Source organism: Amycolatopsis dendrobii (assembly GCF_014145675.1).
In the GTDB taxonomy this organism is placed as follows: domain Bacteria; phylum Actinomycetota; class Actinomycetes; order Mycobacteriales; family Pseudonocardiaceae; genus Amycolatopsis; species Amycolatopsis dendrobii.
The window spans coordinates 1-57,671 of record NZ_JACGZW010000024.1; the positions used below are offsets into that span (position 1 = coordinate 1).

Here is a 57,671-nt window from a genome sequence, read left to right on the forward strand (position 1 = left end):
ACGGCACCAGACCAACAACAACCGGCACCACCGCACCACCGCACCACCGCACCACCGCACCACCGCACCGAATGAGGGTGGCCAGGCGCGCCCGCTCACACAAGCGGGCTGAGCCGGAAAAGCCGACCGACCTCGCGGAGCTGGGCTGTCGGTGCTGTGGCTCGCGCAACGCGCAGCGACCGGGCGAGGCGCATCGGCACGGCAGCACTCCACCCGGCGCGCCCAAACCACCCGCTCGCCCAATCCATTCGCTCGCCCAAACCACACAGGTCGCCCAAACCACACAGGTCGAGCACAGAAGCGGTGCCGTTGGCCAGGCCGACCGACCGCGCGGGGCCTGGGCTGTCCGTGCTGCGCTTTGCGCGACGCCAAGCGCAGCAGATCGGCGAGGCGCAGGGGCACGGCAGTGCCCCAGTCGGCGCACCCGAAACCGCCTGCTGGCCGAAAACCACGCTGCCCGAGCACAGAAGCGGTGCCGTCGGCCAGGCCGACCAACCGCCTGAGACTGGGCTGCCGATGCCGCGGCTCACGCAGTGGCAAGCACGGCAGGTCAGCAAGGCTCATAGGTGCCGCAGCGCCCCGCCCGCCCGAAACCACTTGCTCGTCCAAACCACACAGCCCGAGCGCAGAAGCCGCACCGTTGACTAGGCTGGCCGTCCGCGTCGACGTCGAGGTCGTGGAGGCCGCAGGCTGCTATGGCAGGCACACCCGCACACAACGACTCCGGTTATCTCGGTTCAGCAGGCGGGACCTCGTGCCATGTGGTGCGCACGAACCGTCCGTGGAAATCCGGTATCGACTCCATCGCGGTCTCCGTCGGCAGCGGGCTCGGCAGCCTCGGTTATGTCGTCCGGGACCAGTTTCCGGACGCGGGCTGGGACTCGGTCGACTACGACGCGATCGTCCCGGAGCGGCCGGTCGTGCTGAATCTCGGCGGAACCAGCCGGGATTCGCTCCGGTTCGCCGTGCTCGTGACGCCGCATGAAGGCGGTGCTTCCGGCCCGCCGACCTTCCCCGCGATCGCCGCGGCCACCGGAGCGGGTATCCGGTACGCAGCGAGCACGAACTCGATCGCGTTCGGGTTGCCGCTGCTCGGCACTGGCAACCTCGGGCTCGGCGACGACGAAGTCGCCGCGGTGGTGATTCCGGCGGCGGTCAAGGCTCTCCAGGACACCAGCGGGTTGCGCACTCTCGTCTTCATTTGCAACTCCGAGGAGACGGAGAACGCGATCCGCGCGGCCTGGGGACGGCCGGGAGTCCCGAGATTCTCCGCGGTCGAACTGGCCGGCGGCGTCTCGAACGACCTGGTCGATCCGACGCTCGGCATCCCGCTCGAACGCGACCGGCTCGGCGTCGCGCCCTACGTGTCGATGCTGGCGACGGTGATCGCCGACCGGAGCACTCTGCCGCCGCTGTCGGTCGGGGTGTTCGGGGAGTGGGGAGCGGGCAAGAGTTACTTCATGGGGCTGATGCGGGCCGAGGTGGGCAGGCTCGCGGGGTCGGGCAATCCGGCTTACTGCGGCGAGATCGTCCAGATCGGGTTCAACGCCTGGCATTACGCGGATCGCAATCTCTGGGCCAGCCTCGGCGACGAAATCTTCCGGCAGCTCGCCGGTCCGGGCCCGAATGCGCAGCAGCGGCGGGACCAGCTGCGCGAGGAGCTGGTCCAACGGCTCGATCAGGTCACCGAACTCGAGGACGCGAAGCGTCAGGCGCGGGCGACTGCCGCGAAACTCCAAGCGGATGTCGACAAAGCCGCGCTGAACCGCAAGGACGCCGCGAGAGTCCTGATCCGGGCGTTGGGCGGCAGCCGGGAAGTGTGGCAGCGCCTCGGGATTCAGGACGAGGCCGAGCAGGGGGCGCTGCTCGTCGAGCAGCTGCGCGGCACGTTGTCCGAGGCCGAGGCGTTGCGCAGGTCGCCGAAGGGGCGCTGGGGCAAAACCGCGCTGGTCGTGTCCGTGGTCATCCTGCTCGTCGGGTTCTTCGCCGCCGCGATCGTGCCGGTGGCGCGGGAATGGCTGGCCGGGATCGGCGTCGGGTTCGCCGCGGCGGCGGGCACCGGGGTCGCGTTGCTGAGCCGGGCCCGGTCGGGATTTCGGGAGTTGCGCGAACTCAGCGAGGATCTCCGCCGCGGCATCGACCGGCGCGCGAGCAGGATGGTCTCGCCCGAGGTCGCCCGGATGCTCGAGGAGCTTCGGCGGGCGGAGACCGATCAGCGGGTCGCCGAGGCGCAACTGGAAGAAGTGGTGGCCAGGGTCGGCGAACTCGGCCGGGAGCTGACCGAGCTGACGCCGGGCCGCAATCTTTACGCTTTTCTGGCCGATCGCGCGCACGGCGATTCCTACCGGCGCGACCTCGGGCTGATCTCGACCATCCGGAAGGATTTCGAGCAGCTGGTCGAGCTCATGGACGATTGGCGCGCGCACCCCGATTCGGGCGGCACTCCGATCGACCGGATCGTGCTGTACATCGACGACCTCGACCGGTGCAGCGCGCGTCAGGTGGTCGAGGTGCTGGAGGCGGTGCATCTGCTGCTCGCCCTGGAGTTGTTCGTGGTGGTGGTCGGCGTCGACCCGCGGTGGCTGACCCGGTCGCTGCACAGCCGCTACGACGGGATGCTCGACGATTCCCCGGAAGCGGGCAGGCTCGCTTCGCCGGAGGACTATCTCGGGAAGATCATCAACCTGCCGTTCGTGCTGCCGACGATGTCCGAGGGAAGCCTGCGCCGGCTGCTGCGGTCGCTGACCGACGACCGGCTGCTGGAGCCGGCCGGAGAGGAACGGCCGCGGACACAGCAGATTCCTTCCCCGGCCAGGACGCTGCCTGACCTGGCTCCGGACATCGAGGAAGGGTCCGAAGTAGACAGTCAGAGCCGTCCGGAGCGCGCCGCGGATCCGCCGCGTCCGCTCACGCCCGCGGAGATCGATCTGCTGTCCGAACTGGACGTGCTGATCAGCACCCCGCGCGAGGCGAAGCGGCTCTTCAACCTGTACCGGATGATTCGTGCGACCCGGGATCTGTCCGCTGCGTCGCATTTCCTCGGCGACGAGACCGAACCCGGTGACTACCAAGCGGTCGTGGCGCTGCTCGGTCTGCTCACCGCGCCGGGGCTCGTACTCGAAAAGGCACTGGACACGCTGCCCGATCCGGACCGGGCGATCACCGGCGGCCTCGTCCACCGTCCGCCGGATGCCGCCTGGGCCGGGTTCGTAGCCGATTGCGCACCGCGGCGACACGGCGAGGTCTGGCGGAACCCGGTCGCGGGAACGCTGTGCGACAACGAATTGCGGGACTGGCGTCAACTGCATCGCGGCCTTGCCCACGTGTCGGCCACGCTGCGCATCGACACGCTTTCCCGGTTCCAGCACTGGGTTCCGGCGGTCCGCCGGTTCTCCTACGTGCTCTCCCCCGCGGAATAGAGCCGCGACCCGCCCGGGAGGCCGCCCGGTTCGCGTCCGGACGGCCTCCTGCCGAGCAGCGGTCACTTTCGGTTGTACAACCGCATTGTCAGCGTCCCGAACACCGCGGTCAGTGCGGCCGACGCGATCACCGTCCACGTGATGGCGCCGCCGTCCCAGGCTCCGGACATCATCGAGCGGACCGCGGTCACCAAGTGGCTGATCGGGTTCGCCGAGACGACGCCCTGGAGCCAGCCGGGCATGGTGGACGGGTCGACGTAGATGTTGCTGAGGAACGTCAACGGCATGATCACCATCATGCTGACGCCCATCACCGATTTCTCGGACCGCAGCAGCAGCCCGAACATCGTCCACACCCACGACAGCCCGAACGAGAACACGAGCAGCAGCAGGACTCCCGCGGCCACGCCGCCGACGCCGCCGTCCGGACGGAAGCCCAGGATCAGGCCGACGACCATGATCACCACGGACGCGATCAGGTACCGCAGCACGTCGCCGAGGAGATAGCCGACCATCGGGGCGGGCCGCCAGATCGGGAGCGTGCGGAAGCGGTCGAACACGCCCTTCTCGATGTCGGTGTTGACCGCGACGCCGGTGTACATCGTGATCATCACGACGCTCGACGCGAGGATGCCCGGCAGGAAGAACTGCAGGTACTGCGTGGGCGAACCGGCCAGCGCGCCGCCGAACAGGTACGTGAACATCAACGTCATCATGATCGGGAACGCGGTGACGTCGAACAGTTGCTCGGGCACGTGCTTGATCTTCAGCACCGCGCGCCAGCCGAAGGAGAACGAGGCGGACAGCGCGCTCGGCCGCGGCGGCCGTTCGGTGGAGAGCAGGACCGCGGCCAGGTCGTCCGGTTTCGGGGCCGCGAGGTCGAGATCGGGTTCCTTGACGGTGGTCACGCCGCCTCCTCGGTGGCTGTGCGGTCGGTGAGAGCCAGGAAAACCTCGTCGAGGCTGGGCTGGCCGAGCGAGAACGTGTCGACGGTGACGCCTGCCTTCGCGAGTTCCGCGAGAGCTCGCGACGCGCGATCGGCGGCGGCTTCGTGCGCGTCCGACGACAGCCGCGCGGTGATCGCGACCGGGTCGGGATCCAGCTGCACGGTGGCGGACAGCGCGCGTTCCAGCACTTCGGCGGCGGTCGCACACTGGTCAGCGTCTCGCAGTCGCAGGTGGACGGCGCCGACACCGACCGAGGCCTTCAGCTCGCCCTTCGTGCCCTCGGCGATGACGCGGCCGTGGTCGATGACCGCGATCCGCGACGCCAGCTGGTCGGCCTCGTCGAGGTACTGCGTGGTGAGCAGGACGGTGGTGCCCTGCGCGACGATCGCACGGACGATGTCCCACACCTGATTGCGGCTGCGCGGGTCGAGCCCGGTGGTCGGCTCGTCGAGGAACAGCAGGTCCGGCGTGTTGAGGATGCTCGCGGCGATGTCGAGCCTGCGGCGCATGCCGCCGGAGTAGTTCTTCACCTGCCGGCGCGCGGCGTCGGTGAGCCCGAACGCGGCGAGCAGTTGCGCCGCCCGATCGCGCGCCGCGCCGGTGCGATGCCCCAGCAATTTGCCCAGCAGCACCAGATTCTCTTGCCCGGTCAGGTCTTCGTCGACCGAGGCGTACTGGCCGGTGAGGCTCACCCGGCTGCGCACGGCGTCCGCCTCGCGCACCACGTCGTGGCCGAACACCCGTGCTTCGCCGCCGTCCGGGCGGGACAGCGTGGCGAGCATCCGGACGGTGGTGGTTTTGCCCGCGCCGTTGGGCCCGAGGACGCCGTACACGGTTCCGGCGGGCACCACGAGGTCGACCCCGTCGACCGCACGGGTCTCGCCGAACACTTTGACGAGCCCGGAAGTCTCGATCGCCGGTTCCCCGGCAGCGTTGCTCATGTTCTTGTCCTTCCCCTCAGTTCTTCATCCGCGATACGGCCGCGCGCGGCGGCCGTCGCGCAGCGCGAGGCCCCACCAGATCAGTTCGTCCAGGAGAGCAGAGGCCGCGTGGCCTGCGGATTCGCCGTGCGGACCCGCGCCGGGGTCGCCGCATTCGTGCTCGAGCAGGTCGAGACACACCGAATCCCGCACCGTCGCCGTGTGCAGTTCGGTGAAGACATCCCGGAGGTGCTCCACCGCGTAGCGGCCGCCCGCGCGGTAGCCGTAGGAGACGAAGCCGACCGGTTTGGCCCGCCATTCCTCGTACGCGCAGTCGATCGCCTGTTTCAGCGACGCCGGGAAGCTGCGGTTGTACTCGGGCGTGACCACCACATACGCCTCGGCCGCCGCGATCCGCTTCGCGAACCCGGCCATGCCGGCCGTCGGCTCGGCCGGCAACCGGGCCGGGATCGCGAACGTCGCGAGGTCGAGCACGTCGAGCGCCACCCCGCCGTGCCCGGCGGCCCGCTCGACGAACCATCGTCCGATCTCGCCGCCGACCCGGCCCTCCCGGGTGCTGGCGACGAGCACGGCTACCCGCAGCTCCTCGTCCACACTTCTTGGGCGCCAGATCGGTGCGCGGTGCTGCCAGGTTGGATCTAGCGGGTGTTTTGGCTGGTCAGGGGGATGGCCGGGGAGCGGGTGGCGGCTGCGGAGGGCGGAGGGGGCAGGAGAGCTAGCCGCGGTCTGGCGCGGCTGGTGGCCGGACTGCGTGGTCGACGGCGGGCACGGAACCCTCGGAACGCGGAGGGAAGTTCGCCGGGCCGCGGGGCGAGTAGGAGCGGGCGACGGCGGCCGGGGGAAACGGCAGCAGGGGCGCGAGACGCAAGCTGGCACGGCTAGCAGCCGGGCAGTTCGGCGGGCAGGCGCTGGCACGCTAGGGATTCAGGCGCCACCGCGGCCGGTTGCGGGGCGAAGAGGCGCGGATCCGGCGACGAGTCGCGCGGCGAAAGACGGCAGCACCGACGCGGGGAAGAACACCGCGGGCTGGGAACGTCCGGCGGGAAATCGATACGGCTCGGCGAAGGGGAGAGTCTGGGTTGATCGGCTCGATTACTGCCGAAGGACGGGCAAGTTCGCTGAATTCACCGACGCCAGCAGGAATTCCGCATGGGTGCCGGCCGACCAGGCGCCCGCCCGCGAACTGGTGGCCCGTGCGGAGGCCACCGCGGCCCGCGAACGGCTGCTAGCCCGCCGCGGTTGGCGAATGCGATAGGCCACCGCGCCGGGCGAACGCAGTGGGCGAACATGCCTACCACAGCAGCTGGCGAACACGACAGGTCATCGCAGCAAGCAAACACGGCACGCGAACAGCTGCTAGCCCACCACGGCTAGCGAACCCAGCCAACAAACCCCCCTGTCAAGTTGGTACCCGTGACCGGCGAAGCGCAGAAACGACCCCGCCGGTCACGGAGGCTCACTCCCGCAGTGCCAAAGCCACCGCGCCCAGCAGCGAAGCGTCCTGGTCGAACCGCGCGGGCACCAGTTCCGGCGGGAACGGCACCGCGGCCGCCAATCGTTCTCGTAAAGCCGGGAGCAGCACATCGGCCGACCGAACCAACCCGCCGCCCACCGCGATCCGCGAGGGGTCGAAGGCGATCGCCAGGTTGGCCACGTGCATGGAGAGCTCGTCCAGCGCCGAAGCGACCAGTTCCTTGGCGTCGGTATTTTCCCGCGCCAGGGCGAACAACTCCCCCGCCGTGACCGGGCGGCCGAGCAACGCGGTTGCCCGCGTGCCCAGCCACCGGCCTCCGACGGCTTCTTCCAGCGGCGCCGCTCCGCTGGCGAACCCGTCGGCGTCTTGGGGGGTGCGCAGGTTGTACCCGATCTCCCCGGCCGCCCCGTTCGCGCCGGTCAGCAGGCGGCCGCCGACCAGGACCGCGGCGGCGATTCCGGTGCCAAGGGAGAGGAAGACCGCGGGGTCGGCTCCCTTCAACGTGCCCCAGGTCCATTCCGCCAGTGCCGCGGCTTTGGCGTCGGTGCCGACGGCGACCGGAACCTCGGGGAAGGCCGCTGACACCAGTTCGGCCAGACGGAGTTCTTCCCAGCCGGGCACGTTCGGGGCCAGCAGGATCCGGTCCGGCAGCACGATTCCCGGGCTGACCACGCCGATCGCGGCCAGCGGGGAACCGGAAACCAGCTCTTCAGCCGCCGCCAGGGCCCGCGTGACCACCTGTTCGGCGCCTGCTTCGGCGTCGGTGTCCAGGCGTCGGGTCGCCCGCAGCGTGCCGGTCCGGTCGGACAGACCCAGCGCCACTTTCGTGCCGCCGAAGTCGATGCCCAGGATCAGGTCTTCCGATGTCACTCGCGGGTCCCCTCGATGACCGGCGGGACAGCTCCCTGGCTGTCCCGGTGCGGACCGGCGGGCGCCACGACCCTGCCGGTGTTGAACCCGTCGACGCTGACGGTCGGGGCCGCGCCGTGGAGGTCGGCGGCCCGGTAGCGGACGGTCAGCGTCTGCGACTGGCCCGGCCACAACGTGATGTCGTTGTCGTCCCAGGTCGCGGCCGGCAGCTGCGACCCGTCGGTGGAGCGGCGCAAGTCGGCGCGCAGGAAGAAGCTGACCGCGGAGGTCTTCGACCTGTTGGCGACCGTGACCGTCGTCGCGGTGTCCGTGCCGTCCGGGCCGCGCGACGGGCGGGTCGACGCGGTCACGCCGACCTGCGACTTCGGCAGATCGCGCAGGGCGGTCAGATCGCTGTACTGGCTCATCGTCGCCTGCGGGTTCTGCAGCGTCTTCGCCCAGTCGACGACGTCCTTCTGCGTCGACATCCAGTAGACGTTCCGGTCCACGACCTTCCCCGCCTGGCGCACCTGCAACTCGACGAAATACACCTGCGCCTTCGCGGGCGCCTTCGTCTCCGCCGGGACCTTCGGCTTCAGCAAACCGGTCGCGACGCCCTGGCTGTCCAGCGAAACCGCCGGAGCGGTCTGGTCGTCGAGGACCTTGCCCGCAGTATCGTACACCTTGGCCTGCACGGAAATCCCGTTCTGCCGCGCGGCGCCAAGGTTGGACAGCGCGACCGTGCCAGTGTCATAGGTGTACAGCGCGTGCAGCGGCTTGTTCGCTTTCTGCGCACCGAAATACGCGCCCGGCTGGTCGCCGTCGTTGTTGTACAGCGCCCACAGCAGCGTGGGCCAGCCCTTGTTCAGCTGCCAGTACACCACCCCGGTCGACGGGTTTTTCTTGTCGTTGGCGTGCGCGAGGAACGCCTCGAACTGGGAACGGGTGTTCTCGTAGTTCGCGATCTGCGCGGACTCCACATAGGACTCCAGCGAATCCCATTTCCCGTACCGGCGGAGGATCGACTCGTCCAAGGTGTACAGCGTGCCGAACTTGTAGCCGCCGTGCCCGGATTCGTAATTCGCGTGGTACTGGTTGTACCCCGGGTCCTGCCACAGCTTCGCCTGCTCCTCCGGCGACAGGAACCGCCGGAGCGAATCCAGTGTCGGCACGGTGTGCCCGGCGCTCTGTTCGCTCGCGAAACCCCACGCGCCGCCCGCGTTCGTGCGGCTCGGGTCGGTCTTGTCGAAGGTCGACGAGTCGTACCAATACGTCGGCGGGACCCAGTCGTACGGGCCTTCCTTCTCCCCCGACGGGCCGAGCGTCTTCGTGCTCTTGTACTCCGCCGACGCGATCACCGGCACGTCCCAGTCGGCCGCCTTGAACGCGCTCAGCGTCTCGGTTTCCTGCCGCGGGATCGGTTCGTTGTCGCTCCAGCCGTAGGTGATCACGCTGGGATGGCTGCGTTCGGCCTGCGCGATCGAATACGCGGAATCGTGCATGATCCGGTAGTCGCGGTCGGTCAGTTTCTCCGGATGTTCCGGCTGCCAGGCGTCGCAGCAGAGGAATCCGCCGAGCACCAGCAGTCCGGCGCGGTCGGCCTGTTCGTAGAAGTCCGCGGGCATGTCGTGGCCCTCGAGCCGGACGCCGGACAGGCCCATGTTCTTGATCAGCGCGAGCTGATGGGCGATGTCGGCCTTGTCGTAGCGCAGGAACAGGTCCGGCGCGAAACCGCCGCCGCGGAACACGAAGTCGCGGCCGTTGATCGCGAACTTCCGCGCGCCGTCCGGCAGCGCCGGGGATTTGCCGATCAGCTTCGACGTCACCGTCCGGATCCCGAACGTCTCCGAAGACGACGTCGACACCACGCCGCCCTGCGAAACTGTCGTGCCCAGGGTGTACAACGGCTGTGCACCCATCGAGTACGGCCACCACACCTGAGGCTTGACGATCTTCAACTGCGGGAACTTCGCCGGCGTGAACGTCACGGTTTGCTTGGTGTGCGCGGGAATCGTGACGTTCTGCCGCACCACGATCGGCCGGTCGCGCCCCGGCGGCGTGACGGTCGCGGTGACCTCGCCGGTCTGCGGCGTGCCCGCGTCATTGGCGACGTCGACCTTCGCGGTCAGCGAGGACGTCGACAGATCCGCCGCGTTGTCCTGCACGACGTGCGCGTTGTCGCCGCTCAGCGCGTCCGACAGTTGAAGCGTGGGCGGGAACTGCAGGCCGGTGTTGTTGTCCGGCACGATCTGCGCCCAGTCGGCCTGATCGAGCGTGTACATCGAATTCGGGTCGTTCGGGTACATCTTGACCGCGAGCGTGTTCCGGCCCGGCCGCAGGAGTTTCGTGACGTCGAAGGTGTGGCCCGCGTACGCGCCGCTCACCACGTCCTTGCCCGCGACGAGCGTGCCGTTCAGCCACACGTCGCCCTCGCCGACGACGCCGGGGATGGTCAGCTTCGCGTTCTTGCCCGGCCGGAAACCGGGGTTGAACTCGGTGCGGAACCACCACGGGTCCTTGAACTGCTTCGTCACGACCGGTCCGCGCTTCGACTGGTAGCCGAAGCATTTGCGCATGTTGTCCGAGTAGAAGACGTCCGCGCACTTGCCGTTTTGCACCAGCGCGTTGATCTCGGTGCCCGGCGCGCCCGCGTCGTCCGGCTTCACCTTCAGCCAGCCGCGCGTCGGGTAACCGGGCTTCGACACCGCGGTGCCGTCGTCCTTGACCTGCGCGGTCGTCAGGACCTGCCAGCCGTCGAGGCCGATCGCCGACCGGCCTTGCGGACGGGACGCCGCGGTTTCCGGCTGCTGCGCGGAATCAGCAGCAGAAGCAGTCACGCCCGTCACCACGCCGGGAACGAGGACCAGTGCGGTGATCCCGGCGATCAGCGGTTTCCTCACGACTCCGCCCCCGCCGGTTGAGAGGCGAACGCCTCGCGGATTTCCTTGGGACCGAACGGCCACACCTTTTCCTTCGAGGCATAGACCGCGAACGCGATAAGGCCCAGGACGATCCAGGCCGCCGTCAGCCACTTCGACAGCGGCGTAGCGGAATAGAAAACGTAAACCCACCCGAGGCACGCGATGATCGTCGGCACCGGATACAGCACCTGCCGGTATGGCCGCTTGAGGTGCGGCTGACGGCGGCGCAGCACGACGATCGCCGCGACCTGCGCCAGCGACTGGATGATCACCAGCACGGTAACGGCCGCGTTGATCACGTCAGTCAAGGTGAACAGCGAACCGATCGCGGTGATGACGCCCATCGCGAGCACGCCCGCGGTCGGGAGGTTCAGCTTCGGGTGCAATTTGCCGAACACCGGCAGGAAAACCTTGTCCCGCGCGGCTTCGAACGGCACGCGCGACCCGCCGAGCAGGCCCGCGAACACCGAACCGACCGCCGCGATCACGATGAAGACGGTGACGATCTTCGCGGTCACCGAACCCCACGCCTGCTCCAGCACCGACGACGCGACGGACGTCGCGTTCTTGAGCTCCTCCAGCGGGGTCGAGCCGAGAACGCCGACCTGCAGCAGGAAGTAGAGCGTCATGATGCCGAGGATCGAGAAGATGATCGAGCGCGGGAGCGTGCGGCCCGGGTTGCGGACCTCGCCGCCGAGGTACGCGCTGGTGTTGTAGCCGAGGTAGTCGTAGACGGCGATGACGAGGCCCGCGCCGAGGCCGGACCAGAACGAGCCGCCCCAGCTGAAGGCCCCCGGGGTGAAGTCGAACGCTTGGTGCGCGTCGAAGTGCGAGAAGGCCGCGATGATCACCGCGAAGACGGCGAACAGCATGACCAGGAACAGCGCGGTGGTGAGCTTGCTGATCTGGCCGATCCGGCGGAACAGCGCGAGCACGATCAGCACGACGAGGCCGATGCCGATGACCTTGCCCAGCGGGGTGACGCCGCCCGCGTCGGTCACGCCCGGCACCAGGTAGCCCAGGTACTGGACCAGCCCGATGATGCCGGTGGACATGATGAGCGGGATGAACAGCACCGCGCTCCAGGCGAACAGGAACGGCATCAGCCGCCCGGAGCGGTACTGGAACGCTTCGCGCAGGTAGATGTAGGTGCCGCCGGCCCCGGGCAGCGCCGCGCCCAGTTCGGCCCACACCAGCCCGTCGGCGAGCGCGATGATCGCGCCGATGATCCAGCCGAACATCGCCTGCGGGCCGCCCATGGTCGCGACCATCGCGGGGATGGTGACGAACGGGCCGATCCCGCACATCTGCGTCATGTTGATCGCGGTCGCCTGCAGCGGCCCGATCCGGCGTTCGAGACCGTTCCCCGGAAGGGTCGCGGAGTCCCCCGGGCGGGTGGGTGAGCTCACGTCGTGCCTCCATCCAATAGTTAGTAAAGCTTCTTAACATAAGATGAACGGGGTGCGGAAGAGCTGCGTCCGGAAAGTTGCCGAAACCGGTGCGGGAGTGGGAGAAGGGGACGGTGGGGCGCGGGCCCGGCGGACGAAGCGCGTCCGGGCGCGGGCGGGCGGTTCCGCCGGATGGCGCCGCTGACCGGGAGCCTTGCGACGAAGCGGCGGAAAACCGGCTGACGGGCGGACCTCGCGGCTGCCAGACTGCTTCCCGTCGTCCGCCGATCCGGGAGCGTTCGCGTGATGTCCCAGCCCGTCTTGCACACCGAACGCATCCGGCTGGTGCCGTTGTCCGCCGGACATCTCGAGCATCTGGTCGAACTCTCCGCGGACCCGGAGGTGATGCGGTACCTGGCCGGCGTGCAGACCCCGGAGCAGTCAGCGGACGAGCTTCGGCGAACCCTCGCGTACGCCGGCAGCGGGATCGGGTGCTGGGTTGGCTTCGTCGACGCCGCTTTCGCCGGTTTCTGGTCCCTGCGGCCGGGTGAATCCGCGGGAGAGGCCGAATTGGGCTACCGGATGCTTCGCGAGTACTGGCGCAAGGGACTCGGCAAGGAGGGGGCGCGGGAGATGCTCCGGCACGGGTTCCGCGACGTCGGGCTCGACCGCATCTACGCGAGGACGGCGGCGCTCAACAAGGCCTCGCAGGCGACGATGGCCGCGATCGGGCTCCGGCACGTCCGGGACTTCGTCGCCGACCCCGAGTACTTCGCCCCCGGCGACGACTTGCACGCGGTGGAGTACGCCGTCGGCCGCGACGAGTGGCTGGCCCGGAGCTAGCGTGTCCCAACCGATCCTGCGCACCGAACGCCTCCGGCTGGTCCCGTTGTCCGCCGGGCATCTCGAGCACGAGGCCGAGCTTTCCGCCGACCCGGAGGTGATGCGGTACCTGGGCGGCGTGCGGACCCGGGAGCAATCGGCTGAAGCGCTTCGGAAACTGCTCGCGGACACCCGCCTCGGCCTCGGCTGCTGGGCCGGGTTCCTCGAAGCCGGTTTCGCCGGTTACTGGGCTCTGCGCCCCGGCGAGACTCCGGGAGAGGCCGAGCTGGGATACCGGCTGCTCCGCAAGCACTGGCGCAAAGGACTCGCCAAGGAAGGCTCGTTCGAACTGCTCCGGTACGGCTTCCGGGACGTCGGCCTGGACCGGATCTTCGCCGGGACCGCGACGGGCAACAAAGCCTCCCAGGCGGTGATGGCCGCCATCGGCCTCCGGCACATCCGCGACTTCGTCTCCGACGACCCCGGCTACTTCGCTCCGGGCGACGACCGGCACGCCGTCGAGTACGCCCTCGACCGCGCCGAGTGGCTGGCCCGGGACTAGCGTTCACTCCGGCGCGCCGCGGAGGCGGATGGCACGCCGCCCCGGCGACCCCATATCGTTGCGCGGGCAGCCGTCCGGAGGTGGAACCCGAACCGTGCCCGACTACTACGCGGTACTCGGCGTGGGGAAAACCGCGTCCCCCACGGAGATCAAGGCCGCCTACCGCCGGCTGGCCAAGACGCTGCACCCGGACGCGGGCGGCACGGTCGGCACCTTCCAGCTGTTGCGCGAGGCCTACGACACCCTCGCCGACCCCAACGAACGCGCCCGCTACGACGCCGGCGTCCCGGCCGCCTCGGTGCCCAAACCGCGGCCGCGGCGGCGGTTCGGCGAGCAGCCCGGCTACCGCCCGGAAGCGCCGGACATCGATCCGGAAAACCTGGAGTGGTGGTCGTTCGCCGCGGCCGACCCGCGGATGCGGCACGGACGGCGGCGCGGGCCGGGGCACACGGCGGTGGTCGCGGCGGTCGCCGGCACGGTGCTGGTGCTGTTGCCGCTGCTCGCCGGGATCGACTTCACGCCGCCGGTGCTGATCGTCTGGCTCGCGCTCACCGCGGGCACCGCGCTGCTCGTGCACCGGCTGGCCCGCGGCTTCCTGTCCGCGCGCCGCGCCCGGCACGAGTTCGCGGAGGAATTCGGCGCCACCGCGGTGTTCGGCTCCCCCGGCGCCGAGGCCGACGAACTGGCCGAACAGCTCACCGCGGACCTGCTGGAACGCTATCTGACCCGGTTGCCCGGCGCGCGCATCTTCCACGGTCTCGCGTGGCCCGGTTCGGTCTTCGCCGACGTCGACCACGCGGTGCTGTGCGGGAAACGCCTGGTGCTGGTCGAATCGAAGCTCTGGCTGCCCGGGCACTACGAAACCGCCGAGGACGGACGGCTGCTGCGCAACGGCCGCCCGTTCCGCGGCGGCGGCAGCCAGCTGGAAGAAAGCCTGGAGCGCTACCGCGAACTGCTGCCCGGCGTCGCGCTGCGCGGCGCGATGATCGTGTACCCGAGCCGTGACGGCGAGGTCACCACCGCCGAAGCGGACGGCGAACCCGGTCCGCCGATGACGCCGGAGCAGTTCCTGCACGAAATCGGCGGCTGGCTGTCCGCCGAACCGTCCACTGTGGACCACAACGCGCTGCGCACGGTGCGCGCGCAGGTCACCGGGTCGGGCCGGGCGGCCTGACTCACCGGGGACATATCCGGCACGTGTCACGCTGAGTACATGACGACCGTGTCCGCAGACCGCCGCCCCGTCCTGCTCGCGCTGGCCGGGATCGCCGCGCTCGCTCTCGGCGCCGTGCTGATGCTGCTGTTGCAGGTGGTGCCGCCCACCGACGAGATCAGCGCGACCCGGCGGACCATCAGCGAATACGGGCTGTCGGACCGCAAATGGGTGTTCGACCTGGCAGTCGTGCTGGTCGCGGCCGGTTCGGCGGTCGCGTTCGCCGTGCTGCGGCTGCAACGACGGCTGCCGGTCCTCGCGGCCGTGCTCGGAGCGTTCTGGACGGCCGGGCTGCTGGTCATCGTCGCCTTCCCGAAGACCGACTGGACCAACGCGGCGGCGACCGGCGCAGGCGGCACGCTGCACCGGATCGCCAGCGTCGTCGCCTTCGTCTGCCTTCCGCTCGCTGTGCTCGTCTCGGCGCGCACGGCCTTTCCGGACTCCCCGCGCCGCCGGTTCCTCGCCCGCGCGCTCGCCGTCGCGTCGCTCGCCTGGTTCGCGGTGATCCTGGGCGCGGTCGCCGTCGCCGCGCTGACCGACCAGCGCTGGTGGCTGCTGATTCCGCTGGGTCTTGTTGAACGCGGGATGGCGCTTACTGAACTCGTCGCGCTGGCCGCGCTAGCCGCCCCCGCACGAGCATCCGGACAGTGAGCACCGCGCCGACAGCCAATGCGCTCAATACATAGGCGTTGCCGAACACGGTCTCGACCGGATTCCACGACAGCTCCCGATGCCCGCCCTCGGGAACCACAGCCAGCGCGGTCCCGCTGAAAACCGCTCCGGCGCACATCAGGGCGGCCCGCCTGCCGGAAAGCAAACCGATCAGCGGTACTGCCCAAATCCAGTGGTGCGTCCACGAAAGCGGGCTCACCAGCAGTCCGCACCCCGCCGTCACGAGCAGCGCGGCTCGCGGATCGCCACGCCGATGGAACTCGCGGACCAGCAACGCACCCGCCAGCAGGCACAGCGCCGCGAACGCCGCGTACCAGCCGAGCGAGGTCGCGCCGAGCCTCGCGAACATGCCGTGCAGGGACTGGTCGAGTACCCAGTCGACGGTTCCGGCGTTGCGGTTGTCCAGCATCGCCGATGTCCAGTACCGGATCGAGTCTCCCGGCAGGATCAGCGCCCCGGCCGCGCTCGCCCCGAGGAAGGTCGCCAGCGCGCGCCAGGCTTCGGCGCGGCGGCCGGTCAGGAACAGGTACGGGACGAAAATCAGCGGGGTCAGCTTCACCGCGGCCGCGAGTCCGATCAGCACCCCGGCGGATCTGCGGTTGCGGACCGGCAGCGCATCCAGCACCACCATGGCCATCAGCACGCCATTGATCTGGCCCAGCGAGATCATCCGCCACACGGGTTCCAGCACCGGCAGGAGACAGAGCGTCAGCAGCGGTCGTTCGCAGGCGAACCGGCGCGTCACCGACCAGAGCGCGAGCACCGAGCCGACCGCGAGCAGCAACCACGCGAAATGCCCCGGAAGCACAGCCAGCGGCAGGAACAGCAACGCCGCACTCGGCGGGTACGTGAAAGGCAGTTCCAGCGCGGACTTCGGGTCGAGCGCGAGCAAGGGTTCGTAGAGCGGCTGTCCGCGCAGCACAGCCAGCGCACCGGCGCGATACACCGCGCTGTCCACTCCGAGCGGTGCGCCGCCGAGCCAGCGGACGACGGCGACCCCGGTCAGCGCGGCGATCGCCGCCGCCAGCCCGAGGAGAATCTTTTTCTCTTGGCGCACAAGGGAAAGCTAGGGAGACCGGGGACTCGGAATCGTCGGTCCGCGGAGCGGTCTTCGGCTGCTCCCCCGGTAGCGTCCCTCGCGGCGAGTGCTACCGGCGTATCACTGGCCCGGCACCACGAACTTCGCTTCGTAGGCCAGCACCACGGCTTGTGCGCGGTCGCGGACCCCGAGCTTGCCCAGCACCCGGCTGACGTGCGTCTTGGCGGTTTGCTCGGCGATCACCAGCTGCGCGGCGATGTCCGCGTTGGACAGTCCGCGCGCGATCAGCCGCAGCACCTCGAGTTCGCGCGCGGTCAGTTCGGACAGCCTGCCGACGTTCTGCGTCGGCGGCCGCGTCCCGGCGAACCCCTCGATCACCCGGCGGGTGACCGCTGGCGCGAACAGCGCGTTGCCCGCCGCCACCATCCGGACCGCGACGACCAGATCGTCGAGCGGGGAGTCCTTCAGCAGGAACCCGCTGGCTCCGGCACTGAGCGCTCCGTAGACGTACTCGTCCGCGTCGAACGTGGTCAGCACGAGCACTCGCGGCCCGGCGTCCCGTCCGTCGCCGAGGACGAGCCGGGTGGCGGCCAGCCCGTCGAGGCCCGGCATCCGGATGTCCATCAGGACCAGGTCCGGGCGCAGCGCGCGGCACGCGGCCACCGCCTCGGTCCCGGTGGCCGCCTCGCCGATCACCTCGATGTCCGGCTGTGCGTCCAGCACCGCGCGAAAGCTCTGCCGGACCATGGTCTGGTCGTCGGCGATCACCACCGTCACCGCCATGGCTTTCCCCCTAGTCCAGCGGAACGGTCACGACGACGGCGAACCCGCCGCCGTCCCGTCGTCCCGCGGAAAACGTACCGCCGAGCGCCGCCGCGCGTTCCCGCATCCCGAGCAGTCCGTGTTTCTCCCGGCCCGCCGTGTCCTCCGGAGCGCTCGCGACGGCACCGGTGTCCTGCACGACGAGCCGCAGCTGTCCCGGACCCACGTGCACGACCACCTCGACCGGCGCGCCGGGAGCGTGCCGCACCGCGTTGCTGAGCCCTTCCTGGACGATCCGGTACGCCGACAGCCCGACGCCCTCAGGCAGCCCGCGGTAATCGCCGCGCAGCTCGAACCGCACGTCGGTGCCCGCCGCGCGGACGCGTTCCACCAGCTGTTCGATCTGGCCCGCTCCGGGCTGGGGCTCGGTCTCCTGGCCGGCTTGCCCGGCGCGCAGCAGGCCGAGCAGCCTGCGCATTTCGGTCATCCCGTTGCGGGCGGTGTCCTGGATCGACCGGAACTCCTCGCGCAACCCGTCGTCGAGGCCGGGGAACCGGTAGCGCGCCGAGTCCGCGCGCATGGCCAGCACCGACATGTGGTGCGCGACCACGTCGTGCAGTTCGCGGGCGATCCGGGCCCGTTCCTCCAGCACCGCCCGGCGGGTGGACTCCGCCTCCAGTTCGCGTTCGGCGCCGCGCAGCCGCGAAACCAGCCAGCCGAACGCCAGCGGCGCCGCGAGCAGCACGGAGATCACGACCAGCTCGCCCCGCACGTTCGCCAGCAGGGCGCTGACCCCGGTGGAGATCAGCCAGACCCACGCCAGCACGCCCGGCCGGTGGTTGCGGCCGACCGCGGCGAGCACGGGGATCGCCGCCAGCGCGAACCCCTCGGTCCACGGCCAGCCGAACCGGGCGTGGATCCCGTACAGCTGGTCCGCGCAGCCCACGACGACGATCAGCACCCGCCAGGCCCACAGCGGACGCACCAGGGCGAGCCCGACCGCGAACATGGTCAGCGCGGCCGCCAGCACCCGCAGACCCTCGTTCGCGCGGTCGGCGGGAAAGAACGCGAGCACTCCGGCGACGACCGCCGCGAGCCCGGTCAGCGCCTGGTGCGTGCGGCCGGGCGCGACCGCCGGACCGCCGCCGCCGGCGACTGCCTCCCCCAGCGCACGACCCGCCGCGGCGAGCGGCGCGCTCGTGATCTTCATCGGCGGCGACACTACTCGCCGGCCCCGACATTCCGGCCGCACGCGGCGAACCGCACGTCCGAGGTCTCGCGAAATTCTCGTACTAAGCGTACGCTTAGCGCCGCTGCCGAACGCTTTCTCGACGATGAGGAGATCCCCGTGACCGCTTCCCGTGTGGCCATCGTGACCGGCGCAGGCCGCGGCATCGGCGCCGCCGTAGCCCGCCGCCTCGCCTCCGACGGGTTCGCCGTCGGCCTGCTGGACCTCGACGAGGCCGGGGTGAAACAGGGCGCGGAGGCGATCGCCGCCGACGGCGGCCGCGCGGTCGGCGTCGCGCTGGACGTCAGCGACGCCGAGCAGGTCGAGGCCGCGGTGACCCGCGTGGCCGAGGAACTCGGCGCGCCGACCGTGCTGATCAACAACGCCGGCATCACCCGCGACAACCTGCTGTTCAAGATGACCGAACAGGACTGGGACTCGGTGCTCAACGTGCACCTGCGCGGTTCGTTCCTGATGACCCGCGCCGTGCAGAAGTACCAGACGCAGGAGAAGTGGGGCCGGATCGTCAACCTGTCCAGCACGTCGGCGCTGGGCAACCGCGGGCAGGTCAACTACTCCGCGGCCAAGGCCGGCATGCAGGGCTTCACCAAGACGCTGGCGATCGAACTGGGCAAGTTCGGCGTCACCGCCAACGCGATCGCGCCCGGGTTCATCGCCACCGACATGACCGCGGCGACCGCCGAGCGCGTCGGCATGAGCTTCGAGGACTTCAAGGCCGCGGCCGCCTCGCAGATCCCGGTGCAGCGCGTCGGCACGCCCGAGGACATCGCGAACGTCGCGTCCTTCCTGGTCAGCGAGGGCGCGGGATTCGTGTCCGGCCAGGTCATCTACGTCGCCGGCGGACCGAAGGACTGATCTCGATGCGCGTGTTCTCCGATGTCGCCGAACTCGCCGAAGCAGTGGGCGGGCCACTGGGCACGAGCGAATGGCACACCGTCTCCCAGGAGCAGGTGCAACTGTTCGCCGACGCCACCGGCGACCACCAGTGGATCCACCTCGACCAGGAAAAAGCGGCCGCGGGCCCGTTCGGCGCCACGATCGCGCACGGGTTCCTCACGCTGTCGCTGATCCCGGCGTTCCTGCCGGAGATCTACCGGGTCGACGGCCTGAAGATGGGCATCAACTACGGCCTCAACAAGGTCCGGTTCCCGCAGCCGGTGAAGGTGGGTTCGCGGGTGCGCGGGACCGCCGAACTGGTCGAGCTGACCGACGTGCCCGGCGGCAAGCAGGCCGTGGTGCGCTGGACTGTGGAAATCGAGGGCGAGGACAAACCCGCCTGTGTCGCCGAGATGGTTTCCCGGCTCATCCTCTGACCGTCCGCCCGCGCCCCAATGTGGCATTGGGTGCATCTGACGCACCCAATGTGGCATTCGGTGCGTCTCACGCACCCAATGCGGCATTGGGGCGACCGCCGACCTCGCACGAACTGGAGTCCTTCCGATGACCGAAACCGACCCGCCCGGCCTCGATCTGGCGAGGCTGCGCGCCCATCTCGACCGCGAGCGGCCCGGGCTCGTCTCCGGAGCCCTCGCCGCGGACGTGGTGCAGGGCGGGCGGTCCAACCTCACCTATCTCGTCTCCGACGGCACGCAGCGCTGGGTCGTGCGCCGTCCGCCGCTCGGCCACGTCCTGCCGACCGCGCACGACATGCGCCGCGAGTTCCGCGTGATGAGCGGCCTGGCCGGAACCCCGGTTCCGGTGCCGGAAACCGTTCTGCTGTGCGAGGACGCGGACGTGCTCGGCGCGCAGTTCTACGTGATGCAGTTCGTCGAGGGCACGCCGTACCGCACCGCCGAGGAGCTGGAGCAGCTCGGCCCGCAGCGGACGCGGGCGATCGCCGATTCGCTGGTGGACACGCTCGTCGACCTGCACGCGGTCGATCCGGAAGCGGTCGGGCTCGGCGATTTCGGCCGTCCGGAAGGGTTTCTGGAACGCCAGCTGCGCCGGTGGAAGAAGCAGCTCGACGGTTCGCGCAGCCGCGACCTGCCCGGCGCGGACCGGTTGCACGACCAGCTCGCCGCCGCGATCCCGGTGTCCGGCCCGCCCGCCATCGTGCACGGCGACTACCGGCTGGACAACGTGCTCGTCGACGGCGAGGACCGGATCACCGCGGTGCTGGACTGGGAGATGTCCACCCTCGGCGACCCGCTCACCGACCTCGGCCTGATGATCACCTACGCGCAGCGGGACCAGCTGTCACTGCCGATGGTGTCCAACGCCAGCAGCGCGCCCGGCTATCCGGACACCGACGAGACGATCGCCCGCTACGCGCAGCGTTCCGGCCGCGATCTGTCGGCGCTGAACTGGTACGTGAGCTTCGCGTACTTCAAGCTCGCGGTGATCCTCGAAGGCATCTACTTCCGTTTCCAGCAAGGCAAAACCGTCGGCGAGGGCTTCGACCAGATCGGCGCCGCGGTCGCCCCGCTGATCGAACAGGGCAGCAAGACGCTCACCAAGGAGAACTGATGGACTTCGCGTTCGACGCCCGTACCGAGGAACTGCGCGGGCAGCTGCTCGAATTCATGGATTCGCACGTCTACCCCGCCGAGGCGGTCTTCCACGAGCAGCTGGCAAAGCGCACCGATCCGTGGTCGCCGCCTCCGATCGTCGACGAGCTGAAGGCGGAGGCGCGCAAGCGCGGTCTGTGGAACTTCTTCCTGCCCGGCGACCACGGCGCGGGGCTGACCAACCTCCAGTACGCGCCGCTGGCCGAGATCACCGGCCGCAGCCCGCATCTCGCGCCCGCCGCGGTGAACTGCGCCGCGCCGGACACCGGGAACATGGAAGTGCTGACCATGTTCGGCAGCGAGCAGCAGAAGAAGCAGTGGCTGGAACCGTTGCTGGCCGGGGAGATCCGCTCCGCGTTCGCGATGACCGAACCCGAGGTGGCCTCTTCGGACGCGCGCAACATCGCGACCAGCATCCGGCGCGAGGGCGACGAGTACGTCATCAACGGGCGCAAGTGGTACATCACCGGCGCGATGAACCCGAACTGCCAGATCTTCATCGTCATGGGAAAGACCGATCCGGACGCGCCCGCGCACAAGCAGCAGAGCATGATCCTGGTCCCGCGCGACACCCCGGGGCTGACCGTCGTGCGCGGCATGCAGGTGTTCGGCTACACCGACGGCGACCACGGCGGGCACGCCGAGGTGCTGTTCGAGAACGTGCGGGTGCCCGCGGAAAACCTCATCGCCGACGAGGGGTCCGGGTTCGCCATCGCGCAGGCCCGCCTCGGCCCCGGCCGCATCCACCACTGCATGCGCGCGATCGGCATGGCGGAGCGCGCGCTGGAGGCGATGTGCCGCCGCACGCTGTCGCGCGAGACGTTCGGGCGTCCGATCGCCGATTCCGGCGTGGTGCAGGACTGGATCGCCGAGGCGCGGGTGCGGATCGAACAGCAGCGGCTGCTGGTGCTGAAGACCGCGTGGCTGATGGACACCGTCGGCAACCAGGGCGCGCACACCGAGATCCAGGCGATCAAGATCTCCACCCCGCTGGCCGTCGAATGGATCCTGGACAAGGCGATCCAGGCGCACGGCGCGGGCGGCGTTTCGCAGGACTTCCCGCTGGCGGAGATCTGGGCCGGGGTGCGCACGCTGCGGCTCGCCGACGGCCCGGACGAGGTGCACAAGCGGTCGCTGGCACGGCGCGAGCTGAAGAAGTACCGGACGGAGGCGGGCAAGTGACCGCCGAGGAGCTGCGGGCGCAGGTCGCCGCTTTCCTTTCCGCGCATGATCCTTCCGAGATGTCCGCAGTGGACTTCCTGCGGGCTCGCTTCGACGTCGGGCTCGCCTGGGTGCACTTCCCTGAAGGCCTTGGCGGACAAGGCGCTCCGCGTGCGCTGCAGGGCGAGGTCGAGGCCGCTTTCGCCGCCGCGGGCGCACCGGACAACAACCCGCGCCGGATCCTGATCGGACTCGGCATGGCCGCGCCGACGATCCTCGCGTTCGGCACCGAGGAGCAGAAGAAGCGCTACCTCCGTCCGCTGTGGACCGGCGAGGAGGTGTGGTGCCAGCTGTTCAGCGAACCCGGCGCCGGCTCCGACCTCGCCGCGCTGGCCACCCGCGCGGTCCGCGACGGCGACGACTGGGTCGTGACCGGACAGAAGGTGTGGACGTCCAGCGCGCACCTCGCGCAGTGGGCCATCCTCGTCACCCGCACCGACCCGGACGTGCCGAAACACCAGGGCATGACGTACTTCCTGTGCGACATGACCGCACCCGGCGTCGAGGTCCGGCCGCTGCGGCAGATCACCGGCGAGGCGGAGTTCAACGAGGTCTTCCTCACTGAGGTGCGGATCCCGGACTCACAGCGGATCGGCGCGGTCGGCGAGGGCTGGAAGGTCGCGCAGACCACGCTGATGAACGAGCGCGTCGCGATCGGCGGCACCGCGATGCCGCGCGAGGGCGGCATGATCGGGCTGGTCGCGAAGACGTGGCGGGACCGTCCGGAGCTGCGCACGCCGGAACTGCGCGACCGGCTCGTGCAGCACTGGGTCGAGGCCGAATCGCTGCGGCTGGCCGGAGAACGGCAGCGGCAGCAGCTCGCGGTCGGCGCGCCCGGTCCGGAGGGTTCGGCGATGAAGGTGGCGTTCGCCGAGCTGAACCAGCAGCTGTCCGGCCTGGAGCTGGAACTGCTCGGGGAAGAGGGCCTGCGTTACGAGGACTGGACGATGCGCCGTCCGGAACAGGTCGACTTCTTCGGCCGCGACGCCGGGTACCGGTACTTGCGCGCCAAGGGGAACTCGATCGAGGGCGGCACCTCGGAGGTGCTGCGGAACATCATCTCCGAACGCGTGCTGGGGCTGCCGTCCGAGCCGCGGGTGGACAAGGACGTCGCCTGGAAGGACCTGCCGCGATGAGCACGCCGGACCTGCTGTACTCGGACGTGGAAGAGGATCTGCGGTCCTCGGTGCGGGCGCTGCTGACCGACCGGGCCGGGCCGACGGCGCTGCTGGCGCGGGTCGAAACGGACACGCCGTACGACCTTTCCCTGTGGAAGACCTTGGCCGCCGACCTCGGCGCGGCGGGCCTCATGGTGCCGGAATCCCTTGGCGGGCACGGGGCTTCGCCGCGCGAGGTCGCGGTCGTCATGGAGGAACTGGGCCGGAGCGTCGCGCCGGTGCCTTACTTGGGCAGTGCGGTGCTCGCTACCGCGGCTTTGCTGGCTGCCGGCTCGGATCTGCTTCCCCAGCTCGCTTCCGGCTCGGCGATCGGCGCTTTGGCGGTGCCTTTGTCGACCGCTCCGGGCGCTGCTTTTCCTTCGACTGTCGAGTTTCTCGACGGAACCCTGACCGGGCGAGTGTCCACAGTGGTCGATGCCTCGGCCGCCGATCTGCTGGTCGTTCCGGCTGTTGGCCCTGACGGCCCTGGCCTTTACGCCGTCGACGCTTCCGCGGCGACCGTGACCGAGGCCGTGTCGCTTGACCTGACGCGGCGGGTCGCCGATGTGACGCTGCATTCTGCTGCCGCGCAGGCGATTTGCACCGGTGCAGCTGCCGCCGATGCCTTGGACAGCGCCTTGACCACTGCGGCTGGGTTGCTGGCTTCGGAGCAGACCGGGATCACCGAGTGGGCGTTGACCGAGACTGTCACCTACCTGAAGGGGCGGTATCAGTTCGGCCGTCCGGTCGGGGGTTTTCAGTCGCTGAAGCACCGGTTGGCGAATCTGTACACGGAACTGGTCAACGCACGGGCCGCGGCCCGGTACGCGGCGGATGCGCTGGCGACGGGGAACGACGTGCCGATCGCGGTGTCCGTCGCGCAGGCCCGGGTGTCGCCGATCGCGGTGCACGCGGCGGAGGAAGCGATTCAGCTGCACGGCGGGATCGGGATGACCTGGGAACATCCGGCGCATCTTTACCTCAAGCGGGCCAAGAGCGACCAGATCGCTTTCGGCACGCCCGGACGGCATCGGGCCCGGCTGGCTGACCTGGTGGATCTGCCCGCCTGACGGTTTTTTGTCGGTGGACGGGGTTACCGTGCTCGCATGTCCGAGACCCCGGCTTGGGCCGATGAACGGCCGGCAATCCATCCCCCGGATCCGACGTGGGCGTCGCGGGGCTCCGCATTGCGCGCGGAGCTCGCGCGGCGGCTCGCGCCGTGGCTCGCCCGCGGGGAGGTAGAACACGTCGGCTCGACGGCGGTGCCCGGCTTGGCGGCCAAACCGGTGCTCGACGTGATGGCCTCGATGCGAGACCTGTCCCCGGAGACGGTCTCGGCGGTGGTTCCGGTGCTTTCCGCGGGCGGGTGGTGTTTCGTGCCGCCGGAGTTGGATGTCGCGGCGCCTTGGCGGCGGTTTTTCGTGCTGCCTGACGCGGAGGGGCGGCGTCGGGTGGCGCATCTGCATTTGCTGCCGGAAGGACATCCCAGGTGGCAGGCACAGCTCCGATTCCGGGACGCGCTGCGGGCGGATCCCGGGTTGGCCGAGGAATATGCCGAGGTGAAGCGGCGGCTGGCTGGGGAGGTGACGGACCGGGAGGAGTACACGGCGGGGAAGACGGAGTTCGTCCGGCGGGTTCTGGGCGGTTGACGGGTCGGCCGCCCGCCGCGGTCGCACCCCCGCCGCGCGAAGGGCCCCTGAGGGGAATCCGATTCCCTCAGGGGCCCCGCACGGACAGCTTGATCGCGACGGCGGCGACGAGGCCGCACCCCTCGGAAACGGCGGCCTCGTCGCCAAGATCAAGCGCGGGCTCCAGGGCCTGGCCGGTCCGGACAGGTTCGCCCGATCCGGCCCGCAGGATCGGCCCAGTCCCATCAGCCCGACCGGCTCAGACCGGAACCAGGATCAGCCGTGGTACCCGGCCACGATCTTCGTGAACGCGTACTTCGGCTGCGAGATTCCGCTGCACTCCCCGCCGCCCGAGCAGTCCCGGTTGGCGGCCCAGAAAGTGAACCGGCCCAGGTGATGGCTGGCCGCGTAGTCGCGGATGGCGGTGAAGTCCGACACCGACACGACCTCGCCCGCGTTGTCCGTCTTGCCGTTCATCGACGACAGGCCCGCGTGCCGGTACGCCGTGGCGCTGTCCCAGCCGAACGTCGACTTCAACTGGGCTGCCAGGCCGTCCACCGCGGACTTTGTCTTGCCTGCCATGTCGCCGCCGCTGGAGAAGTCGAACGGCATCACCGACCACACGTCCACCGGCGCGCCGATCGCCTTCGCCTGCTTGATCAGCCGCTTGCCCCAGTCGTTCGGGCCGGACGTTTCGGTGCCGATCGTGATCACGACGCGCACGCCGGGGTTCTTCTGCTTGGTGATCTTGACCGCGTTCAGGATCCGGTCCTGCACCGTCGCGTTCTCGAACTCGTCGGTGTTCTCGATGTCGAGGTCGATCGCCTTCAGGCCGTACGCGTCGATCACCTTCTGGTACGCCCCCGCCAACGCCGTGGCCGAGGAGCACTTCGCGCCGAGTTTCGTGCCGGACCAGCCGCCGAAGGACGGGATGACGTCGCCGCCCGCGTCGCGGATGCTCTTGATCAGGGTCTTGTCCGAACCGGTCAGCGCACGGTCGCCGTCCCATTTCGGATTGCACGAGCCGTCCGACAGCATGAACGCGAGGGTGAACGTCTTGATCCCGGTCGCGGACATCGCCGCCGACGCACTGGTCTGCCCCGCCCACTGGTACAGGTACGGCGAAGCGAGCACCGGGTCCGGAGCCGCCGCGAGCTGCGGAGCGGACGCGGGCGCGGCCGTGGCCACCCCGGCCGCCGTCGCGAGAGCCGCCCCTGCCGCCGCCGCGAGCGCGGCCAGCCGACGCACTGATTTCATCGTGTTCCTCCCACGAGCACCACGGAACACCTCCGGTTTGAGGCGGCGGGATCAACCCGGGAGGAGTGCACCCGGAAGGGTGCCGTCACACACTGGACTAGACCAAATCGGCGTGTCAAGAGCCGCAGCCCGAACGGCGCAGAAGGCCGGAAACAACGCTCCCGGCCGGTTTCCCCCGGCCGGGTGGGGCCGAAAGTCAGGGGCGGCCCGCGCCGAGTCCGTCGGAGAAGTCGTGGTCGCGGGTCTCCGGCAAGGCGAGCACGCACAGGAAGCTGAGCACCCCGAGCACGACCAGCACCAGGGAAACCGGCACCGTCGAACCGGTCGACGCCCACAGGTCGGTGGAGATCAGCGGCACGATCCCGCCGCCGATCACCCCGGCGGCGCTGTACGCGATCGAAGCGCCGGAATACCGGTACCGCACGCGGAACAGCTCCGGCAGGAACGCGCCCATCGGCCCGTACAGCATCGCGAAACACGCCAGGCCGCCGGCGAACCCGATCGTCAGCAGCACCGGATTGCCGGTTTGCAGCAAGGCGAACAGCGGAAAGGCCCACACCACAACGGAAACCGCCGCAGCCGCGCTCAGCCGTCGGCGGCCCCATTGGTCGGACTTCATCGCGAACACCAGCGTCGCCACGCCCATCGCGGTGGCCGCGATGAGCAGGCTGATCAGCACAGTCGTGCGCGGGATGCCGAGCGTGGTCGTCGCCATCGAAAGACAGAATGTCGTGACGGTATAGAAAAGCGCGTGCGCGAGCACGAACGACAACGTCGACAGCACCAAGACCCGCGGTTGCTTTCGCAAGAGTTCGAACAGCGGGACTTTCGCCTGTTCGGCCTTGTCCAAAGCGGCCTGGAAAACCGGCGTCTCGGCGATTGTGATCCGGATGTAGAACCCGACCGCCAGCAGCGCCGCGGAGAACAGGAACGGCAGCCGCCAGCCCCAGGACAGGAACTCGGCGGGCGGGAGCGCCGCGTCCAGCACCAGGAACAGCAGGTTGCCCAGCACGAACCCGACGGCCGGGCCGAGTTGCGGGAAAGCCGAGTACAGGCCGCGTTTGCCCGGCGGCGCGTACTCGGTCGACATCAGCACCGCGCCGCCCCATTCGCCGCCGAGGCCGATGCCCTGCACGAAGCGCAGCACTACCAGCAGGACCGGCGACCAGATGCCGAGCGTGCCGTAGTCCGGCACCAGCCCGACGGCCACTGTGGACAGTCCCATCACCAGCAAGGACGTGACCAGCATGGACTTGCGGCCGATCCGGTCGCCCCAGTGTCCGAAAAGTATCGCGCCGACCGGGCGCGCGACGAACCCGACCGCGAAGGCGCCGAGCGAGGCCAGCACCCCGGCGGTCGAGGAAAACGTCGGGAAGAAGACCTTCCCGAACACCAGCGCCGCCGCGGTCCCGTAAATGTAGAAATCGTAGAACTCGATGGCGGTGCCGATGGAACTGGCAGTAGCGATGCGCGACACGTCAGCCCGCGCGGGTGCGGTCATTCCGGCTCCCTGTTCTCCCCTGCGGCCCCGTGCCGCCCCGGGGAGAATATCGGGTCACGCGTCGCCGGGCAGTTCCTCCATTTTCCGCTGCAGCTTGTTCATCCCGCCGAGCCAGCGGTCGGTTTCGGTGGCGCGCAAGGCATAGAAGTCCGCGACCTCGGCGTGCGGCAGCACCAGGAACCGGTTCTCGGCCATCGCGGCGAACAACGCGTCGGCCACCTGCGGCGGGTCGATCGCGCTGGCGCCCATCAGCAGTTTGCCGCGTTCTCCGGTCTCCTCGAGCATCGCGGTGCGCACGCCCTGCGGGCAGATCGCCTGCACGGCGATGCCGCGGTGGCGATAAGTGGCCGAAAGCCATTCCGCGAACGCCAGCGCGCCGTGCTTGGTCACCGAATACGGTGCCGAGCCGAGGCTGGTGAGCACGCCCGCCGCGGACACCGTCGCGACGAACCGGCCCTCGCCGCGCTCCAGCCACGCGGGCAGCAGCAACCGGGCCGCCCGGACGTGCGCCATCACGTTGACGTCCCAGGCCAGCGACCACGCGTCTTCGTCCGCGTGGGCGTCGCCGAACGGCGCGACCCCGGCGTTGGCGCAGAAAACGTCGATCTCACCGAGCGTTGCGCGGGCCGCAGTGATCAGGTCGGCCACCCCGGATTCGCTTGCGACGTCACCCGCGAACGACGTGCCGCCCACCTCCGCCGCGACCTCGGCCGCACGATCCCCGTCGAGGTCCGCGACCACGATGCGAGCCCCGTCCGCCGCGAACCGCCGCGCCAGTGCGGCCCCGATCCCGCCACCACCGCCGGTGATGACGACTCCGGCGCTCACAGACCGCCGCCGAGCGTCACGCCGCCGTCGAGAACGACCGTCTGCCCGGTCATCCAGCCGGCCTCGCCGGACAGCAGGAACGCCACCGCGCCCGCGATGTCCTCCGGCACGCCGAGCCGCTTCATCGGGTACGCCGCCGCGACCTCTTCCTCGCGCCCCTCGTAAAGGGCGGTCGCGAACTGCGTCTTGACCACCGCCGGAGCCACCGCGTTCACCCGGATCTTCGGGCCGAGTTCCGCGCCGAGTTCCTGGGTGAGCCGGATCAGCGCGGCCTTGCTGACGCCGTACATGCCGATGCCCGGCGAGGTGCGGATGCCCGCGATCGAGGCGACATTGACCACCGACCCGCCGTGCTCGCCCATCCACGCGTCCCGCGCGGCGCGGATCCACGACAGCGGCGCGACCACGTTCACCGCGAAGATCTTGCTCGCGGCGGCCGGGTCGACGTCCAGCGTGGGACCGTAAACCGGGTTGATGCCGGTGTTGTTGACCAGCATGTCGAGACTGCCGAACTTCTCGACCGCGGCGGCGACCGCCTCCTGCTGATGCGCGGCGTCGTCGGCCTTGCCGGGCACCGCGATCGCGACGTCCGGCCCGCCGAGCAGCTCGACGGCCTCGGCGAGCGGCTCCGGCTTGCGCGCGGTGATGACCACCTTGGCCCCGCGCTCGACCAGCCCCTGCGCGATGGCCAGCCCGATCCCCCGGCTGGCCCCGGTGACCAGGGCAACGCGATCCTTGAACGACTCCACCACACCGTCTCCTTGTCCGCCGCTGGACAGCCACCGCTAAGCGGCCGCTTAGTCGCAGGATAACGGCGCTGGTTCCTCGCGCAACCTCGAACCGCTACGGCGACGGTCACAACACAGCCGGTGACCGCCGTCGCGACCCAGTGCGTTTGCCCGGCTTCGGCAACGGCGGGCCCCGCCGGGAAGTCCGGCCGACGCGCGGCGCACTGCCCGTCCCCGCAGGACGGCCGGCTGGGCGAGGGCCGGCTTACTTGCCGAAGCCGGCGGTGAGACCGGTGACGAGGTAGCGCCGGCCGAGGATGTACAGCGCGAGGACCGGCAGGGTGGAAAGGACGACCGCGGCGAGGACCGCGGGGATGTTGACCCGGAACTGGCCTTGGAAGGCCCACAGCGCCATGGGAAGCACGCGCTGGTCGGCGCTCTGGGTGAGGATGAGCGGGAAGAGGAATCCGTTCCACACGTTGAGGCCGTCGTACACCGCGACGGTGACCATCGCGGGTTTGACCATGGGCAGCACCAGGCTGACGAGCATCCGCCCGTGCCCGGCGCCGTCCACGCGCATCGATTCGAACAGCTCGTGCGGCACGTCGCGCAGGAAATTGGCCAGGACGACCACCGAGAGCGGAATCGCGAAGGCGACCGAGGGCAGCACGATCGCGAGCAGGGTGTCGTAGAGGTGCGCGCGCGTGATCAGGTAATAGATCGGGATGATCGTCGCCTGCAGCGGGATCGCCAGCCCCAGCAGGAAAATCTTGTACGTGGTCGCGGAGAACCGGGTCCGGCCGCGCACGATGTAGTAGGCCGCAAGAAGCGCTGCCGCGACGGTGATGACCACGGTGCCTGCCGTGACGATCGCGCTGTTGAGCAGGTAGCGCAGGAAGCCGTTGTCCAGGACCAGCCGGTAGTTCTCGAAGGTGGGATCGGCGGGCAGCGACAACGGGTTGGCCCCGAAGAACCCGCTCTGGCCGCGCAGGCTGGTCACGACGATGTAGTACACGGGCACGAGGACGACGAACAGCCAGGCGAATCCGGCGAGCCCGCCGAGCACGTTGGGCCTGCTCCTGGCCATCACACACCGTCCTGCTGGCTGCCGCGGGAGAAGCGGGCGAACCGGGAGAGGCCCAGCGACAGCGCCAGCCCGGCGACGACGAGCAGCACGGCCAGGGTGCTCGCGCGGCCCATGTCGTTGTTGGAGAAACCGTTGAGGTACATGTCCAGCGGCAGGAACCGGGTGGCGTTGCCCGGGCCGCCGCCGGTGAGCACGAAGACCAGGTCGAAATAGGTCAGCGAGCCCACCAGCATCAGCGTCGAGGAGGTGACGATCGTGTAGCGCAGCTGCGGCAGGGTGATGTGGAAGAACTGCCGGACCGGGCCCGCGCCGTCGATCTGCGCGGCTTCGTAAAGCTGGGCCGGGATCTGCCGCACGCCCGCTTGGTAGAGCAGCGTGTGGAACGGCATGAACTGCCAGCCGATCACGAAGATCACCACGTACAGAGCCAGTGTCGGTTCGCCGAGCCAGTCCTGGGAGAGCCAGGCGGCGCCGAACGCGCGGCTCATCCCGAAGTTCGGGTCGAGCAGGGCCTTGAACGCGATCGCGATCGCGGCCGAGGACAGCAGCAGCGGAAGGAAATACAGCACGCCCAGCACCGCGCGGTACCGGCCGCGGCCCGCCGTCAGCACGCCGAGCAGAAGCGAGACCGGCGTCTGGAACAACCAGCTCGCCGCCATCACCTGCACGCTGAGCCAGAGTGCGTGATAGGTGGCCGGATCGCCGAGCACCGCCGTCCAGTTGGCCAGCCCGGCCCAGCCGGGGTCGGCGATCCCGTCCCACTTCATCAGGCTGAGCGCCGCCACCCCGCCGAGCGGGAGCAGCGCGAAGATCGAGAAGAACGCCAGCGCGGGAACGGCCGTCAGCGGATGCGGTCCGGCGCGGCCGGGCGTCGCGGCGGACCGCGGCCGCTTGCCGGACCGCTCTCGCACGAGGGCAGCGGACACTGTCACTTCCCGACCGTCGCGTTCATGTTCGCCGAGAACTGCTCGGGCGTGATCTGCTTGAGGAACAGCTGGTCCAGGTTGTTCAGCAGCGCGTCGGCCTGTCCGGGCGAAAGGGCCTGGTCCCAGGAGAGCTGGAAATTCGGCGCGTTCCGCGCCAGTCCGTACACATAGGACAGATACGCCGGGTCAGGGGCCTTGGCCAGTTTGGCCTCGATCCCGTTCACCGGCGGCACCGCGCCCCCGGCGAGCAGCGCGTCGACGTAGGTGTCGTTCATGACGCCCTCGCGCAGGTACTTCACCGCTGCCTGTTTCTGCGCGTCGGAGGCGTGCGCGGACACCGACCAGAAGTTCGCCGGGTTCCCGACGATGTCGGCCGGATCGCCCTTCCCTCCCGGCACGACCGGGAAGCCGAGCCAGCCGAGTTTGCCCGCGGCGAAACCGGGGTCGGCTTCCTTGATGGTGGGGAACGCCCACGAACCCATCAGGTACATCGCCGCCTTGCCGGTGTAGAGCAGGGCGAGGTCGGCGTTGCTGTCGGTGCTGATCGAATTGAACCCCTTGGCGAATCCGCCCGCGTCGACGAGCTGCTGGATCTTGCGGTTCGCGTCCAGGATCGCGGGATCGGACCAGGCGCCCGGCTTGTTCGCGGCGATCGCGGCGAAGACGCCCGGCCCGCCGATCCGGTCGACCAGGTACTCCTCCCACATCAGCTGCGGCCATTTGCTTTGCCCGCCGAGGGAGAACGGGGCGACCCCGGCCGCGGTGAACTTCGGGACGAGCGCCATCAGCTCGTCCCAGGTCTTCGGCGGCTGCGCGCCCACCCGGGCGAAGAGATCCTTGTTGTAGAACAGGAAAACCGGCTGCATGCTGTTGTTCGGCACGGCGTAGGTCTTTCCGTCCAGCACCCCGGTTTTCGCCACCGAGGGCAGGAAGCGGCCGGTCAGCGCGGGATCCTTCCGCACCTCCGGGGTCAGGTCCATGATTTTCCCGGCCGCGACCCAGGATTTCAGCATCCCGCCGTTGCCCCAGCTGAACACCAGGGTGGGCGCCTGGTCGGCGCCGACGGCCGAGCGGATCTTCTGCTTGTACGCGTCGTTGCCGAAGAACTGCCCCTCGACGCCGCCGCTGGCGAACGAAGTGCGGAACACCTGCTCGTCGCCGCCGGTCAGCGCCCATGCCGTCGCCTTCCCCCCGGCGGCGGCCGTGGGCCCGCTCGTGCCGCACGCCGCGGTCAAGGCCAGCAGAGCCGCGAACCCGGTCGCCGCGAGCGTCGTCCGCGTCCCGCGGACCGTCCGGCGAGTACCCAGTTTCATGATGCACCTTCCGCTCCGAAGGTTCGAAAAGTTTCGAAAACTTCCCGTGGGCTGGCCGAAATCTAGGGTAGTGATTCGGGCCAGTCAAGTGCTAACTTCCCTTTCACAGCCAGCAATCACGGTTCGAAACATTTCGAAAGGAGGGGGCCCGATGCCGTCCCGCAACGGCGCGAGGCTCGCGGCGGTCGCCGAAGCCGCCGGCGTCTCGCTGCCGACCGTCTCGAAGGTGCTCAACGGGCGGTCCGACGTGGCCGCGCGCACCCGCGCCAGAGTGGAACAAGCGTTGCGGGAGGCCGGATACGTGCCGCGCGGCGGGAGCCGGAACGCCCCCGCGACCCGGATCGTCGATGTCGTGTTCGACGATCTCGTCAGCCCGTACGCGCTCGAAGTGCTGCGCGGGGTGACCGCCGCGGGCGCCGAACTCGGCACCGACGTGGTGGTGAGCCGGATGCCCGAAGCGGCGCCCGGCGGCCCGCTCAGCCCCGAGGACCAGTGGACGCACCGGCTCAAGGGCAACGGCCGGGCCGGCCTGATCGTCGTGACCTCCGAACTCTCGCTCGCCCAGGTCGAAAGCTTCGAACGCGCCGGGCTGCCGCTGGTGGTCATCGACCCGATCAACCTGCCGAGGACCGAGGTCGCCAGCGTCGGCGCGACGAACTGGTCCGGCGGGATCGCTGCCGCGGAGCACCTGCTGAGCCTCGGGCACCGGCGCATCGCGTTCGCCGGCGGGCCGGTCGGGGCCTCCTGCAGCCAGGCCCGGCTGCACGGCTACCGCGCCGCCCTCGACAACGCGGGCGTCGCCTTCGACCCGGAACTGGTGCGCCACGGCGACTTCGGCCATCCGGCCGGGCTGGAGATCGGAAACCGCTTGCTGGCCATGGAAAATCCGCCGACCGCGGTGTTCGCCGCCAGCGACGCCACCGCGCTCGGCGTGCTGGAAGCCGCCCGGCAGCGGGGATTGCGGGTGCCGCAGGACCTGAGCGTCGTCGGCTTCGACGACACCATGCTCGCCGGGCTCGCCACCCCGCCGCTGACCGTGATCCGGCAGCCGCTGCACGACATGGGCCGGGTCGCGCTGCGCACCCTGCTCAAGCTGATTTCCGGGCAGACGCTCGATTCCCACCACGTCGAACTCGCGACCCATCTCGTCGTGCGCGATTCGACCGCCCCCGCAGCCGACCGAGGAGCACGATGAGCCGCTGGCACGACCGGACCCTCTCCCCCGCCGAACGCGCGGACGCGCTGCTGGCCGGGATGACGCTCGAGGAGAAGGTCGCCCAGCTGGGCAGCGCGTGGCCCGGCAATCAGGAGATCAGCGGGAACGTCGCTCCCATGCAGGACGTTTTCGCCCGCGGCGAGGTCCCGTTCGACCAGGTGCGCGCGGACGGGATCGGGCACCTCACCCGCCCGTTCGGCACGGCGCCGGTGAGCGCGGCCGACGGCGTCGCCCGGATCGCCGCGCTGCAGCGCGAAATCGTCTCCGGGACCCGGCTCGGCATCCCGGCGATCGTGCACGAAGAGTGCCTCACCGGCTTCACCACCCTCGGCGCCACGGTCTACCCCACCGCGCTCGCCTGGGCGGCGACCTTCGATCCCGGTCTCGTCGAGCGGATGGCCACCGCCATCGCGGAGGACATGCGCGCGGTCGGCGTGCATCAAGGGCTTTCGCCCGTGCTCGACGTCGTGCGCGACTACCGCTGGGGCCGCACCGAGGAAACCCTCGGCGAAGACCCGTACCTCGTCGGCATGATGGGCACCGCTTATGTCCGCGGCCTGGAGAAGGCCGGGATCATCGCGACGCTGAAGCATTTCGCCGGCTACTCCGCGTCCCGGGCGGCCCGCAACCACGCGCCGGTTTCGATCGGGCCGCGCGAACTGCGCGACGTCGTCCTGCCGCCGTTCGAGATGGCGGTGCGCGAGGGCGGGGCCCGCTCGGTCATGAACTCCTACACCGACCTCGACGGCGTGCCCGCCGCGGCCAGCAAAGCGCTGCTCAGCACGATTCTGCGCGAGGAATGGGGTTTCGACGGAGTCGTCGTCTCCGACTATTGGGCCATCGCGTTCCTCAAGAGCATGCACCGCGTGGCCGCCACCGCGGGTGCGGCGGGCGCGCTCGCGCTGGCCGCCGGGATCGACGTCGAACTGCCGGACACCCTGTGCTACAGCAAGGAATTGACCGAACTGGTCCGTTCCGGGGAGGTCCCCGAGGCGCTCGTCGACCGGGCCGCGGGCCGCCTCCTGCGGCAGAAGGCCGAACTGGGCCTGCTCGACGCGGACTGGGCTCCGCGGGCCGCGCCGGTCGATCTGGATTCGCCGCGCAACCGGGCCCTCGCCCGGGAAATCGCCGAGAAGTCCGTCGTGCTGCTCGCCAACGACGGCACGCTTCCGCTGTCCGCCCGGGAATCCGCCGGGAAAATCGCCCTCGTCGGGCCGTGCGCCGACGACCCGCTGGTCTTCCTCGGCTGCTATTCCTACCCCAACCACGTCCTGCCGCGGCACCCCGAATTCGGCCTCGGCGTAAGCGTTCCGTCCCTGGCCGACGCGCTGCGGCTCGAACTGCCCGCAGCCGAGATCACGGTGCACCAAGGCTGCCCCATCCTCGACGAGGACCGCTCCGGCATCGCCGCCGCGGCGGTCGCCGCGGAAGCCGCCGATGTGTGCGTCGCCGTCGTCGGCGACCGGGCGGGCATGTTCGGCCTCGGCACCTCCGGCGAGGGCTGCGACGCCCCCGACCTGAGCCTCCCCGGCGTCCAGGACGAACTCCTCGACGCGCTCCTGGCGACCGGCACCCCGGTCGTGGTCGTGGTGGTCTCCGGCCGTCCGTACGCCCTCGGCCGCCACGCCGGCCGCGCCGCCGCCGCGGTCCAGGCGTTCCTGCCGGGCGAGGAGGGCGGCGGCGCCGTCGCCGGGATCCTGTCCGGCCGGACCGCCCCGTCCGGGAAACTGCCGGTGCAGGTCCCCCGCGTGCCCGGCGGCTCGCCCGGCACCTACCTGGCCCCGCCGCTGGGCCGCGACAGCGAGGGCATCAGCAACCTCGACCCGACCCCGCTGTTCCCGTTCGGCCATGGCCTGTCCTACACCACGTTCGCCTACTCGGACCTGCGGCTGAGCGCCTCCGAGATTCCCACCGACGGCGAACTGTCGGTTTCGGTCACCGTCCGCAACACCGGCGAACGCGCGGCGGACGAAATCGTGCAGCTGTACCTGAACGACGTGCACGCCCAGGTCGCCCGCCCCGTCCGGCAGCTCGCCGGCTTCGCCCGGGTGCCGCTCGAGGCAGGCCGCGCCGCCCGGGTCACGTTCGCGCTGCACGCCGACCGCACCAGCTTCACCGGACTCGACCTGCGCCGGATCGTCGAGCCCGGGACGATCGAGGTCCTGGCCGGGCCGTCCGCGGGCGACCTGCCCTGCACCGGTTCGTTCGAACTCACCGGCCCGGTCCGCGAAGCGGGCCACGACCGGGTCTTGGTCACGCCGGTGTCGATCACGCCGCTTCCCGGGTGACCGGAGCGCGCTGGGCGGAAAAACTCAGACCCCGCAACGGTTTTCCGGGAACGAGTCGCGCGAGCGGACCTCCCCGCAGCAGGCCGGACCGACGAGGTCAGGAGCGGAACCGCTGCACGTCGATCCCGTACTGCGCCAGCTTCCGGTAGACCGTGGCGCGGCCCATGCCGAGCTGCTCGGCGGCCTGCACCACCGTCGCACCGGGTTGGGACAGGCAGCGGACTATTTCGTCCCGCTCCAGTGCCTGCATGCGATTCAGCCGGTGCCCGGCGTTCGCGAAGATCTCCGCTGGCAAGTGCTGGAGGTCGATGTTCCCGGAACGCGCGGCCGCCTTCTGGATCACCCGCCGGAGCTGCTTGACGTTCTCCGGCCAGTCGTAGGCGGTCAACGCCCGCGCAGCCGCAGGCGTGAACTGCGCCGGGCGGCCACGGGCGCGGTGCGCGAAATGCTGCGCCAGTGGCAGCACATCGTCCGGCCGGAGCCGCAGCGGGGGAACTTCGACCACCGTGTCCACGATGGGCGCCAGGGAGGCTGGAACCGCGTCCGAAGCAGCGGTCAGCACGAACGGGGCGACACCGTCGTCCTGGCGCAGCGACAGGAACCGGGCGGCCAGCTCGCTCGCGGCCCACGCGGGCAAGGTGTCCGCTCCGGACACGACGACGCACGTGTCGGCCTTGCCCAGTTCGGGTTCCCACACCCGCAGCCACTGGCGCACCTCGTCCGGCGCGGGAGGGCGGGCGTTGAGCAGCCGTTCGCGGGTGCGCAGTTCCCGGCGCGCGAGTGCGGCCAGCGCTGTCTTGCCGGCGCCGGATTCGCCGGTCACCAGCACCGTCCGGCCTTGCCGCATCGCCTCGAACGCCTCGACCAGCGGATGCTGCCAGGCCGCCGACAACCGCGGCGGGTCGAGGCGTTCGGAGTACATCCGGTACACCTCGCCGCGCGGCACCGGGCGCGGCTGCCTCCCCGAAGCGCGGGCGAGCATCAGCGCGCTCGTGTGCCCGGCCGCCGTCTGCGCGAGAGCCAGCAGCAGGTCCGACGACTGTTCCGACCACGTGGTGAGATTGACGCTTCCTGCGAGCGCGCCGCTCAGCGGATCGAGAACCGGCACCGCCGCGCACGTGTAACCGCGCAAGCTGGTGCAGTAATGCTCCCCCGCGCGCACCAGCGACGGCGTGCGGTCCGCGAGGGCGAGCCCGAGGCCGTTGGTGCCCGCGTTGCTCTCGGCGAAGTAGAAGCCGGGCGCCAGATGCACCCGGTCGAGCGACTTGGTGATGCCCGCGTCCCCGCAGATCCGGCTGAGGACCAGGCCCTCGCTGTCGGTGAGCATCAGGCTGATCGGCTCGTTCGCGAGCGTCGCCTGCAAACCCCGCAGCACCTCGAGGCCGCATTCGTACAGCAGAGACTCCGTGTCGACCGAGCCGCTGAACACCGGGTTCACCTCGTCCTCGGGCACCCCGTAGTGCTCGCTGCGCTGCCACGACGCGCGCAGCCGCGGCGCGTTCGCGCTCGGCACGGCGGGCGGGCCGGATTCGTGCGAGCTGTTCGGCACATCGACCTCCCGGGAGACGCGGCACTGCGTCCGTCCTGGTCCAGGCTAGCCGCGCGAGCGTAACCCGCGAACGCGTCCGGTGTCTCAAAGTGAGACACCGGGGCCCTCCCCCGCCCGCCGCGTCCGCCCTACCGTCCGAGTCCGGACGTGCCAGTGCGGTCACGACGCGGAGAGGAAACCCATGTACACCAAGGACGGCGAGAGCTACTACATCCTGGACGCACACGTCGCGCTCTGGGACGCCCGCCCGGAGAACCAGCGCAACATCCACGGCAAGCAGTTCATCGACTGCTTCTACGACTACCACCGCAACCTCAGCCCGGAATCCGAGGTGTGGCCGTACGAGGAGTACCTCTACCAGGGCGGCGACCGGCTCCTGAAAGACCTGTTCGCCGACGGCTACGTGGACCACGCGATCTTCCAGCCCGCGGCGCTGCCCGCCTTCTACACCAACGGTTTCGGCCAGACCGAGGAAGCGTTCGCGCTGGCGCAGCAGCATCCGGACAAGCTCACCTACAACCACTGCTGGGACCCGCGTTTCGGCGAGGACGGGTTGAAGCAGCTGCGCGAGGACGCCAAACGGTTCAACTTGAAAGGCGTCAAGCTCTACACCGCCGAGTGGTTCGGCGATTCGCGCGGCTGGAAGCTCGACGACAAGTGGAGCTACCGCTACCTGGAAGCGGCGCAGGAGCTGGGCATCCGCAACATCCACATCCACAAGGGCCCCACCATCCGGCCGCTGGACCGCGACGCGTTCGACGTCGCCGACGTGGACAAGGTCGCCACCGACTTCACCGAGCTGAACTTCGTCATCGAGCACTGCGGCCTGCCGCGGCTGGAGGACTTCTGCTGGATCGCCACCCAGGAGCCGAACGTGCACGCCGGGCTCGCCGTCGCGATGCCGTTCATCCACACGCGGCCGCGCTACTTCGCGCAGATCATCGGCGAACTGCTGTACTGGCTCGACGAAAACCGGATCCAGTTCTCCAGCGACTACGCGATCTGGACGCCGAAGTGGCTCGTCGAGAAGTTCGTCGACTTCCAGATCCCCGAGGACATGACGGAGTACCCGGCGCTCACCACCGAGGTCAAGAAGAAGATCCTCGGGCTCAACGCGGCGGCGATGTACGACATCGAGGTCCCGGAAGAGCTGCGCGTGGCCGACGACCCGGCGGAGGCGACACCGGAGGCGGTGTCGGTCGCGTGATGCCCGCCCTGGAAGAGCGCGCCCGCGCGGCGCTGGACACCGTCTTCGACCCCGAACTCGACGAACCGATCACCGACCTGGGTTTCGTGCGTTCGCTCGAGGCCCGGGACGGGACGGTGACCGTGCATCTGCGGCTGCCGACTTCGTTCTGTTCGCCCAATTTCGCGTACCTGATGGCATCAGATGCGAAGGACGTGCTGACCGGTCTGCCCGAAGCGGAGCGGGTCGAGGTGCGGCTGGACGACCATCACGATTCGGACCTGATCAACCGGGGTCTGGCCGCGGACGCGGGCTATCGCGGCACGTTCGGCAGCGAGGCGGAGAAAGACCTCGAAGAGTTGCGCCTGACGTTCCAGCGCAAGGCGCACACCGCGGCGATGGAGCGAGTGCTGACCGCACTGCTTCGTGCAGACCGCGACCTGGCCGAGGAAGCGCTGCACGACGTCACGCTCGGGGATCTGCCCGACGACCGCGCCACGCACGCCCTGCTGCGCCGCCGCGCCGCGCTCGGCCTCGCCACCGCCCCGGACCAACCGGTGCTCGTCGACGACCACGGACGGCCGTACCCGAGGGAGGAAGTGCCGCTGCGGTTGCGGTTCGCACGGTCGGTCCGCATCTCCATGGACGGCAACGCGCACTTCTGCCGAGGCCTGCTCCGCACCCGCTACCCCGAGTCCGCGGCCGACCAGACGCCGCGCGAGCACGCAATCGCCAAGGAGGCGTCGTGAAAGCAGTACAGGTCGTCGGATACGACCAGAATCCCCGGCTCGCCGACGTCCCCGAACCGGACATCACCGGCCCCTACGACGTGATCGTGCGGATCGGCGGGGCCGGGGTCTGCCGCACCGACCTGCACATCCTCGAAGGGCAGTGGGCGGAGAAGTCCGGAGTCGCGCTGCCCTACACGATCGGCCACGAGAACGCGGGTTGGGTGCACGCGGTCGGGAGCGCGGTCACGAACGTGGCCGAAGGCGACAAGGTGATCGTGCACCCGCTGATCACCTGCGGCCTGTGCCGCGCCTGCCGCGCTGGCGACGATGTGCATTGCGCGGCAAGCCAATTCCCCGGAATCGACACCGCGGGCGGATACGCCGAATACCTCAAGACCTCGGCCCGCAGCGTCGTAAAGCTCGACGACGCCCTGGAACCAGCCGACGTCGCCGCACTCGCCGACGCCGGGCTCACCGCCTACCACGCGGCCGCGAAGGCAGCGCGGCGGCTGCGCCCGGGCGACCGGTGCGTGGTGATCGGCGCGGGCGGACTGGGGCACATCGGCATCCAGGTGCTCAAGGCGCTCACCGCGGCCGAACTGATCGTGGTGGACCGGAATCCGGATGCGGTGAAGCTGGCCGAATCGATCGGGGCGGACCACGGCGTCGTCGCGGACGGCGGGCAGGTCGCCGCGGTGCGGGACCTCACCGGCGGCGCGGGCGCGGAGACCGTGCTCGACTTCGTCGGTGAGGGCGGCGCGACCCGCGACGGCGTCGCGATGCTGCGCCGTGCGGGCGACTACCACGTCGTGGGCTACGGCGAGAACATCGACGTGCCGACCATCGACGTCATCTCGGCCGAGATCAACTTCATCGGCAACCTCGTCGGGTCCTATACCGACCTGTGCGAGCTCATGGTGCTCGCCGCGCAGGACCGGGTGCGGCTGCACACGGTGCGCTATCCGCTCGAGAAATTCCAGGACGCACTGGACGATCTGACCGCCGGGCGCATCCGCGGCCGGGCGATCCTCGTGCCCTGACCCGCAGAAGGAGCCTCGATGATCTTCATTACCGCGAAATTCCGGGTGAAGCCCGAACACGCCGAGAACTGGCCGGAGATCTCGCGCGCGTTCACCGAAGCGACCCGCGCCGAACCAGGCTGCCTCTGGTACGAGTGGTCGCGCAGTCTCGCCGATCCGAACGAGTACGTGCTCGTGGAAGCTTTCCGCGACGACGACGCAGGCGCCGCGCACGTCGGCTCGGACCACTTCAAGAACGCGCAGCGGGAACTGCCTCCGTACCTGGCCGAGACGCCGCGCATCGTCAACGCGAAGGTCGACCAGGACGGCTGGGCCGAACTCGGCGAACTGGCCGTGCGCGACTGACCGCGGCAGAAGGGCGAGGAGTCTTCCCGCGGGGACTCCTCGCCCTTCGCGGCGAACGCGTCAGGCAGCCACTGTGCTGCTGTCCGCGACCGCGCGCGGTGCCCGCTTTCCCAGCTCCGCCAACGGAACCCGGCAGGTTTCGCGCATGGTCAGCACCGCGAGCCCCGCCGCCAACGCCGCCCCGGCGGTCAGCCCGGCGACCGGCAACCAGTTCTTCAGATCAGAACCGGCGAATGCCGCGGCGATGGACGGCGCGAACCCGCCGAGCGCGAAGCCCAGTTGCGTGCCGACGGCGACCCCGGACATCCGCACCTTGGTGCCGAACTGCTCGGTCCACAAGGCATAGCCGACCCCGCCGTAGGCGCTGTACACGACTCCCGACAACAGGATCCCGAGCGCGAACACCAGCACCACGTTCGCCTGGCTGACCGCCCAGATGAACGGCCAGATCAGCACTGCGACGCCCAGCGCGGCGACAGCGAAGACGGGTTTGCGGCCGAACCGGTCGCCTGCCTTGCCCCACAACGGAATGGCGGCCAGCGCGACCACGTTGCTCAGCATGATCATCCACAGCATCGAACTGCGGGACAGGCCGATCGTGGACACCCCGTAAGTCAGCGAATAGATGCTGACGATCGTGCTGGTGACCGAGATCAGCGCGCTCACCACGATCTTGAGCACGTCGGGAGTGTGGTGCCGCAGGAGCACCAGCAGCGGAGCCTTCGGCACGGCGTTCTGCTCGCGCGCGGCGGCGAATTCCGGGCTTTCCCGCATCGACCGCCGGATCCACCAGCCGACGACCGTGACCAGCGCGCTGAGCAGGAACGGGATCCGCCAGCCCCAGGACAGCAGCATGGGGGTCGGCATCGAGGACAGCGGGAGGAACACCGCGGTCGCCAGGATCAGGCCGAACTGCGTGCCCGCGAGGGTGAAACTGGTGAAGTAGGCGCGTTTGCCCGGCGGCGCGTGTTCCAGCGTGGCCGATCCGGCGCTGGACTGTTCGCCGGCGACCGCGAGCCCCTGCACGAGGCGCAGCGCGACCAGCAGGATCGGCGCGGCGACGCCGATCGTGCCGTAGCCGGGCAGGACGCCGATCAGGAAGGTCGCGGCGCCCATGCCGAGCAAGGTCAGCAGCAGCACGCGTTTGCGGCCCAGCGTGTCGCCGAGATGCCCGAGGATGAACGAACCGACGGGACGGGCGACGTAGGCGACGCCGAACGTGGCGAGCGAGGCGATCGTCGCGGTCGCGTCGTTGCCTGCCGGGAAGAAGACCTTCGGGAAGATCAGCGCCGCGGCGGTGCCGTAGATGAAGAAGTCGTAGTACTCCAATGCGCTGCCGATCCACGACGACACAGCCGCCTGGCGTGGGGTGCGGCGAGCGGCGCCCGGCGATGCGGGATCGTGCTCCTGGCGCGGGACAGCGTCGTCCACGTCAGCCTCCTTGATGACCGCGGCGGCGGTCGACGGGTCCGTCCGGCCGGCATGTCCCGGCTGGTTATGTACCGGATAGTGAGTTAGCCGCCGCGGGCGTGTCAAGCCCTTCGCCGCGATCCGGTCCGGTCAGGCCCGCCCGACGTGCGCGGTCAGGTACTCGAGAACCAGGTCTCCCAGCATGCGCCGGTAGTGGTCGCGGCGCGCGGGATCCAGCAGGTCACGGTCGAAAATGACCTGGAAGGTGTGCTGGTTGGCGGTCCGGAAGACGCAGAACGCGCTGATCATCATGTGCACGTCGAGCGCGTCGACGTCGTCGCGGAACAACCCGGCGGCGCGGCCGCGCTCCAGGATGCCGGCGAGCACGTCGACCGCGGGCGCGGCGAGCCCGGGCAGGATCGGCGAGGTCCGCAGGTGCTCCGCGTGGTGGATGTTCTCGATGCCGACCAGCCGGATGAACGCGGGATGCGATTCGTGGTGGTCGAAGGTCAGCTCGGCCAGCGCCCGCATGGCGCGCGCGGGGTCGAGGTGATCGACGTCCAGCTGCTGCTCCAGCGCCCGGATGCCCTGGTAGGCGCGCTCCAGGACGGCGACGTACAAGCCCTCTTTGCTGCCGAAGTAGTAGTAGATCATCCGCTTGGTGGTCCTGGTGCGGGCGGCGATCTCGTCGACCCTGGCGCCGTCGTAGCCGCGGTCGGCGAACTCGCCGGTCGCGACGTCGAGGATCTCGGCACGGGTGCGTTCGGCGTCCCGCTGCCGCTCCGGCGCGTCGGAGGGCTCGGCGCTCACGGGATCGTCCTCGCTGCTCGGCTCACCTGGCCGAGGATATCCGGCCGCCGCTTCCCTTTCGCGCCCCGACACGGTACAAGTAACTAACTAGTACATTCATTGACAGCGAGGAGCCGTGCGCATGTCCCCCGACCGCACCGTGCCCGGCCGGCTGCTGACCGGCCTCGTCGGGACCGGAATCGGCCCGTCGCTCTCTCCCGCGCTGCACGAGCGCGAGGCGCGCGCACTCGGCCTGGAGTGCACCTACGCCCGGTTCGACCTCGACGCGCTCGGCATTCCGGCCGACGCCGTCGGCGATCTGATCGCCCAGGCGCGCGAGGAGGGCCTGTCCGGCGTCAACGTCACGCATCCGTGCAAGCAGCTGGTGATCCCGCAGCTGGACGAACTGTCGCCGGACGCGGCGGCGATCGGCGCGGTCAACACCGTCGTCTTCGACGGCCAGCGCGCGGTCGGGCACAACACCGACTGGTCCGGATTCCGCGACGGCTTCGTCGCCGGTCTGCCCGACGCGCCGCTTCGCCGAGTCGTGCTGCTGGGCTCGGGCGGAGCGGGTGCGGCCGCCGCGCACGCGCTGCTGAAGCTCGGCGCCGAATCGCTCACCGTGCTCGATACCGACGCCACCCGCGCGATCCGGCTCGCCGACGACCTCACCGCGCGGTTCGGAGCCGATCGGGCGCGGGCCGGGAACGGTCTCGAGCGCGAGCTTTCCGAAGCCGACGGCTTGGTGCACGCGACCCCCGTCGGCATGGCCGGGCATCCCGGCTTGCCGCTGCCGATTTCGTTGCTGCGCAAGGAACTCTGGGTCGCCGAGATCGTCTACCGGCCGCTGGAGACCCCGCTGCTGCGCGCCGCCCGCGCGCTCGGCTGCCGCACCCTCGACGGCGGCCCGATGGCGGTGCACCAAGCCGCCGCCGCGCTGAAACTGTTCTGCGGCCGCGAACCCGATCCGGCGCGGATGCTGCGGCACCTCACCGAACTGGTCGGAGCCGAGACCTCGGGAGGCGCCAGCCGTGTCGCGTGAACTCCGCACCGGAATCGCCACCGTCTGCCTCTCCGGAACGCTCGACGACAAGCTGTCCGCCGCCGCGGCCGCCGGATTCGACGGCGTCGAGATCTTCGAGCCCGACCTCGTCGCCTCCCCCATGCCGCCCGGCGAGGTCCGGCTGCGCTGCGCCGACCTCGGCTTGTCGATCGACCTCTACCAGCCCTTCCGCGACCTGGACTCCACCGACCCGGACCGGTTCGCGGCGAACCTGCGCCGCGCGGAACGCAAATTCGACCTCATGGAAGAACTCGGCGCCGACACCGTGCTCGTCTGCTCCTCGGTGGCGCACGACGCCGTCGCCGACCTCGACCGCCTCGCCGGGCAACTGCACGCACTCGGCGAACGAGCCGGCGCCCGCGGGCTGCGGATCGCTTACGAGGCACTGGCTTGGGGCAAGGAAGTGTCCACTTACGACCGTTCCTGGGAGGCCGTGCGCCGCGCTGACCACCCGGCGGTCGGCCTGTGCCTGGACAGCTTCCACATCCTCTCGCGCGGCTCGGACCCCGCCGCCATCGCGGGTATTCCCGGCGACAAGCTGTTCTTCCTCCAGCTCGCCGACGCGCCGCATCTGTCGATGGACGTGCTGCAGTGGAGCCGCCACCACCGGCTCTTCCCCGGGCAAGGCGCGTTCGACCTGCCCGGATTCCTCGCCCCCGTGCTCGCCGCCGGATACGCCGGACCGCTCTCGCTCGAGGTGTTCAACGACGTCTTCCGCCAAGCCGATCCCGACCGCGCCGCGATCGACGCGCACCGCTCCCTGCTCGCGCTCGCCGAGGCCACCTCGGCCCCCGATCCGATCGCCCAGCCCGCACCGGATGTCCGCGGACCGGCCTTCGTCGAACTCTCCGCCGACGATTCCCTCGCCCCGGTCCTGTCCGCACTCGGCTTCGCGCGCACCGGAACCCACCGCACCAAACCCGTGGAACGCTGGGAACAAGGCGCCGCACGGATCCTCGTCAACCGCTCCGGCGGCCCGGCAGCCGTCGCTGCCCTCGCCGTCGAATCCGCCGACCCCGCTGCGGCCGCCCGCCGGGCCATCCGGCTCGACGCGAAACGCCTGCCGCGAGAACACGGCCCCGCCGAAGCGGACCTCGCCGCGGTCACCGCGCCGGACGGAACAGCGTTGTTCTTCTGCCGCACCGGAAACGAGGACGACTGGACCGGCGACTTCGTGCCCACCGGCGCAACCGCCGACGGCATCGGGATCACCGGCATCGACCACATCGGACTCGCACAGCCCTTCGACCACTTCGACGAAGCAGCCCTGTTCTACCGCACCGTGCTCGGCCTAGAACCCGCCGCGGCCGGCGAATTCGCCGCGCCGTTCGGCCTCGTCCGCAGCCGAGCGGTCGCCGACCCGCACCGCCGGATCCGGCTGGCGCTCACGGTTTCCCTGCTGCGCCGCGGCGAATGGGCGCCCGGCGTGTCCGAACCGCAGTACATCGCCCTCGCCGTCGACGACCTTCTCGCCGCGGCCCAAGCCGCCCGCGCCGCCGGCGCTCCCCTGCTGGCCGTCCCGGACAACTACTACGCCGACCTCGACGCCCGCCTCGACCTGCCCGCCGGCCGGCTCGCCGCCTACCGGGAACTCGGCGTGCTGCACGAACACACCGCCGAAGGCGACTACCTGCAAGCCTGCACCGAAGTACTCGGCGGCCGGGTGTTCCTCGCGCTGGTCCAGCGCCTCGGCGGCCACGACGGCTACGGCTGGACCGACGCCCCGGTCCGCATGGCCGCTCACCGCCGGCGGCGACTCGCCCGTACGCACGTGCCCGCCTGAACGCCGGCCGCCGGAGACGCGAGCCGGCCGGTGGCCGCCTGTCTCCGGCGAGACTGGCGCACGAGCCGTTCCCGCGCGATCAGTGCGGTGCGTGCCGGCTGCGGCCGGCTCGCCCCGCCGCCGCGGCTCAGTAGTCGCGGACGCGGTCGGGGTAGGAGGTGATCACGTTGCCCTTCTTGTCGACCACGATCCTGAGGTGGTCGAGGTCGTGCGGCTCCCGGACATAGTTCCCGTTCTCCCGCTGGTACTGGATGTCGCCCCGCTCGTTCCGGATGATCTCGGCGCGGCCGGTGTTGTGGTCGAATGGGCCGCGCTCCGGGACGCGCTCGTCGATGTAACCGACCTTCTTGTCCATCGGAACCATATAGACCGTCCGGTCGCCCTGCACTTCCTTCGTGATGCGCGGGTCGCCCGATTTGACCCTTCGCCAAGCGGAGTCGGTGACCTTGACGGCCTTGTCCTTGCTCCACGCGTTTCCGTTGCGGGTGCCGAAGACCCCGTGTTCGGCCTTGCCCGGAACGTTGTCGGTGTGCAGGTCCACGTGGTCGACCCGGCTCTTCTCCCCGCGCCCGCCCCGTTTCATCGGGCCGTAGCTCAGCCCTGAGGGCGTGGTGCCGGTCTGTCCCTTCCGTTCCTTGCCGTTCCGCAGGTCGAGCTTGTTCTTCTTGCACCCGCCCGCGAGACCGAGCGGGTCGCTCCAGGTGAGCGGGTTGCGCACGTACGCGTGCGGGTCGAGCCCGCCGTCGAGCCCGAGCGGGTCCGCGCTGAGGTAGCGGGCGGTGCCGGGGTCGTAATAGCGGTGGCGGTTGTAGTGCAGTCCGGTCTCGGCGTCGAGGTACTGGCCGGGGAACCGAAGCGGCGTCGACGGGCCGGACGGAGCCGAGCGGGGCACGCCCCACAGCGTTTCGTCGCGGTGCCAGGCGATCTGGCCGGTTTCGTCGACCAGTTCGGCGGGCGCGCCGAGGAAGTCCGCGACGATCGCGTGGAAACGGTCGTCGACGCAAGCTTCGCCGTCATACGTGCGATCCGTCTGCGCCACCGGGGTTTCGTCGTCCGGATGCCACTCCCACGTGGTGCTGCGCGCGCGGCCCGACGGCGTCGCTTCGATCTGCTCCACGAGCAGATCGTCGCTCCACACGAAACGGATCTCGAACACGACCGTTTCACCGTCGAGGCGCTGCTTCGCGACGCGGCGGCCGAGCGCGTCGTAGCGGTACCGCCACTGCTGCCCGTCCGGGGACGTCGCGCCGACGAGCCGGTCTTCGCCGTTCCACTCGTACGTCCAGCCCTCGCGGCTGACGAGCCTGCCCTGCGCGTCGAACTCACCGGCGCGCTTGTCCGGCAGTGCCACGGCGTCGGCACGGTCGTACCGGTACTGCTCCGGGCCGTTCGGGCCCTGCACTGCGAGGACGCGGCCCATCCGGTCGAGCGTGAACTCGCGCCGGCCGCCCAGCAGTTCCTCGACGGCGGAAATGGCGCTGTCGGCCCGGAATTCGTAGACGCGGCGCTGCGCGATGGCGGCCGGTCCGGTGGCGACGGTCTGGCTGCGCAACCGGTATCGCGCGTCCCATTCCTGAGTCAGCTCGGCGGCGCCGAGCCCGCGCCAGATCTCCCGGCCCGCCGCGTCGTGGCGGAACCGGAGCGTGCGCGGGCCCGCGGCCAGCGACTCGGGCGCGCCCCGGCCGTCGTAGTCCCAACGGCTCTCCACCCCCGAAGGGGTTCTCCGGTGCACGAGGTGGCCCGCGAGGTCGTAGCCGGTCGTGACCGTCTCGCCGTCGACGCTCTCGGCCACCACCCGGCCGAGAGCGTCGTAGGTGAACGAGACGTCGGCGCTGGCGTTCACGGCGCGCACCATGCGCCCGGCCGCGTCGTAGGCGTAGCGGCTGACATCGTCTTCAGTGCGCTTCTCGACGAGGTTGCCACGCAGATCGTAGGCGTAGGTGGTGACGCTGCCGAGCGCGTTGGTGCGCGAGACGAGCTGTCCCGCGGCGTCGTAGGCGTAGGTCAGCACTCGACCGTCGAAGTCGGCTTCGCGGACCACGCGCCCTTCGCCGTCGTACTCGAACCGCCAGGTCTGCCCCTCGCCGTTGGTGGCGGCGATCATCTGCAACTCGGTGTCGTATTCGACCTGAAGGCGGCTGCCGTCCGGCATGATCTGGGTGATCGGGAGATCGAAGGCACCGTAGTCGACACGGGTGACGCCGCCCAGCTCGTCGATCTCCTCCCGCACGTTGCCCTCGCCGTCGTAGACCCGGCGCTGCACGGACCCGTCCGGCGCGGTCCGCCGCCAGCCGCGGCCCTCGACCGTCCACGCGTACTCGGTGGTGCCGCCGAGCACGTCGGTCTCGGAGACCACCCGGCCCATCGCGTCGTACGAGGTGCGCGTGACGGCGCCGAGCGGGTCGGTGACCGTGACGGGCCTGCCGAAGGCGTCGGACTCGATCCTCGTGAGATTGCCCAGCTCGTCGACGGACCTGCGCACCGCGCCGTCCTCGCCGACGGTGTAGCGGACGGTCGCGCCGAGCGGGCCGTGCACCGCGGCGAGCCGCCCTTCCTCGTCGTACTCCTGCCGCCACACGGCGCCGTCGGGCTCCACAGTGGACAGCAGCCGGTGCTCGGAGTACTCGAACAGGCGGCGCGCGCCGTCCGGGAACGTGTACGCCACCAGGTCGCCCTGTTCGTCGTACTCCCACCGCGAGGTGCGGCCCAGCTCGTCGGTCTGGGAGACGATGCGATCGAAGCGGTCCCATTCGTAGCGCGTGACCCCGCCGAGCGGGCTCACGTGGCGCACGATCTGGAAGTTCGCGTTCAGGTGGAATTCGGTGGTGTTGCCGAGCGAATCGGTCGCGGTGCTGACGCGCGCCTCGCTGTCGTAGGCGAAGGTGTAGGCGAGGTGTCCCTCGGTCCCGCTGCCCGACACGCACCGGCTTTGCTCGTCGTAGACGAATTCGTACGAGCGGCCGTTGCGGTCGGTCCACCGCACGACGCGGCCCAGTCCGTCGTAGCCGTAGCGCATCGACTGGCCGGAGGAGTTGATCACCTCGGTCAGCCGGAGTTCGCGGTCGTAGCGGTAGCGGACCAGTTCGACCCGCTCGGCCGCGTTGTCCTCGCCCAGCAGCGTGAGCGCGGTGACCAGCCCCGCCGCGGTTTCGACGCCGATGCGGGCGCCGCCCGAATGCCGGATCTCGGCGAGGCGTCCGTCTTCGTCGTGGCAGAAGTGGATCCGGTGCCCGTCGTTGTCGAAGATCGCCGTCAGCGGCAGCCGTCCGTTGCCGTCGGGCGCGAAGTACAGCATCCGCTGCAGGTCGTGCTGCTCGATGACGTAACCGCCTTCGGGCGAACGCTTGAGCGGCCAGTACGGCCCGCTGACCGGGAGCGCGACGCCTTCGGTCACCGGGTAGACGAGGAACGTGCCGTCCTCGGCGGCGAAGCCGATCTCCCCGTCCTCGATCTCGAGCCGCTGGTCCACAGTGGACGCCCACGTGCGGCCGAACCGGAATCCGGCGCGGTAGGTGGAGAAATGCATGCGCTGCAGCACCAGCGGCAGCGCACCGGCGATCACGAGGTCGGTCTCGGGCAGCATCATCCGCCCGGTGGTCATGTCGATCGGGTCGCCGCTGCCCGGACGGCAGTAGCCGGGGGTCGAGTTCTCCGCGGGCGGCTGGTTGTTCTTCTTGATCGAGTTGCCGCCGTCCCGGTCGCGCGTTCCCCCGCGCGAACCGTCCGTCCCCCCGACGTCCTCCCGCGAGCCCGCGGCCGAGGTGTTTTCGTCCCTGGTCTCAGGCTTGTGGTCCTTCGGCGGGTTGGGGTCGCCGGAGGTGTGCGTGTCCCCGCCGCGCTCGCCGCCGCCATGCCCGCCGCTGTGGTCGCCGGAGGCCGTGGTGCTCTCGTTGTCTTTCGAGCCGCCCTTCGGCTTCTCGGATTTGACGTTGATGTCCTTGGGCGTGTGCGTCGCGCCGCCCTTGCCGCTCTTGAGCCCCTTCAGCGCCTTGCCCGCGTCCTCGAAGAGCGTCCCGGCCTTCTTCAGCAGCGGGATCAGCGCCTTGAGCGCCTTGACGAGCTTCGAGGTGACCTTGGCGATGGTCGAGGCGGTCTTGGCGACCGCGGTGACGACCTGCGGCACCACCCACGCCATCCCGATCCCCGCGGTGAACAGCACCTGCAAGGCCCACGAGATCAGGTGCCCGACCAGGTCCGCGATCGTGTCGCGCACCAGCGTTCGCACCGCGGCCACCACTTCGCCCGCGGTCTTCACCCCGCTGGCCGCGCCCTCGGAACCCTTCTGCGCGCTGGCGATCAGCGCGGACGTGTCCCCGGCCCGCTTCCGGTAGGCGTCCGCGGCCTCGCCCTGCCAGCTCTCCAGGTCCTTCTTGATCAGCTCGCCCAGTTCGGCCGAGATGCCCTCGAGTTCCTTGGCGACGTTCGTCCACGTCTCGGCCTGGGACTTGATCTCGTCCGCGTTGCCGGTCAGCGCGTTGAGCGCTTCCTTCAACGGGCCGACGTGCTCCATCAGCCAGCCCACGCCCGCGGCGAGGATCGCGCCGAACGGGTCCATCACCGCGGTCAGCACGTCCAGCGCGGTCCCGACCGCGCCGATCGCCACCGACGCCCAGTTCTTGCTCTCGATGCCCTGCTTCAGCGTCTCCGCGTCCTCGAGCAACGGTATCCCGGACAACGCCGTCGTCGAGTCCTTGACCGGCGCGACCAACGGATTGCTCACTCGACTCCCCCGCACGACGATGTACCGGCCCGCGGCCGTTTGCTCGACCATAACCGCCGTGGGCGGTCAGGCGCTCCGGCGGGCCGATCCTCTGCCCTCCCGACTCCGCCGAAGGGGCCGCACGTGCAGTGGCCCTGGAGAAACCCCGGCGGCTCCGGTCAGTCCGATGAGGACACCGGAGCGATGCCTTGCCGACCGCACCGCCGGCACCATAGCGTGGGCGCATCACCGACCGCGGAGGCAACGCTCATGCCGGCACCCCCCGACACCGGGCCCCGGGACGGAGAATTCCCGGCAGGCAACGGGATGCGAGTGGTCACGCTGGGCACCGGCGGAGGCCCCGTGGTCTCCCAGGGCCGAGCGGGCATCAGCACCTTGGTCACCGTCGACGGCGCCGCCTACGTTGTCGACTGCGGGATGGGATCGGTCCGGAACTATCGCGCCGCGGCCGGCTGGGAACAGCTGCGCGCCGTGTTCCTGACGCACCTGCACTCCGATCACATCTACGATCTCGGCGCGTTCCTCGTCACCGGATGGCAGGTGCCGGGCGAGTCGTTCGCCCGCCCCGTCGAGGTGGTCGGACCCGCCGCGCCGTCCCGGTTCCCCGCGGAGGACGACGCCCGAGCGCAGCGCATCGACGCGGTGTGCGGCAACCGGAAACCGTCGGGAACGCAAGACGTGGTGGCCGCGCTCCTGGAAGGCGTCTACGGCCCGGACGTCGCCGTGCGCATGGCGGACGAGGGCCGCTCCGCGCCGGAAGAATGGATCCGGCCCCGGGACATCGCGATCCCCGAGCACGCGGGCGCGGATCCGGTGACGTGCCGTCATCCGCCGGTCGAACCGTTCGAGGTGTACGCCGACGACCTCGTGCGCGTCACCGCGACCCTGGTGGATCACCGGCTCTGCTACCCCGCGTTCGCGTTCCGGTTCGACAGCGCGCACGGCTCGGTCGTGATCAGCGGCGACACCGCGGTTTCGGGCAACCTCATCGCCTTGGCGCGGGGAGCGGACTTGCTGGTGCACGAGGTCATCGACCTCGACGCCATGCTCGCCACCCTGCCCGCCGGCCCGAAGCGCGAGGGCATCGCCCGGCACCTGCGGGAGTCCCACACCCCGCACACGGCAGTCGGAGGGGTCGCCCGTCAGGCCGAGGTCCGCCGGCTGGTGCTGAGCCACGTGGTCCCCAACCACCTCGACGCGGTCGACCCGCGGCGCCTCGTCGCGACCGCCCGGGAAACGTTCCCCGGTCCCGTCGCGGTGGCACGCGATCTGGACACGTTCGAAGTCCGCTGACCGGCATCACCGACGCCGCTCAGCGCGCCGTCGATGTTTCCGCGCGAGTCATCGCTCGGAGCGCGCACCCGGTCCGCGGCCGTCGCGGCGAGCGCGAGCGCCGGGCTTATCCGCCGGCCCGGGCGAGCCGCGCCCTGATGTCGGCGAAATGCTCGGTCATCGCGGTCCGGGCCCGCGCCGCGTCGCCCGCGCGCAGCGCCTTCACGATCGCGCGGTGCTGCTCGGCGGTATGCGCGACGTTCGCCGCGTCGGCCGGCAGCGTGAGCTCGGATTCGGCGGAGTGGTAGGAGTCCCAGAACAGGTCCACGAGCTGCCCCACCAGCGGGTTGGCCAAGCCGGCGTACAGGGTGCGGTGGAATTCGCGGTCGACTGCCGGGTCCAGCGACGTCCGGATCATCTCGTCGCAGAGGCCCTCCAGCCGCGCCAGCGTCTCGTCGCTGAACGCGCCGGCCAGGACGTCCATCGTCCCGACCTCGACGAGTTCGCGGATGTCGACCAGGTTGAGCAGACCGCCCGCTCCCCCGTCGGCCAGCGTGCGGAACACCAGCGAGGGCGCGAGCACGGCGAGCGAACCCTCCCCGACGAACGTGCCGTGGCCGTGCCGGATGTCGACGATGCCCAGCGCGCGCAAGCCGCGGATCGCTTCCCGGACCGTGTTCCGCGATACCGCGAGCCGGTCGATGAGTTCCAGTTCGGTCGGCATCGGATCGCCTGCCCGCAGGCCCAGCTCCCGGATCAGCCGCAGGATCTCGGCGGCGAGCGGATCGCCGTGCGCCGGGCGCGGCCTGCCTGCGGTGGCTCGGGTCATCGCAACCTCATTTCCGGAAGACGCCCTTTACTTCGGACCCTGCGTGTGCCTACTCTACCGCACAACGTTGGACGTCCAACGTCCAACCTCAAGCGCCGGTCCTGGAGGAGCAATGACGCACGCCGAGCCGCCCGCGCGGTGGTACCGCCAGATCGACCGCGGCCAGTGGAAGGCGTTCGCCGCCGCCTGGCTCGGCTACCTGCTCGACGGATTCGACTTCGTCCTCATCACGCTCGTGCTGACCGAGGTCAAGGACACCTTCCAGCTGACCACCGCGGAAGGAGCCGCGCTGATCTCGGCGGCGTTCGTCTCGCGCTGGGTCGGCGGGCTGGTGATCGGCGCGCTCGGCGACCGGTACGGCAGGCGCAGCGCGATGATCGTCTCGATCGTGCTGTTCTCCGCGGGCACCCTCGCCTGCGGGCTCGCGCCGTCCTACGGGGTGCTGTTCGCGGCGCGGCTGGTCATCGGCCTCGGCATGGCGGGCGAGTACGGAGCCAGCTCCACCTACGTGATCGAGTCCTGGCCGCAGCACCTGCGCAACAAGGCCAGCGGGTTCCTGATCTCCGGGTACTCGATCGGCACCGTCGTGGCGGCCGGAGCCTACGAACTGGTCGTGCCCGCCTGGGGCTGGCGTGCGCTGTTCTGCATCGGGCTGGCCCCGATCGCGGTCGCGGTCTGGCTGCGCCGGAGCCTCCCCGAGGCGCGGGACTGGACCGAAGCCGGGAACACCGGCGAACCGACCGTGCTCGACATCCTGTTCCGCGGCCGCCGCGCGGCCGTCAACCTCGCGCTCGCCGCCGTCGCGCTGACGTCGCTCGTGCTGATCTTCACCGGGATCGCGGATTCCGCGGCACTGGTGATCCCGCTCGCGGTCGCCGCCGCCGCGGTGTTCGTCTCCTACATGGTGCAGTTCTCCGGCCGCCGCTGGCCGACCGGGATCACCGTGATGGTGATCGTGTTCTGCGCGTTCCTGTACTCGTGGCCGATCCAGTCGCTGCTGCCCACCTACCTCAAGACCAGCCTCGGCTACAGCCCGGCGCAGACCAGCACCGTCCTGTTCTTCGCGGGCCTGGGCGCCGCGGCCGGCTGCTGGGTGGCCGGGTTCACCGGCGACCGCTTCGGCACCGCCCGCGCCTACTGGGTCAGCCTGCTGATCTCCCAGGTGCTGATTTTCCCGGTGTTCGCGCTCGGCGGGCAGCAACTCGTCCTGCTCGGCGTGCTGCTGTTCCTGCAGCAGGTGTTCGGCCAGGGCATCTCCGGCCTGCTGCCCAAGTGGATCGCCGGGTACTTCGACGTCCGGCACCGCGCGGCGGGCCTCGGGTTCACCTACAACGTCGGCGCGCTCGGCGGCGCGGTCGCCCCGGTGTTCGGCGCGAGCCTGGCCACCCACCTCACCCTCGGCACCGCGCTGGCCGTGCTGTCGTTCTCCCTCACCTTTGTCGTCCTGATCCTCATCGCGATCGACGCCCCGACCCGGATCCAGCGGCTGCTGCGCCCGGACGCCGCCTGGACCGCCGACGCCGTCGACGGCCGGACCCGTTCCGCCGCCGCGACCGCCCGCTGAACCGCCCGTCCTCGAACCGCAAGGAAACCCTGTGATCACCGCACCGCTGCACGGCGTCGTCCCGCCGGTCTGCACCCCGCTCACCGCGGGCTGCGAGGTCGACGTGCCCTCGCTGGAACGCCTCCTCGACCACCTTCTCGACGCAGGGGTCGACGGGCTCTTCGTGCTCGGCTCCACCAGCGAGACCGCCTTCCTGCCCGATGCGCACCGGCGCACCGTGCTGGAGGTGGCGGTCGCCCGCGCGGCCGGGCAGGTCCCGGTGCTGGCCGGCGCCATCGACATGACCACGCTGCGCGTGCTCGACCAGGTGCGGACGGCGGCCGCCGCGGGCTGCGACGCCGTCGTCGTCACCGCGCCCTTCTACACGCGCACCCACCCGGCCGAGATCGACCGCCATTTCCGGCTGGTCGCCCAGCGGAGCCCGGTCCCGGTTTTCGCTTACGACCTCCCGGTTTCGGTGCACACCAAGCTGACCGCGGACCTGCTGTGCGGCTGGGCCGCCGACGGCGTGCTGGCCGGGCTGAAGGATTCCAGCGGCGACGAGGCGGCCATGCGGTCCGTGACGCTCGCGACCCGCGACAGCGCGCCTTCGTTCAGCGTGCTGACCGGTTCCGAGACCACAGTGGACACTGCGCTGCGCATGGGGGTGCACGGCGTGGTGCCCGGACTCGGCAATGTCGATCCGCACGGCTACGTCCGGCTGTACCGGCATTGCGTCGCCGGCGAATGGGATGCCGCGGCGAAGGAACAGGAACGGCTGATCCGGCTGTTCGACCTCGTCAACGCCGGGTCCGCCGCCCGCATGGGCCGCGGCTCGTCGGCGCTCGGCGCCTTCAAGGCGGCGCTGCATCTGCTCGGCGTCATCGGCGATCCGCTCACCGCTCCCCCGCAGATCCCTCTTGACGCGGGCGAAATCGATCGGGTCCGGACGCGGCTCGCCGAAAGCGGCTTGCTGTGACGACGACCGCGGGCGTGGACATCGGCGGCACCAAGATCGCCGCGGGACTCGTCGCCGACGGCGAGGTCGTGCGGATGCTCCGCAGGCCCACGCCGGACGGCGGTTCCGCGGCGGTGCTGGACACGGTGGCGACGATGCTGCGCGAACTGGCCGGGCCGTTCTCGGCGATCGGGGTCGGCTCGCCCGGCATCGTCCGCGACGGGACGGTCGTGTCGGCGACGGACGTGGTGCCCGGCTGGGCAGGCGCGCCCGTCCGAGAGCGGTTGTCCGGGGAGTTCGGCGTGCCGGTCGCGGTCGACAACGACGTGCGAGCGATGGCGTACGGCGAGTCCTGCCGGACCGAAGGGAAACCGGACGGCCTCGTCCTGTACGTCTCAGTCGGCACCGGTCTCGGCGGAGCCCTTGTCCGGCACGGCGTTCTCGTGCACGGCAACCACGGGAGCGCCGGGGAGATAGCGCATTTGCTGACGCCGGAACGCGGCGCGCGGCCATGCGGCTGCGGCCGGTACGACCACCTCGAAGCGAGCGTCGCCGGACCTGCCGTCGCGGCCGCGTATTCCGCCAGGACCGGCGGCGAACCAGTGCCTCTGCCGGAGATCGCGAGGCGGATGCGGGCAGGCGAGCCGGACGCCGCCGCGGTCGTGGCGGGAGCGGGCCGGATCCTGGGAAGGGCGCTGAGCGGGTTCGTCACCGCCGTCGACGCCGACGCGGTCGTCCTCGGCGGAGGCGCCGGGCTCGGACTCGGCGAGCCGTTCGTCCAGGCAGCAGCCGAGGCCCTGCGGGCAGAAGTCCGCCCGGCGGGCCGTCCGGCGGAGGTGCGATCGGCGCGGCTGGGCGCCGACGCGCCTGTCCTCGGCGCCGCGTTGCTGGCGCTCCTGGCACTCGAGGAAGGAACCGCGGAATGCGCTTGACGCGGGAAGAATTCGTCCGCACGATCCACGGCAGGCTGATCGTTTCGTGCCAGGCGCCCGAAGGACATCCGTTGCGGGACACGCCGACGATCGTCCGCATGGCACAGGCCGCCGTTCGCGGCGGCGCCGCGGCGATCCGGTGCGGAGGCGTCGGCGGCGTGCCGGACGTGGCCGCCGTCCGCGCCGCGGTGGACGTCCCGGTGCTCGGGCTCACCAAGGACGGCACGGAAGGCGTCTACATCACGCCGACCGTAGCCGCCGCGCACGCCGTGCTCGACGCGGGCGCGGCCGTCGTCGCCGCCGACGGCACCTCGCGGCCGCGCCCGGACGGATCGGCTTTCGCGGACCTCGTCGCCGCCGCGCACGGTCGCGGCGGACTCGTGCTCGCCGACGTGTCCACTGTGGACGAAGGAATCGCCGCGGCCGAGGCGGGAGCGGACCTCGTCGCGACCACCCTTTCCGGATACACCGGCAATTCGCCGCATCGGGACGGGCCGGACCTGGACCTGGTCGCGGCCTTGCGGAAAGCACTGCCGGCCACGCCGGTCATCGCCGAAGGCCGCTACCACAGCCCGGACTCGGCAGCAGCCGCGCTCGCTCGCGGAGCCGCCGCCGTAGTCGTCGGCACCGCGATCACCGACCCGGCCTGGCTGACGGCGTCCTTCGCCGCGGCCGCCGCCGGACAGACCGGAGTTCTCAGTCCGTGACACACCTCACGTCCGTTTTGCCTGATTACCGGGGCCTCCCGGGCGGCCATGCTGCGACTCCAGGCAAGCCGACGCGAGGAGTCCGCATGAGCGACGAGGAAACCTTCCCGATGGCGCGTGCGCCACGATGCCCCTTCGATCCCGCGCCCGGATTGACGACGCGGCCGCCGGTGTCGCGGGTCCGGCTGTGGGACGGCAGCGAGCCCTGGCTGATCACCCGGCATGCCGATGTCCGTGCGGTGCTGGCGGATCCGCGGGTCAGCGCCGACGTCGCGCAGCCTGGTTTTCCGCACACCAACGCGATCAGCAAGGCGCGCGACGCGCGGATGAAGACGTTGATGCAGATGGATCCGCCGGAGCACACCGCGCAGCGGCGGATCCTGGCCCCGGAATTCACCGTCCGGAAAATGGCGGCGCTGCGGCCGCGCATTCAGCGATTAGCCGACGATCTCCTTGACGGAATGCTCGCCGGACCGAATCCGGCCGATCTGGTCGAGGCGTTCGCGGCGCCGCTCCCCTCGCTGGTGATCCGCGAACTGCTCGGCGTCCCTTGCGCGGATCGCGATTTCTTTCAGAGCGTGGCCCGCACGCTCGTCATGGACGACCCGGACCCGACGCGGGCTGTCACGGCCAGCCAAGAGCTGAATGCGTATCTGGAAGGGCTCGTCGCCACGGAGGCCGCCGAGCCGGGTTTGCTCAGCAAGCTGCCCGTCGAGCAACGGGAAGCGATGTCCCCGCGTTCCATTGCCGTGCTGGGGCAACTTCTTCTCGTCGCCGGTCACGACACCACCGCAGCCATGATCGCGTTGGGCACGGCCGTGTTGCTGACGCACCCGGAGCAGTTCAGCGATGTGTCCGGCCCGGCGGAGGAACTGTTGCGCTACTTGTCGCTCACGCAC

At 70.3% G+C, this 57,671-nt stretch carries 47 protein-coding genes (1 of these 47 running past the window's edge); 26 read left to right on the forward strand and 21 right to left on the reverse strand.

The window, feature by feature from the left end:
- Window positions 1-695 precede the first annotated feature (695 nt).
- On the forward strand, window positions 696-3,419 hold the full coding sequence (locus H4281_RS42735; protein WP_182896555.1) for a P-loop NTPase fold protein: 2,724 nt from the start codon (window positions 696-698) through the stop codon (window positions 3,417-3,419).
- A gap of 62 nt (window positions 3,420-3,481) precedes the next feature.
- Here H4281_RS42735 and H4281_RS42740 read toward each other — a convergent pair whose 3' ends face one another.
- The 6 genes from H4281_RS42740 to H4281_RS42765 all read right to left on the reverse strand — a co-directional run bounded on the left by H4281_RS42740 (window position 3,482) and on the right by H4281_RS42765 (window position 11,960).
- Window positions 3,482-4,327, reverse strand: coding sequence for an ABC transporter permease (locus H4281_RS42740; RefSeq protein WP_182896556.1), 846 nt, complete (start codon window positions 4,325-4,327; stop codon window positions 3,482-3,484).
- Entirely contained in the window at window positions 4,324-5,307 is a 984-nt protein-coding gene (locus tag H4281_RS42745; RefSeq protein ID WP_182896557.1) for an ATP-binding cassette domain-containing protein, read from the reverse strand. The genes H4281_RS42740 and H4281_RS42745 overlap by 4 nt, the downstream gene beginning before the upstream one ends.
- A 24-nt stretch (window positions 5,308-5,331) precedes the next feature.
- The gene (locus tag H4281_RS42750) at window positions 5,332-5,901 is read right to left on the reverse strand and encodes an NADPH-dependent FMN reductase (protein WP_182896558.1); all 570 of its coding nucleotides are present in this window, start codon (window positions 5,899-5,901) and stop codon (window positions 5,332-5,334) included.
- 862 nt (window positions 5,902-6,763) lie between these two features.
- Window positions 6,764-7,651: an ROK family protein gene (locus tag H4281_RS42755; RefSeq protein ID WP_182896559.1), complete on the reverse strand. Its 888-nt coding sequence runs from the start codon at window positions 7,649-7,651 to the stop codon at window positions 6,764-6,766.
- Entirely contained in the window at window positions 7,648-10,530 is a 2,883-nt protein-coding gene (locus H4281_RS42760; protein WP_182896560.1) for a glycoside hydrolase family 2 protein, read from the reverse strand. Before H4281_RS42760 ends, H4281_RS42755 begins: the two co-directional genes overlap by 4 nt.
- A complete protein-coding gene (locus H4281_RS42765; protein WP_182896561.1) occupies window positions 10,527-11,960 on the reverse strand; it encodes an APC family permease in 1,434 nt (477 codons plus the stop codon). Before H4281_RS42765 ends, H4281_RS42760 begins: the two co-directional genes overlap by 4 nt.
- A gap of 285 nt (window positions 11,961-12,245) precedes the next feature.
- Between H4281_RS42765 and H4281_RS42770 the strand changes: the two genes are divergently transcribed.
- From H4281_RS42770 to H4281_RS42785, 4 genes are all read left to right on the forward strand, one after another.
- Window positions 12,246-12,782, forward strand: a complete 537-nt coding sequence (locus H4281_RS42770; protein WP_220508700.1) for a GNAT family N-acetyltransferase — start codon at window positions 12,246-12,248, stop codon at window positions 12,780-12,782.
- Between the two features lies 1 nt (window position 12,783).
- Window positions 12,784-13,323: a GNAT family N-acetyltransferase gene (locus H4281_RS42775; protein WP_182896563.1), complete on the forward strand. Its 540-nt coding sequence runs from the start codon at window positions 12,784-12,786 to the stop codon at window positions 13,321-13,323.
- 94 nt (window positions 13,324-13,417) lie between these two features.
- The gene (locus tag H4281_RS42780; protein WP_182896564.1) at window positions 13,418-14,497 is read left to right on the forward strand and encodes a J domain-containing protein; all 1,080 of its coding nucleotides are present in this window, start codon (window positions 13,418-13,420) and stop codon (window positions 14,495-14,497) included.
- Between the two features lie 39 nt (window positions 14,498-14,536).
- The gene (locus H4281_RS42785) at window positions 14,537-15,187 is read left to right on the forward strand and encodes a DUF998 domain-containing protein (RefSeq protein ID WP_182896565.1); all 651 of its coding nucleotides are present in this window, start codon (window positions 14,537-14,539) and stop codon (window positions 15,185-15,187) included.
- Here H4281_RS42785 and H4281_RS42790 read toward each other — a convergent pair.
- From H4281_RS42790 to H4281_RS42800, 3 genes are all read right to left on the reverse strand, one after another.
- Complete coding sequence (locus H4281_RS42790) at window positions 15,129-16,265, reverse strand: glycosyltransferase 87 family protein (protein ID WP_182896566.1); 1,137 nt, start codon at window positions 16,263-16,265, stop codon at window positions 15,129-15,131. The two genes, H4281_RS42785 and H4281_RS42790, sit on opposite strands and share 59 nt — an antisense overlap.
- 102 nt (window positions 16,266-16,367) lie before the next feature.
- Complete coding sequence (locus H4281_RS42795; RefSeq protein WP_182896567.1) at window positions 16,368-17,030, reverse strand: response regulator; 663 nt, start codon at window positions 17,028-17,030, stop codon at window positions 16,368-16,370.
- Window positions 17,031-17,040: 10 nt separating this feature from the next.
- Window positions 17,041-18,219: a sensor histidine kinase gene (locus tag H4281_RS42800; protein WP_182896568.1), complete on the reverse strand. Its 1,179-nt coding sequence runs from the start codon at window positions 18,217-18,219 to the stop codon at window positions 17,041-17,043.
- Window positions 18,220-18,357: 138 nt separating this feature from the next.
- Here H4281_RS42800 and fabG point away from each other — a divergent pair, with 138 nt between their 5' ends.
- From fabG to H4281_RS42835, 7 genes are all read left to right on the forward strand, one after another.
- Window positions 18,358-19,113, forward strand: coding sequence for a 3-oxoacyl-ACP reductase FabG (gene fabG, locus H4281_RS42805; protein ID WP_370648173.1), 756 nt, complete (start codon window positions 18,358-18,360; stop codon window positions 19,111-19,113).
- A 5-nt stretch (window positions 19,114-19,118) separates the two neighbouring features.
- Window positions 19,119-19,571 (forward strand): MaoC family dehydratase, encoded by a 453-nt coding sequence (locus tag H4281_RS42810; RefSeq protein ID WP_182896569.1) that lies wholly within the window; start codon window positions 19,119-19,121, stop codon window positions 19,569-19,571.
- Between the two features lie 127 nt (window positions 19,572-19,698).
- The gene (locus tag H4281_RS42815; RefSeq protein ID WP_182896570.1) at window positions 19,699-20,724 is read left to right on the forward strand and encodes a phosphotransferase family protein; all 1,026 of its coding nucleotides are present in this window, start codon (window positions 19,699-19,701) and stop codon (window positions 20,722-20,724) included.
- Window positions 20,724-21,947, forward strand: a complete 1,224-nt coding sequence (locus H4281_RS42820; RefSeq protein WP_182896571.1) for an acyl-CoA dehydrogenase family protein — start codon at window positions 20,724-20,726, stop codon at window positions 21,945-21,947. The genes H4281_RS42815 and H4281_RS42820 overlap by 1 nt, the downstream gene beginning before the upstream one ends.
- Window positions 21,944-23,122 (forward strand): acyl-CoA dehydrogenase family protein, encoded by a 1,179-nt coding sequence (locus H4281_RS42825; RefSeq protein WP_182896572.1) that lies wholly within the window; start codon window positions 21,944-21,946, stop codon window positions 23,120-23,122. Before H4281_RS42820 ends, H4281_RS42825 begins: the two co-directional genes overlap by 4 nt.
- A complete protein-coding gene (locus tag H4281_RS42830) occupies window positions 23,119-24,213 on the forward strand; it encodes an acyl-CoA dehydrogenase family protein (protein ID WP_182896573.1) in 1,095 nt (364 codons plus the stop codon). The genes H4281_RS42825 and H4281_RS42830 overlap by 4 nt, the downstream gene beginning before the upstream one ends.
- A gap of 36 nt (window positions 24,214-24,249) precedes the next feature.
- Window positions 24,250-24,792: a GrpB family protein gene (locus H4281_RS42835; RefSeq protein WP_182896574.1), complete on the forward strand. Its 543-nt coding sequence runs from the start codon at window positions 24,250-24,252 to the stop codon at window positions 24,790-24,792.
- Between the two features lie 255 nt (window positions 24,793-25,047).
- Here H4281_RS42835 and H4281_RS42840 read toward each other — a convergent pair whose 3' ends face one another.
- The 7 genes from H4281_RS42840 to H4281_RS42870 all read right to left on the reverse strand — a co-directional run bounded on the left by H4281_RS42840 (window position 25,048) and on the right by H4281_RS42870 (window position 32,411).
- Window positions 25,048-26,028, reverse strand: a complete 981-nt coding sequence (locus H4281_RS42840) for a chitinase (protein ID WP_182896575.1) — start codon at window positions 26,026-26,028, stop codon at window positions 25,048-25,050.
- Window positions 26,029-26,224: 196 nt separating this feature from the next.
- Window positions 26,225-27,529 carry an MFS transporter gene (locus tag H4281_RS42845; RefSeq protein ID WP_182896576.1) on the reverse strand — a complete coding sequence of 435 codons (1,305 nt, stop codon included), beginning with the start codon at window positions 27,527-27,529 and terminating at the stop codon, window positions 26,225-26,227.
- A gap of 54 nt (window positions 27,530-27,583) precedes the next feature.
- Window positions 27,584-28,357: an SDR family oxidoreductase gene (locus H4281_RS42850; RefSeq protein ID WP_182896577.1), complete on the reverse strand. Its 774-nt coding sequence runs from the start codon at window positions 28,355-28,357 to the stop codon at window positions 27,584-27,586.
- Complete coding sequence (locus H4281_RS42855; RefSeq protein WP_182896578.1) at window positions 28,354-29,106, reverse strand: SDR family oxidoreductase; 753 nt, start codon at window positions 29,104-29,106, stop codon at window positions 28,354-28,356. Before H4281_RS42855 ends, H4281_RS42850 begins: the two co-directional genes overlap by 4 nt.
- 244 nt (window positions 29,107-29,350) lie before the next feature.
- Window positions 29,351-30,172, reverse strand: a complete 822-nt coding sequence (locus tag H4281_RS42860) for a carbohydrate ABC transporter permease (RefSeq protein ID WP_182896579.1) — start codon at window positions 30,170-30,172, stop codon at window positions 29,351-29,353.
- Complete coding sequence (locus tag H4281_RS42865) at window positions 30,172-31,104, reverse strand: carbohydrate ABC transporter permease (RefSeq protein ID WP_376772031.1); 933 nt, start codon at window positions 31,102-31,104, stop codon at window positions 30,172-30,174. Before H4281_RS42865 ends, H4281_RS42860 begins: the two co-directional genes overlap by 1 nt.
- Window positions 31,101-32,411 (reverse strand): extracellular solute-binding protein, encoded by a 1,311-nt coding sequence (locus tag H4281_RS42870; RefSeq protein WP_182896580.1) that lies wholly within the window; start codon window positions 32,409-32,411, stop codon window positions 31,101-31,103. The genes H4281_RS42865 and H4281_RS42870 overlap by 4 nt, the downstream gene beginning before the upstream one ends.
- A 151-nt stretch (window positions 32,412-32,562) precedes the next feature.
- Between H4281_RS42870 and H4281_RS42875 the strand changes: the two genes are divergently transcribed.
- Complete coding sequence (locus H4281_RS42875; protein ID WP_182896581.1) at window positions 32,563-33,606, forward strand: LacI family DNA-binding transcriptional regulator; 1,044 nt, start codon at window positions 32,563-32,565, stop codon at window positions 33,604-33,606.
- Window positions 33,603-35,915: a beta-xylosidase/alpha-l-arabinosidase gene (locus H4281_RS42880; protein ID WP_182896582.1), complete on the forward strand. Its 2,313-nt coding sequence runs from the start codon at window positions 33,603-33,605 to the stop codon at window positions 35,913-35,915. Before H4281_RS42875 ends, H4281_RS42880 begins: the two co-directional genes overlap by 4 nt.
- Before the next feature lie 97 nt (window positions 35,916-36,012).
- On the opposite strand, the gene H4281_RS42885 is transcribed toward H4281_RS42880, so the two are convergent.
- Window positions 36,013-37,464 carry an AAA-type ATPase lid domain-containing protein gene (locus H4281_RS42885; RefSeq protein ID WP_237598890.1) on the reverse strand — a complete coding sequence of 484 codons (1,452 nt, stop codon included), beginning with the start codon at window positions 37,462-37,464 and terminating at the stop codon, window positions 36,013-36,015.
- 181 nt (window positions 37,465-37,645) lie between these two features.
- Here H4281_RS42885 and H4281_RS42890 point away from each other — a divergent pair, with 181 nt between their 5' ends.
- From H4281_RS42890 to H4281_RS42905, 4 genes are read left to right on the forward strand one after another with little or no spacing between them, the layout of a single operon-like run.
- On the forward strand, window positions 37,646-38,671 hold the full coding sequence (locus H4281_RS42890; RefSeq protein ID WP_182896583.1) for an amidohydrolase family protein: 1,026 nt from the start codon (window positions 37,646-37,648) through the stop codon (window positions 38,669-38,671).
- Entirely contained in the window at window positions 38,671-39,399 is a 729-nt protein-coding gene (locus H4281_RS42895; RefSeq protein WP_182896584.1) for a metal-sulfur cluster assembly factor, read from the forward strand. Before H4281_RS42890 ends, H4281_RS42895 begins: the two co-directional genes overlap by 1 nt.
- Complete coding sequence (locus tag H4281_RS42900) at window positions 39,396-40,421, forward strand: NAD(P)-dependent alcohol dehydrogenase (RefSeq protein ID WP_182896585.1); 1,026 nt, start codon at window positions 39,396-39,398, stop codon at window positions 40,419-40,421. Before H4281_RS42895 ends, H4281_RS42900 begins: the two co-directional genes overlap by 4 nt.
- Before the next feature lie 18 nt (window positions 40,422-40,439).
- Window positions 40,440-40,766, forward strand: a complete 327-nt coding sequence (locus H4281_RS42905; protein WP_182896586.1) for a putative quinol monooxygenase — start codon at window positions 40,440-40,442, stop codon at window positions 40,764-40,766.
- 60 nt (window positions 40,767-40,826) lie between these two features.
- Here H4281_RS42905 and H4281_RS42910 read toward each other — a convergent pair whose 3' ends face one another.
- Together H4281_RS42910 and H4281_RS42915 are read right to left on the reverse strand one after the other, a co-directional pair.
- Entirely contained in the window at window positions 40,827-42,197 is a 1,371-nt protein-coding gene (locus tag H4281_RS42910; RefSeq protein WP_182896587.1) for an MFS transporter, read from the reverse strand.
- Between the two features lie 129 nt (window positions 42,198-42,326).
- On the reverse strand, window positions 42,327-42,986 hold the full coding sequence (locus tag H4281_RS42915) for a TetR/AcrR family transcriptional regulator (RefSeq protein ID WP_182896588.1): 660 nt from the start codon (window positions 42,984-42,986) through the stop codon (window positions 42,327-42,329).
- A 121-nt stretch (window positions 42,987-43,107) separates the two neighbouring features.
- Between H4281_RS42915 and H4281_RS42920 the strand changes: the two genes are divergently transcribed.
- Window positions 43,108-44,007: a shikimate dehydrogenase gene (locus tag H4281_RS42920; RefSeq protein ID WP_182896589.1), complete on the forward strand. Its 900-nt coding sequence runs from the start codon at window positions 43,108-43,110 to the stop codon at window positions 44,005-44,007.
- On the forward strand, window positions 43,997-45,811 hold the full coding sequence (locus tag H4281_RS42925; protein ID WP_182896590.1) for a sugar phosphate isomerase/epimerase and 4-hydroxyphenylpyruvate domain-containing protein: 1,815 nt from the start codon (window positions 43,997-43,999) through the stop codon (window positions 45,809-45,811). Before H4281_RS42920 ends, H4281_RS42925 begins: the two co-directional genes overlap by 11 nt.
- 127 nt (window positions 45,812-45,938) lie before the next feature.
- Here the strand turns inward: H4281_RS42925 and H4281_RS42930 are convergent, their stop codons facing one another.
- Window positions 45,939-50,531, reverse strand: coding sequence for an RHS repeat-associated core domain-containing protein (locus tag H4281_RS42930; RefSeq protein WP_182896591.1), 4,593 nt, complete (start codon window positions 50,529-50,531; stop codon window positions 45,939-45,941).
- Between the two features lie 249 nt (window positions 50,532-50,780).
- Here H4281_RS42930 and H4281_RS42935 point away from each other — a divergent pair, with 249 nt between their 5' ends.
- Entirely contained in the window at window positions 50,781-51,824 is a 1,044-nt protein-coding gene (locus H4281_RS42935) for an MBL fold metallo-hydrolase (RefSeq protein WP_220508701.1), read from the forward strand.
- A 106-nt stretch (window positions 51,825-51,930) separates the two neighbouring features.
- Here H4281_RS42935 and H4281_RS42940 read toward each other — a convergent pair whose 3' ends face one another.
- On the reverse strand, window positions 51,931-52,632 hold the full coding sequence (locus H4281_RS42940) for a FadR/GntR family transcriptional regulator (protein ID WP_182896592.1): 702 nt from the start codon (window positions 52,630-52,632) through the stop codon (window positions 51,931-51,933).
- Between the two features lie 112 nt (window positions 52,633-52,744).
- Between H4281_RS42940 and H4281_RS42945 the strand changes: the two genes are divergently transcribed.
- The 5 genes from H4281_RS42945 to H4281_RS42965 all read left to right on the forward strand — a co-directional run.
- A complete protein-coding gene (locus H4281_RS42945; RefSeq protein WP_182896593.1) occupies window positions 52,745-54,196 on the forward strand; it encodes an MFS transporter in 1,452 nt (483 codons plus the stop codon).
- 31 nt (window positions 54,197-54,227) lie between these two features.
- Window positions 54,228-55,154, forward strand: coding sequence for a dihydrodipicolinate synthase family protein (locus H4281_RS42950; RefSeq protein WP_182896594.1), 927 nt, complete (start codon window positions 54,228-54,230; stop codon window positions 55,152-55,154).
- On the forward strand, window positions 55,151-56,065 hold the full coding sequence (locus H4281_RS42955; RefSeq protein ID WP_182896595.1) for an ROK family protein: 915 nt from the start codon (window positions 55,151-55,153) through the stop codon (window positions 56,063-56,065). The genes H4281_RS42950 and H4281_RS42955 overlap by 4 nt, the downstream gene beginning before the upstream one ends.
- The gene (locus H4281_RS42960; protein ID WP_182896596.1) at window positions 56,056-56,772 is read left to right on the forward strand and encodes a putative N-acetylmannosamine-6-phosphate 2-epimerase; all 717 of its coding nucleotides are present in this window, start codon (window positions 56,056-56,058) and stop codon (window positions 56,770-56,772) included. Before H4281_RS42955 ends, H4281_RS42960 begins: the two co-directional genes overlap by 10 nt.
- An 86-nt stretch (window positions 56,773-56,858) precedes the next feature.
- Window positions 56,859-57,671 carry the 5' portion of a cytochrome P450 gene (locus tag H4281_RS42965; protein ID WP_182896597.1) on the forward strand. It continues 348 nt past the right edge of the window, so only the first 813 of its 1,161 coding nucleotides appear in the window; its start codon is at window positions 56,859-56,861; its stop codon lies beyond the right edge, outside the window.

Coding starts and splice junctions, on each gene's coding strand:
- H4281_RS42880 (WP_182896582.1), top strand. CDS start 33,603: ATGAGCCGCTGGCACGACCGGACCCTCTCCCCCGCCGAACGCGCGGAC.
- H4281_RS42935 (WP_220508701.1), top strand. CDS start 50,781: ATGCCGGCACCCCCCGACACCGGGCCCCGGGACGGAGAATTCCCGGCA.
- H4281_RS42895 (WP_182896584.1), top strand. CDS start 38,671: ATGCCCGCCCTGGAAGAGCGCGCCCGCGCGGCGCTGGACACCGTCTTC.
- H4281_RS42845 (WP_182896576.1), bottom strand. CDS start 27,529: ATGACCGCACCCGCGCGGGCTGACGTGTCGCGCATCGCTACTGCCAGT.
- H4281_RS42785 (WP_182896565.1), top strand. CDS start 14,537: ATGACGACCGTGTCCGCAGACCGCCGCCCCGTCCTGCTCGCGCTGGCC.
- H4281_RS42810 (WP_182896569.1), top strand. CDS start 19,119: ATGCGCGTGTTCTCCGATGTCGCCGAACTCGCCGAAGCAGTGGGCGGG.
- H4281_RS42835 (WP_182896574.1), top strand. CDS start 24,250: ATGTCCGAGACCCCGGCTTGGGCCGATGAACGGCCGGCAATCCATCCC.
- H4281_RS42735 (WP_182896555.1), top strand. CDS start 696: ATGGCAGGCACACCCGCACACAACGACTCCGGTTATCTCGGTTCAGCA.
- H4281_RS42815 (WP_182896570.1), top strand. CDS start 19,699: ATGACCGAAACCGACCCGCCCGGCCTCGATCTGGCGAGGCTGCGCGCC.
- H4281_RS42870 (WP_182896580.1), bottom strand. CDS start 32,411: ATGAAACTGGGTACTCGCCGGACGGTCCGCGGGACGCGGACGACGCTC.
- H4281_RS42940 (WP_182896592.1), bottom strand. CDS start 52,632: ATGACCCGAGCCACCGCAGGCAGGCCGCGCCCGGCGCACGGCGATCCG.
- H4281_RS42820 (WP_182896571.1), top strand. CDS start 20,724: ATGGACTTCGCGTTCGACGCCCGTACCGAGGAACTGCGCGGGCAGCTG.
- H4281_RS42905 (WP_182896586.1), top strand. CDS start 40,440: ATGATCTTCATTACCGCGAAATTCCGGGTGAAGCCCGAACACGCCGAG.
- H4281_RS42945 (WP_182896593.1), top strand. CDS start 52,745: ATGACGCACGCCGAGCCGCCCGCGCGGTGGTACCGCCAGATCGACCGC.
- H4281_RS42890 (WP_182896583.1), top strand. CDS start 37,646: ATGTACACCAAGGACGGCGAGAGCTACTACATCCTGGACGCACACGTC.
- H4281_RS42860 (WP_182896579.1), bottom strand. CDS start 30,172: ATGGCCAGGAGCAGGCCCAACGTGCTCGGCGGGCTCGCCGGATTCGCC.
- H4281_RS42770 (WP_220508700.1), top strand. CDS start 12,246: ATGTCCCAGCCCGTCTTGCACACCGAACGCATCCGGCTGGTGCCGTTG.
- H4281_RS42745 (WP_182896557.1), bottom strand. CDS start 5,307: ATGAGCAACGCTGCCGGGGAACCGGCGATCGAGACTTCCGGGCTCGTC.
- H4281_RS42830 (WP_182896573.1), top strand. CDS start 23,119: ATGAGCACGCCGGACCTGCTGTACTCGGACGTGGAAGAGGATCTGCGG.
- H4281_RS42840 (WP_182896575.1), bottom strand. CDS start 26,028: ATGAAATCAGTGCGTCGGCTGGCCGCGCTCGCGGCGGCGGCAGGGGCG.
- H4281_RS42795 (WP_182896567.1), bottom strand. CDS start 17,030: ATGGCGGTGACGGTGGTGATCGCCGACGACCAGACCATGGTCCGGCAG.
- H4281_RS42920 (WP_182896589.1), top strand. CDS start 43,108: ATGTCCCCCGACCGCACCGTGCCCGGCCGGCTGCTGACCGGCCTCGTC.
- H4281_RS42960 (WP_182896596.1), top strand. CDS start 56,056: ATGCGCTTGACGCGGGAAGAATTCGTCCGCACGATCCACGGCAGGCTG.
- H4281_RS42875 (WP_182896581.1), top strand. CDS start 32,563: ATGCCGTCCCGCAACGGCGCGAGGCTCGCGGCGGTCGCCGAAGCCGCC.
- H4281_RS42800 (WP_182896568.1), bottom strand. CDS start 18,219: ATGAAGATCACGAGCGCGCCGCTCGCCGCGGCGGGTCGTGCGCTGGGG.